Source organism: Rhizobium sp. IBUN (assembly GCF_000510625.1).
In the GTDB taxonomy this organism is placed as follows: Bacteria; Pseudomonadota; Alphaproteobacteria; order Rhizobiales; family Rhizobiaceae; genus Rhizobium; species Rhizobium altiplani.
This window is the reverse complement of sequence record NZ_AZNV01000029.1, coordinates 1-57228: the sequence shown is the minus strand read 5'-3', so window position 1 is coordinate 57228 and position 57228 is coordinate 1. Positions and strand designations below refer to the sequence as shown.

General features: G+C 58.3%; 55 protein-coding genes and 2 pseudogenes (1 of these 57 only partly in view). 11 read left to right on the top strand and 46 right to left on the bottom strand.

All coding sequences use genetic code 11. The annotated features are described in order from the left end of the window. The 15 genes from RHIBUN_RS0123190 to RHIBUN_RS0123120 all read right to left on the bottom strand — a co-directional run. A protein-coding gene (locus RHIBUN_RS0123190; RefSeq protein ID WP_025661369.1) for an NAD(P)(+) transhydrogenase (Re/Si-specific) subunit beta crosses the window boundary here: on the bottom strand, positions 1-214 show its start. It extends 1217 nt beyond the left edge of the window; only the first 214 of its 1431 coding nucleotides appear in the window; its start codon is at positions 212-214; its stop codon lies off the left edge, out of view. 20 nt (positions 215-234) lie between these two features. Then, positions 235-1806 (bottom strand): Re/Si-specific NAD(P)(+) transhydrogenase subunit alpha, encoded by a 1572-nt coding sequence (locus tag RHIBUN_RS0123185; RefSeq protein WP_025661368.1) that lies wholly within the window; start codon positions 1804-1806, stop codon positions 235-237. Positions 1807-1872: 66 nt separating this feature from the next. Beyond that, positions 1873-3144: a hypothetical protein gene (locus RHIBUN_RS0123180; RefSeq protein WP_025661367.1), complete on the bottom strand. Its 1272-nt coding sequence runs from the start codon at positions 3142-3144 to the stop codon at positions 1873-1875. After that, complete coding sequence (locus tag RHIBUN_RS0123175) at positions 3141-4001, bottom strand: ABC transporter permease subunit (protein WP_029792451.1); 861 nt, start codon at positions 3999-4001, stop codon at positions 3141-3143. Before RHIBUN_RS0123175 ends, RHIBUN_RS0123180 begins: the two co-directional genes overlap by 4 nt. A 12-nt stretch (positions 4002-4013) precedes the next feature. Beyond that, positions 4014-4802, bottom strand: a complete 789-nt coding sequence (locus RHIBUN_RS0123170; RefSeq protein ID WP_025661365.1) for an SDR family oxidoreductase — start codon at positions 4800-4802, stop codon at positions 4014-4016. A 13-nt stretch (positions 4803-4815) separates the two neighbouring features. Then, the gene (locus tag RHIBUN_RS0123165; RefSeq protein ID WP_025661364.1) at positions 4816-5787 is read right to left on the bottom strand and encodes an ABC transporter ATP-binding protein; all 972 of its coding nucleotides are present in this window, start codon (positions 5785-5787) and stop codon (positions 4816-4818) included. Between the two features lie 15 nt (positions 5788-5802). Then, positions 5803-6045 carry a hypothetical protein gene (locus RHIBUN_RS0123160; RefSeq protein WP_025661363.1) on the bottom strand — a complete coding sequence of 81 codons (243 nt, stop codon included), beginning with the start codon at positions 6043-6045 and terminating at the stop codon, positions 5803-5805. Position 6046: 1 nt separating this feature from the next. Further along, a complete protein-coding gene (locus tag RHIBUN_RS0123155; RefSeq protein WP_025661362.1) occupies positions 6047-7192 on the bottom strand; it encodes an ABC transporter ATP-binding protein in 1146 nt (381 codons plus the stop codon). 42 nt (positions 7193-7234) lie between these two features. Continuing rightward, positions 7235-8092 (bottom strand): carbohydrate ABC transporter permease, encoded by an 858-nt coding sequence (locus tag RHIBUN_RS0123150; RefSeq protein ID WP_025661361.1) that lies wholly within the window; start codon positions 8090-8092, stop codon positions 7235-7237. Positions 8093-8102: 10 nt separating this feature from the next. Then, on the bottom strand, positions 8103-9068 hold the full coding sequence (locus tag RHIBUN_RS0123145) for a sugar ABC transporter permease (RefSeq protein ID WP_025661360.1): 966 nt from the start codon (positions 9066-9068) through the stop codon (positions 8103-8105). Between the two features lie 104 nt (positions 9069-9172). Continuing rightward, positions 9173-10597 carry an extracellular solute-binding protein gene (locus RHIBUN_RS0123140; RefSeq protein WP_025661359.1) on the bottom strand — a complete coding sequence of 475 codons (1425 nt, stop codon included), beginning with the start codon at positions 10595-10597 and terminating at the stop codon, positions 9173-9175. A gap of 48 nt (positions 10598-10645) precedes the next feature. Continuing rightward, positions 10646-11800 carry an ABC transporter ATP-binding protein gene (locus tag RHIBUN_RS0123135; protein ID WP_025661358.1) on the bottom strand — a complete coding sequence of 385 codons (1155 nt, stop codon included), beginning with the start codon at positions 11798-11800 and terminating at the stop codon, positions 10646-10648. Positions 11801-11819: 19 nt separating this feature from the next. After that, positions 11820-12602, bottom strand: a complete 783-nt coding sequence (locus RHIBUN_RS0123130) for an SDR family oxidoreductase (protein ID WP_025661357.1) — start codon at positions 12600-12602, stop codon at positions 11820-11822. A gap of 178 nt (positions 12603-12780) precedes the next feature. Further along, positions 12781-13704 (bottom strand): substrate binding domain-containing protein, encoded by a 924-nt coding sequence (locus RHIBUN_RS0123125; protein WP_025661356.1) that lies wholly within the window; start codon positions 13702-13704, stop codon positions 12781-12783. 170 nt (positions 13705-13874) lie between these two features. After that, positions 13875-14777, bottom strand: a complete 903-nt coding sequence (locus RHIBUN_RS0123120; protein ID WP_025661355.1) for a LysR family transcriptional regulator — start codon at positions 14775-14777, stop codon at positions 13875-13877. Between the two features lie 114 nt (positions 14778-14891). Here RHIBUN_RS0123120 and RHIBUN_RS0123115 point away from each other — a divergent pair, with 114 nt between their 5' ends. Further along, a complete protein-coding gene (locus RHIBUN_RS0123115) occupies positions 14892-15959 on the top strand; it encodes an SDR family oxidoreductase (protein ID WP_025661354.1) in 1068 nt (355 codons plus the stop codon). Between the two features lie 72 nt (positions 15960-16031). Here RHIBUN_RS0123115 and RHIBUN_RS0123110 read toward each other — a convergent pair whose 3' ends face one another. The 15 genes from RHIBUN_RS0123110 to RHIBUN_RS0123040 form a co-directional block, all read right to left on the bottom strand. Next, positions 16032-16328 (bottom strand): NifU family protein, encoded by a 297-nt coding sequence (locus RHIBUN_RS0123110; RefSeq protein WP_025661353.1) that lies wholly within the window; start codon positions 16326-16328, stop codon positions 16032-16034. After that, a complete protein-coding gene (locus RHIBUN_RS0123105) occupies positions 16325-17335 on the bottom strand; it encodes an amidohydrolase family protein (protein WP_025661352.1) in 1011 nt (336 codons plus the stop codon). The genes RHIBUN_RS0123110 and RHIBUN_RS0123105 overlap by 4 nt, the downstream gene beginning before the upstream one ends. 145 nt (positions 17336-17480) lie before the next feature. After that, positions 17481-18290, bottom strand: coding sequence for an inositol monophosphatase family protein (locus RHIBUN_RS0123100; RefSeq protein ID WP_025661351.1), 810 nt, complete (start codon positions 18288-18290; stop codon positions 17481-17483). An 11-nt stretch (positions 18291-18301) separates the two neighbouring features. Then, positions 18302-19165, bottom strand: a complete 864-nt coding sequence (locus tag RHIBUN_RS0123095) for a MurR/RpiR family transcriptional regulator (RefSeq protein WP_280949580.1) — start codon at positions 19163-19165, stop codon at positions 18302-18304. 105 nt (positions 19166-19270) lie between these two features. Continuing rightward, a complete protein-coding gene (locus RHIBUN_RS0123090; protein WP_025661349.1) occupies positions 19271-20149 on the bottom strand; it encodes a sugar phosphate isomerase/epimerase in 879 nt (292 codons plus the stop codon). A 13-nt stretch (positions 20150-20162) separates the two neighbouring features. Further along, positions 20163-20948, bottom strand: coding sequence for an SDR family oxidoreductase (locus RHIBUN_RS0123085; RefSeq protein ID WP_025661348.1), 786 nt, complete (start codon positions 20946-20948; stop codon positions 20163-20165). Between the two features lie 28 nt (positions 20949-20976). Continuing rightward, on the bottom strand, positions 20977-22275 hold the full coding sequence (locus RHIBUN_RS0123080; protein WP_037217396.1) for an MBL fold metallo-hydrolase: 1299 nt from the start codon (positions 22273-22275) through the stop codon (positions 20977-20979). A 2-nt stretch (positions 22276-22277) separates the two neighbouring features. Further along, entirely contained in the window at positions 22278-23195 is a 918-nt protein-coding gene (locus tag RHIBUN_RS0123075) for a phosphoglycerate dehydrogenase (protein WP_025661346.1), read from the bottom strand. A 12-nt stretch (positions 23196-23207) separates the two neighbouring features. Beyond that, complete coding sequence (locus tag RHIBUN_RS0123070) at positions 23208-23783, bottom strand: glucose-6-phosphate isomerase (protein WP_025661345.1); 576 nt, start codon at positions 23781-23783, stop codon at positions 23208-23210. A 12-nt stretch (positions 23784-23795) separates the two neighbouring features. Continuing rightward, the gene (locus RHIBUN_RS0123065) at positions 23796-24743 is read right to left on the bottom strand and encodes a shikimate dehydrogenase (RefSeq protein ID WP_025661344.1); all 948 of its coding nucleotides are present in this window, start codon (positions 24741-24743) and stop codon (positions 23796-23798) included. A 9-nt stretch (positions 24744-24752) separates the two neighbouring features. After that, positions 24753-26249, bottom strand: a complete 1497-nt coding sequence (glpK, locus tag RHIBUN_RS0123060; RefSeq protein ID WP_037217395.1) for a glycerol kinase GlpK — start codon at positions 26247-26249, stop codon at positions 24753-24755. Positions 26250-26270: 21 nt separating this feature from the next. Further along, on the bottom strand, positions 26271-27320 hold the full coding sequence (locus RHIBUN_RS0123055; RefSeq protein WP_025661342.1) for a galactitol-1-phosphate 5-dehydrogenase: 1050 nt from the start codon (positions 27318-27320) through the stop codon (positions 26271-26273). Beyond that, entirely contained in the window at positions 27317-28375 is a 1059-nt protein-coding gene (locus RHIBUN_RS0123050; protein ID WP_025661341.1) for a zinc-dependent dehydrogenase, read from the bottom strand. The genes RHIBUN_RS0123055 and RHIBUN_RS0123050 overlap by 4 nt, the downstream gene beginning before the upstream one ends. Before the next feature lie 4 nt (positions 28376-28379). Beyond that, on the bottom strand, positions 28380-29213 hold the full coding sequence (locus RHIBUN_RS0123045) for an SDR family NAD(P)-dependent oxidoreductase (RefSeq protein WP_025661340.1): 834 nt from the start codon (positions 29211-29213) through the stop codon (positions 28380-28382). 53 nt (positions 29214-29266) lie between these two features. Beyond that, complete coding sequence (locus RHIBUN_RS0123040; protein WP_025661339.1) at positions 29267-29914, bottom strand: bifunctional 4-hydroxy-2-oxoglutarate aldolase/2-dehydro-3-deoxy-phosphogluconate aldolase; 648 nt, start codon at positions 29912-29914, stop codon at positions 29267-29269. A 191-nt stretch (positions 29915-30105) separates the two neighbouring features. Here RHIBUN_RS0123040 and RHIBUN_RS0123035 point away from each other — a divergent pair, with 191 nt between their 5' ends. Then, complete coding sequence (locus RHIBUN_RS0123035) at positions 30106-30735, top strand: HAD family phosphatase (protein ID WP_025661338.1); 630 nt, start codon at positions 30106-30108, stop codon at positions 30733-30735. 53 nt (positions 30736-30788) lie between these two features. On the opposite strand, the gene RHIBUN_RS0123030 is transcribed toward RHIBUN_RS0123035, so the two are convergent. Genes RHIBUN_RS0123030 through RHIBUN_RS0123020 form a run of 3 tightly spaced genes read right to left on the bottom strand, consistent with a single transcriptional unit; the run spans position 30789 to position 33578 of the window. Then, entirely contained in the window at positions 30789-31763 is a 975-nt protein-coding gene (locus tag RHIBUN_RS0123030; RefSeq protein WP_025661337.1) for a zinc-binding dehydrogenase, read from the bottom strand. A 16-nt stretch (positions 31764-31779) separates the two neighbouring features. Continuing rightward, positions 31780-32475, bottom strand: coding sequence for an SDR family oxidoreductase (locus RHIBUN_RS0123025; protein ID WP_025661336.1), 696 nt, complete (start codon positions 32473-32475; stop codon positions 31780-31782). Further along, positions 32472-33578 carry an iron-containing alcohol dehydrogenase gene (locus RHIBUN_RS0123020; protein ID WP_025661335.1) on the bottom strand — a complete coding sequence of 369 codons (1107 nt, stop codon included), beginning with the start codon at positions 33576-33578 and terminating at the stop codon, positions 32472-32474. Before RHIBUN_RS0123020 ends, RHIBUN_RS0123025 begins: the two co-directional genes overlap by 4 nt. Before the next feature lie 103 nt (positions 33579-33681). Here RHIBUN_RS0123020 and RHIBUN_RS0123015 point away from each other — a divergent pair, with 103 nt between their 5' ends. Beyond that, entirely contained in the window at positions 33682-34491 is an 810-nt protein-coding gene (locus RHIBUN_RS0123015; RefSeq protein WP_245271703.1) for a shikimate dehydrogenase, read from the top strand. An 18-nt stretch (positions 34492-34509) separates the two neighbouring features. Here the strand turns inward: RHIBUN_RS0123015 and RHIBUN_RS0123010 are convergent, their stop codons facing one another. From RHIBUN_RS0123010 to RHIBUN_RS0122990, 5 genes are all read right to left on the bottom strand, one after another. Next, on the bottom strand, positions 34510-35496 hold the full coding sequence (locus tag RHIBUN_RS0123010; RefSeq protein ID WP_037217415.1) for an ABC transporter permease: 987 nt from the start codon (positions 35494-35496) through the stop codon (positions 34510-34512). Between the two features lie 5 nt (positions 35497-35501). Beyond that, positions 35502-36989, bottom strand: coding sequence for a sugar ABC transporter ATP-binding protein (locus RHIBUN_RS0123005; protein WP_025661332.1), 1488 nt, complete (start codon positions 36987-36989; stop codon positions 35502-35504). A gap of 49 nt (positions 36990-37038) precedes the next feature. Next, positions 37039-38277: a sugar ABC transporter substrate-binding protein gene (locus RHIBUN_RS0123000; RefSeq protein WP_025661331.1), complete on the bottom strand. Its 1239-nt coding sequence runs from the start codon at positions 38275-38277 to the stop codon at positions 37039-37041. Between the two features lie 64 nt (positions 38278-38341). Beyond that, complete coding sequence (locus tag RHIBUN_RS0122995; RefSeq protein ID WP_025661330.1) at positions 38342-39334, bottom strand: transketolase C-terminal domain-containing protein; 993 nt, start codon at positions 39332-39334, stop codon at positions 38342-38344. Position 39335: 1 nt separating this feature from the next. Further along, on the bottom strand, positions 39336-40199 hold the full coding sequence (locus RHIBUN_RS0122990; RefSeq protein ID WP_051420081.1) for a transketolase: 864 nt from the start codon (positions 40197-40199) through the stop codon (positions 39336-39338). Positions 40200-40299: 100 nt separating this feature from the next. Between RHIBUN_RS0122990 and RHIBUN_RS0122985 the strand changes: the two genes are divergently transcribed. After that, positions 40300-41796, top strand: a complete 1497-nt coding sequence (locus tag RHIBUN_RS0122985; RefSeq protein WP_025661328.1) for an aldehyde dehydrogenase — start codon at positions 40300-40302, stop codon at positions 41794-41796. Between the two features lie 57 nt (positions 41797-41853). Further along, positions 41854-43032 carry an iron-containing alcohol dehydrogenase gene (locus tag RHIBUN_RS0122980; protein WP_025661327.1) on the top strand — a complete coding sequence of 393 codons (1179 nt, stop codon included), beginning with the start codon at positions 41854-41856 and terminating at the stop codon, positions 43030-43032. Positions 43033-43058: 26 nt separating this feature from the next. On the opposite strand, the gene RHIBUN_RS0122975 is transcribed toward RHIBUN_RS0122980, so the two are convergent. The 4 genes from RHIBUN_RS0122975 to RHIBUN_RS0122960 form a co-directional block, all read right to left on the bottom strand. Next, positions 43059-43736, bottom strand: coding sequence for a GntR family transcriptional regulator (locus RHIBUN_RS0122975; RefSeq protein WP_025661326.1), 678 nt, complete (start codon positions 43734-43736; stop codon positions 43059-43061). 56 nt (positions 43737-43792) lie between these two features. Then, positions 43793-45397 carry a GMC family oxidoreductase N-terminal domain-containing protein gene (locus RHIBUN_RS0122970; RefSeq protein ID WP_025661325.1) on the bottom strand — a complete coding sequence of 535 codons (1605 nt, stop codon included), beginning with the start codon at positions 45395-45397 and terminating at the stop codon, positions 43793-43795. Between the two features lie 73 nt (positions 45398-45470). Next, positions 45471-46922, bottom strand: coding sequence for an NADP-dependent succinate-semialdehyde dehydrogenase (gene gabD / locus RHIBUN_RS0122965; RefSeq protein ID WP_025661324.1), 1452 nt, complete (start codon positions 46920-46922; stop codon positions 45471-45473). A gap of 57 nt (positions 46923-46979) precedes the next feature. Next, the gene (locus RHIBUN_RS0122960) at positions 46980-47855 is read right to left on the bottom strand and encodes an SMP-30/gluconolactonase/LRE family protein (RefSeq protein WP_037217392.1); all 876 of its coding nucleotides are present in this window, start codon (positions 47853-47855) and stop codon (positions 46980-46982) included. Between the two features lie 428 nt (positions 47856-48283). Here RHIBUN_RS0122960 and RHIBUN_RS34820 point away from each other — a divergent pair, with 428 nt between their 5' ends. Continuing rightward, complete coding sequence (locus RHIBUN_RS34820; RefSeq protein ID WP_025661322.1) at positions 48284-49306, top strand: DUF4432 family protein; 1023 nt, start codon at positions 48284-48286, stop codon at positions 49304-49306. Then, positions 49293-50069 (top strand): SDR family NAD(P)-dependent oxidoreductase, encoded by a 777-nt coding sequence (locus tag RHIBUN_RS0122950; protein ID WP_025661321.1) that lies wholly within the window; start codon positions 49293-49295, stop codon positions 50067-50069. The genes RHIBUN_RS34820 and RHIBUN_RS0122950 overlap by 14 nt, the downstream gene beginning before the upstream one ends. A gap of 139 nt (positions 50070-50208) precedes the next feature. Here RHIBUN_RS0122950 and RHIBUN_RS0122945 read toward each other — a convergent pair whose 3' ends face one another. Both RHIBUN_RS0122945 and RHIBUN_RS0122930 read right to left on the bottom strand, forming a co-directional pair. Beyond that, entirely contained in the window at positions 50209-51621 is a 1413-nt protein-coding gene (locus RHIBUN_RS0122945; protein ID WP_025661320.1) for an FAD-binding oxidoreductase, read from the bottom strand. A gap of 829 nt (positions 51622-52450) precedes the next feature. Next, on the bottom strand, positions 52451-53353 hold the full coding sequence (locus RHIBUN_RS0122930) for a LysR family transcriptional regulator (RefSeq protein ID WP_025661318.1): 903 nt from the start codon (positions 53351-53353) through the stop codon (positions 52451-52453). Positions 53354-53601: 248 nt separating this feature from the next. Here RHIBUN_RS0122930 and RHIBUN_RS0122925 point away from each other — a divergent pair, with 248 nt between their 5' ends. From RHIBUN_RS0122925 to RHIBUN_RS33750, 4 genes and pseudogenes are all read left to right on the top strand, one after another. Then, positions 53602-54297, top strand: coding sequence for a type 1 glutamine amidotransferase domain-containing protein (locus tag RHIBUN_RS0122925; RefSeq protein ID WP_025661317.1), 696 nt, complete (start codon positions 53602-53604; stop codon positions 54295-54297). Positions 54298-54380: 83 nt separating this feature from the next. Further along, positions 54381-55220, top strand: a complete 840-nt coding sequence (locus RHIBUN_RS0122920) for a type 1 glutamine amidotransferase domain-containing protein (protein ID WP_025661316.1) — start codon at positions 54381-54383, stop codon at positions 55218-55220. Between the two features lie 122 nt (positions 55221-55342). Next, positions 55343-55639 (top strand): putative quinol monooxygenase, encoded by a 297-nt coding sequence (locus RHIBUN_RS0122915; RefSeq protein ID WP_025661315.1) that lies wholly within the window; start codon positions 55343-55345, stop codon positions 55637-55639. A 69-nt stretch (positions 55640-55708) separates the two neighbouring features. Then, positions 55709-56292 (top strand): annotated as a pseudogene (locus tag RHIBUN_RS33750) (IS630 family transposase); the annotation flags it as partial. A 417-nt stretch (positions 56293-56709) separates the two neighbouring features. Here the strand turns inward: RHIBUN_RS33750 and RHIBUN_RS0122895 are convergent. Continuing rightward, positions 56710-57033 (bottom strand): hypothetical protein, encoded by a 324-nt coding sequence (locus tag RHIBUN_RS0122895; protein WP_025661313.1) that lies wholly within the window; start codon positions 57031-57033, stop codon positions 56710-56712. Between the two features lie 18 nt (positions 57034-57051). Then, positions 57052-57228: pseudogene (locus RHIBUN_RS37435) on the bottom strand (LysR family transcriptional regulator); the annotation flags it as partial.

Genomic DNA, 57228 nt, shown 5'->3' with positions numbered 1-57228 from the left:
ATCCGAGAACGGCACCGCCTGCTATCGTAAGCGTGACAACAAACCAACTTCCTACGCCCGGACCGAAAATCGTGGCGATGACGGCGAGCGCCATACCAACAATGCCGTACCAAACGGCGCGCTTGGCGCTTTCCTGACCGGAGAGACCACCGAGCGAGAGGATAAAGAGAACCGCCGCGGAAATGTAGGCCGCGGAAACAATACCGATAGTCATTGTAATGAACCCCTACCCGATCAGGATTTCTGAAACATTGCGAGCATGCGTCGCGTCACAAGGAAGCCCCCGACGATGTTGATCGTCGCGACCAATAGTGAAAATGCAGCCAGCGTCTCTACCAGCCAATGTGCGGAACCGATCTGCAGCAGAGCGCCGAGTATGACGATCCCGGAGACTGCGTTGGTCACCGCCATAAGGGGCGTATGCAGAGAGTGGGAGACGTTCCAGATAACCTGAAACCCGACGAAGCATGATAGAGCAAACACAACGAGATGGCTCATGAAGCTGCTCGGTGCGTAGACGCCGACCAGGAGAAGGAGTGCCGTGCCGATCAAAAGAAGGAAGCCCTGGTTACGGGTCTGTGCTTTGAAGGCGGCGGCATCCCGCGCCTTCTTTTCCTCAAGCGTTAGTTCTTTGACCTTTTCTCTCGGCTTCTGGACGGCGATTGCCTGTACCTTCGGCGCGGGGGGCGGATAGGTGATGTCGCCATCTTTCGTCACAGTCGCTCCACGGATGACGTCGTCCTCCATGTTATGAACGACCTTTCCGTCCTTGCCGGGTGTCAGGTCTGCGAGCATGTGTCGAATGTTGTTAGAATAGAGTATGGAAGACTGTGCGGCCATTCGGCTCGGGAAGTCAGTATATCCAATGACGATGACATCGTTGTCGGACACGATGCGCCGGTCGGGTATGGTCAGTTCGCAATTTCCACCGCGCTCTGCGGCCAAGTCGACCACAACCGATCCGGGTTTCATCCTCGCCACCATGTCGGCGAGCCAAAGTTTCGGCGCGTCACGACCGGGGATCAGGGCCGTCGTGATGACGATATCCATGTCAGGCGCCAGCTCACGGAATTTCTGAAGTTGCTTCTCGCGGAACTCCGGAGAGGACGGTGCCGCATAGCCACCTGTCGTAGCGCCATCCTGCTGCTCGGCAAAATCGAGATAGACGAATTGCGCACCCATGGATTCGATCTGTTCGGCCACTTCCGGGCGCACATCGAAAGCGAAGGTGATGGCACCGAGCGAAGTCGCCGTGCCGATGGCCGCCAGCCCCGCGACACCGGCACCAACTATCAAAACCTTGGCGGGCGGCACCTTGCCGGCTGCAGTAACCTGACCGGTGAAGAAGCGCCCGAAATTGTTGCTCGCCTCGATCACAGCCCGATACCCGGCGATGTTTGCCATCGACGAAAGGGCATCCATTTTCTGGGCGCGAGATATCCGCGGCACCATATCCATTGCCACGACATTCGCGCCGGATGCACTCGCAGCATCCAGAAGTTCCCTGTTCTGCGCCGGGTATATGAATGAGATCAGTGTCTTGCCTTGAGACAGCTGGCTCACCTCGTCGATCTCGGGTGGTCGAACTTTGCCAATGACGTCAGCAGCCAGGAATACCGCATCTGCACTGGCTAGTACGGTCGCTCCTGCAGAACGGTACGCCTCGTCAGAAATCCCCGATGCCAGTCCGGCCCCTGTTTCGATGAAACACTCGTACCCCAGCTTCTGTATAGCCCGCGCAGACTCAGGCGTCATCGCCACGCGCGCTTCATTTTCCGCGCGTTCTTTTAACGCTCCAAATTTCATGATCGTCCTTTCACTAGCGGCTCGACGAGCCAATCTTGACGCTACCCCACCAAAGGGTATCGTAGTTCAGTCGACGCTTCGCGATCCTTGGCGTCGTGTAATTCTAAAACCGAGCCAGCCTAAGAAAGGTAGGAGCGCCAACCCTAGGGCGAGCCCGTCGCGACGCGGCTGTACGACTACGATCTCCCGGTTGAAAGTCCGATCGCCATCCACTCCCGAAGTTACACGGCCGCGCGCGTGTTGTCCGACAGGCGGCACCGTGATCGCAAAGGCTGTAATGTCTTCTTTTTCGGCATTGCGCACCGCCCGCACACGATAGCCGAAACCGGCCCCGCTGGTCTGTTCCACCTTGAGTCTGGAGAGAGCAACTTCGCGTTCGTCCGGTCCAAAACGCGTCTCGACTGCGGTTACCTCGGAAGGCTTGCGACGCACGAAAGTCTGGCGTCCGACCACCGCATCGCTCTGCGGAGAGACAACAGGAATGTATTCGCTCTCGTCGAAACGATCGGCATCGAACAGCGTTAGATAGAAGGTTGACCCTGGGCGCACGAAAATGCGCTGGCTGTTTGTATTCGACGGAATCGGTCTGGTCCAACGTTCTTCCGGAACAACCTCGCCGACGAGTGTCGCGCGTTGTGAGAGATCAAGAACTTGCAAGTGGCGAGCCGTGTCGACGACCGGCTTCCCGGCTTCATAGAGCATCATATCGTATTCGCCCGGGCCGAGCGCAATACGATAGGCCGGAACAGGCTTGGTCACCAATCTCAGATTTGGTTCGGGAAGCGGCTCCGGCGGCTGGATTACCGGAGCCTTTTGCCCCTGCATCCTCGCAGCGCCTGTTTGAACCAACTTTCGTTCGTAGTCACTCCGTCGTTTGGACGCTTCTTCGTAACGGCGGGCGAAGCTGCGTTCCTCTTCCTCGTAGGTATCGAAAGCGGCCGCAGCATCGTCGCCCCAAAGGAGCCTCGCATCACCGTTCACAGCGCCTTTCGGAAAGACGGTGGCGTACGACGCCGGCAAGACGGTTGCGACGAGGCGTCCGTTACGGGTGATGCGCAATTCGCCGCCCAGTTCATCTCGCTTGCCATCGAAATCGACGTAGACCTGCCGAGACAGCGGCCAGTAATATTCCCGCGTCTCGACGAAGGTGATGGCGCTGTCGCTGCCGCCCATCAAATGCAAGGTCGACATCTGCGATGGCAGGAACATGTCCTTGAACGCAAATCCATCCCACACCCGCCCGGCGACCACGACCGCATCGCGCCTTTCCGGCTCCATAGCCCGCGATGGCACTGCAACGAGAAGCGCCAGGACACAGAGGTACGAAATGTTTCTCACGCGCGTGCTCCTTTTATGCGAGCAATTAGCCAGGCCGCAGCGAAAAGAAGGAGTGTAAGCCCGAGCGACGACATCGATTGTCCGATCGCAGGAACGTCCTGATGCATCGCATTATCCACGAGCAAAGCGATCCCCGAGACCGGCGATAAGGGTCTCACAAATGGAGCGGCAGCCTCCAACGCAGCCCGCAAATAAAGCGCGAAGAGGCTCATCTCGTCGACGGTCATCGCTCGCAAGAGACCGAAAACCGCCTCATAAAGGCAGAGACCGCAAAGAACTGACAGATACATGACCACCGCCATGCGAACGGTACCGGCCAAAACCGAAACGACTAAACCCGTCGCCATCACCGGCAACACGAACGCCATATTTCCCAGAACCGGTAGCAAAATTTCCGGTCCGATCATCGCGTCGCCAAGCGGTTGCGCAATCAACAGGTAGGCCACGTAGATTGCGCCAAGAGCCCCTAGAACAGCGACTTCTGCAAGGAATTTCGCTACGAGTAGATCCAGCCACGAGACAGGGCCCGCGCGCAAAACTTCTAACGTTCCATGTTCACGTTCCCAACTGATCCCACAAGCCAGGCGTAGTCCCAGAACGAGTCCGAGAAACCCGACAATCGTCGTGTTCAGGCCCAAGAGCGGATCGGCCGTGACGACGACCGATTCCGTCTGAAACGTCTGCTGAAAGCCGCCGCCGTAGCTATACGCCATTAGCCCCAGAAGGCTCGCCACCATCCAGAACCAAAGAGAACTGAATTTCGACATTACCTCTCGACGCGCAAGCAAGATAGTGCGCCGAATTCGACCCGGGGGATCGAGGGAAATGCCAATGAAAACGGGGGGAACGTGTTCCATCATTAGGTCCGGTCACATGACAGTTCGGATCAGACCGCCATCGATACGAAGGGCCGCACCGTTGACGATACCCGTACGAACGGATCCTAGAAACGTGACGAAATCGGCCACTTCTTGTGGCTTCGAGAGCCGCTGGATCAGCGACGTCGGCCTATTATCGGAGACGAACCTGCGCTCCGCCTCCTCCTTCGGCAAATCTGGATACAGGCCGGCGATCAGTGCTGCGACCCCTTCGGTGCTGCAGGGCCCCGGCAATACTGAATTTACGGTGACATTGGTTCCTTTGGTCGTTTCGGCAAGGTTGCGAGCGAGCGAAAGCTGCATCGTCTTTGTGGCACTGTAGGCAGGCATTTCGGGGGCGGGATTGATACCGGATTCGCTCGCCATAAAGATCACTCGCCCGCTATCACGGGCGAGCATTTTCGGCAAATAATGCCGAGCCAAACGCACGCCACTCATGACATTGACCTCGATCAGCTCGTACCAGCGATCGTCTCCAGCCTTGTAAATGTCAACAGCCTCGTAGATGCCGAGATTGGCGACGAGCACGTCTACGTCCGGGCAATTCTCGATTAGCGTTTCGCAGCCCTCCCGGGTCCCGGAATTGCCGACAGCACCTTCCAGTTGAGCGTCCGGAAACTCGGCGCGAATGCGTGCGATCGCTTTGTCGACGGTTTCGCGGCCACGCCCGTTGACGACGACCGTAGCTCCCTCCCCGGCCATCGCACGTGCGATGGCAAATCCGAGCCCTCCCGTCGATGCCGTTACGAGGCAGCGCCGATTTCTATATCCAAGGTCCATTGAACTTACTCCTTCATATTGTGTCCAACGGTGGGTGCCGTGGGGCATCCTCGCGCGTCAGGCTGATAAACACGTCTTCCAGCGACGGCGCCTCGTCGGTGAGCGACAGGACCGTCAGCCCAAAGGCCGTCAGCGCCCTGGCAGCGTCCGCTCGTGCAGCGCGCCGATCGGCCGGTACGCCGACAAGGGCAAACTTCAAACGATTTTCGCCGACCGCTCTCAACTCGGCGAACCGTTCGCTGGCCTGTATCGCTGAAAGGGCGATACTTGCGGGCTCGAACAATTCCGCTTCGAACACATTTCTACCTAATCGCTGCGGAACGATGTCTTGCGGACTACCAGAAGCGATCACCTCACCGCCACGCATGAAGACGACGCTATCGCAGACGCGCTCCATCTCCGCCAGTTGATGCGACGAGAAGAGCAGCGTGACACCTTGCGCCTTCATCTCGCGAAAGACTGTGCGCATATCGGCCACGCCACGCGGATCGAGACCGAGCGTGGGCTCGTCGAGCATCAGGAACTCCGGGCGATGGAGCATCACCCGAGCGAGACAGGCACGCTGTTGCATTCCCCGTGAGAAGGTGCCCAGCGGTCGCATGGCGGCGGAAGTCAGACCGACACGCTCCAACGTCTCCTCGACGCGCTTGCCAGCGTCGGGTACGCCATAGAGATCGGCAAAGAAGCGGAGGTAAGCGCGCGCGCTCATCTCCGGATAGACCCGTGGCTTCTCCTGCAGAAAGCCGACGCGCAATCGCGTTGCCGCAAGTCTGCTGCCGTCGCGCTGGCCCAAAAGCTCGATCGTTCCGGCGTCTTGCTTCACCAGTCCCATGATGGCGCCCATCACCGTCGTTTTGCCCGCGCCGTTCGGTCCGAGAAACCCCGTGATCTCACCGCGCCGTACGGAGAATGTCGCGCCCTTGACGGCACGCTTCGCGCCGAAAGAAACCGTCAGCCCGGAAACTGAGAGAGCTTGGTTGGTCACGGCACTCTGTCCCTCTCAGTAGGCCATCGGCAACATATAGAGCCGAGCGAGATTGATGACGATCATCGTAACGCCGGCGGCGAGCAGAAACTCCATCGGCCAGGCGAGGATTTTTACCCGGTCGTTCCACAGCTTCATCGCGATGATGACGACAACGGCGACGAGCGAAGCGGGCCAGTGGGAAACGCCGCCAGCAATGACCGAGCACGATCCAAGCAACAGGGCCATGATTATGAACAGCACGAATGGGGACTTCATCTTAGTTCTCCGTCGTATCGGGCCGGCTCGCCAGCGCCTGAGCAATCGTCCGCCCCGAGCCGGGTTCGAAAAGATAGATCCAATTCGGGTCGAATCCCGCGTAGAGGCGACTGCCGTCTTGCTTGGAGAGCCCGGCAGTCTCGGTAGTGGACGAGCGAGTGGTAATCGTAACGTCACCACATTGGAGCACGTATAGGTTTTCCGCCCCCGTCGGCTCGAATGAGAAGAGTTCGGCCGGGATGGCGCAAGCCGCGTCGGCCTTTTCACTGACGCTGATGTTTTCCGGGCGGACGCCCAGCCGCAAGGGCGAGTCGAGCCTTTTTTCCAATCCCCAGCGCCGCACCCAATCCTGCTGGAGCGGAATATTGAAATCACGCGTTTTGGCGATGATCGAACCGTTCTCGTTGACCAAAGTCACATCGAAAACATTCATTTGCGGCTCGCCGACAAAAGTTGCGACGAACTCGGTCGCCGGCCGCTCGAAAATTTCGCGCGGCGTAGCGAACTGCAGCATCTCGCCATTCTTCATGACGATGATACGATCCGCCATGGTCATGGCCTCGAGTTGGTCATGAGTGACGAAAATCGTCGTTACCCCGACGCTCTTTTGAATGTGACGCAACTCGGCGCGCATCTGCCCGCGTAATTGTGCATCAAGATGTGACATCGGCTCGTCCATCAAAAAGACGTCGGCGTCGCGCACCAGCATGCGGGCGATCGCGACACGTTGCAATTGACCTGCCGAGAGCTGATCCGGCTTCCGTTGGAGAACATCGGTAATTTGCATCGTGTGCGCCACGGCTTTGACCTTGGCATCAATTTCTTTACGCCCGAACCGCCTGACTTCCAGGGGATAGGCGATGTTTCCGAAAACCGTCAGGTGCCGGTAAAGACCGTAGTCCTGGAACACCATGCCGACATTGCGATGTCTGGGTCGGAGAAAAGTGACGTTGCGCTCGCCGATCGCGATTCGGCCGCTGCTGGGCATTTCCAAACCCGCGATCATCCGCAGCGTCGTCGTCTTTCCACACCCGGACGGACCAAGAAGGAAGACGAATTCACCGTCCTTGACCTTGATGTTGACGTCCGTCACTGCGCGAAACGCGCCGAATTGCTTTATCAGGCTGTCGATCTGAATTTCAGCCATGGCGATTTTCCATTTCCTGGTTCGTGCAGTTGTGGGAGAAAATCATTTGCGTACCACCCCTTGTGACAGGCCACTGATGAATTGGCGTTGCAAAAGCAGCACGAAAAGGATGATAGGCGCGGTAATCAGCACCACGGCGGCGCCGAGTACGTTCCAGCGGATATCTGCTCCAATGGAGTATGCCATTACCGCAGGAGGCATGGTCTTGGCATTGTTGCTCGTCAGGAAGGTGGCGAAGGCGAATTCGTTCCAGGAGAGGATCATGACGAAGATCGCCGTCGCTGTGATTGAAGGCATCATCACCGGCAGTGTCACCTTGCGGAAGGCGGCAAACCACGTGTCGCCGTCGACCATCGCCGATTCTTCGTACCTGCGCGGGATGTCTCGGAAATAGCCGGTGAGCATCCAAACCACGAATGGCAACTGCATCGCGGTATAGAGGATGATGAGGCCGATCAAACTGTCGAGCAGCCCGACTGTCTGAAAGATCACGAAGATCGGTATCAGGACGGCGACGGGCGGCATCATGCGGTTGGTCAGAACCCAGAAGGATACGTCGTCACGACCTACGAACTCGTAACGCGCCAGCGCATATGCGCAGAACATTCCGATCGTGACTGACAAGAAGGTAGACGAGAACGAAACGATGACGCTGTTGAAGAAGTTCTTCAGGATTCCCTTGTCGACTATCAGAAACTGGAAAGCTTCCAGCGACGGTGTAAACAGCCATTGCGGCGTTGGCGCTGAGGCGCTGGCCCCATCCATGAATCCTGTGAGCACGACCCAAAGGTAGGGAAGGACGTTGAGAGCACAGACGACCGCTAGAAGCAGGTAGACCCACCAGTTCCGCTGGCGAGGTGGCACCGCCGGAGACTCAATAGAATAAGACAATTTTCTCATCTGGCCCTCCTTATTCGGCCACTTCGGTCTTCGAGCGGAAGACGCGGATGAACACGAAGCTCATGACGACGATGATCATCATCATGATCAGCGAGAGAGCGGCTGCCTTGGAGGCATCGAAGAATTCCAACCCCGTTTTGGTAAGAAAGACGTTGAGCGTGGTGGTCGCGTTGCCTGGACCGCCTCGCGTCATGATCACGATCAACTCGTAAGTTCGGAAGGCGTCCATCGTGCGAATAATCACCGCGATCAATATCGCTGGTCGCAACAAGGGCATCGTGATCGTCCAAAAGACGCGCCACGAGCCGGCGCCGTCGATTTCGGCAGCTTCGTAGGGCTGACGCGGAATAGACGCGAGGCCCGCCGACAGCATTAGAAACATGAAGGGCGTCCATTCCCAGACGTCGACGAAGACCAGCGTCTGAAAAGCGATTGTTGGATTCGAGAGAAAGGGAATTTCGCCCAGGCCGAGCGCTCGTGTGATGCCCCCAACGTAGTAGGTGACCAAGCCAGCGCCCGGATAAAACATGTACCGCCAGATCAAAGCCGCGACGAGGGGTGGCAGGATCATCGGAATTAGGATGAAGACACGCATCAGTGCGATCCCGCGCAACTGACGCTGGAACAGGAGCGCAAGGCCTAGCCCGAGCCAGAATTGGATGAAGACCGCCTCGACTGTAAAGATCAACGTCTTTCGCAGCGCATGCCAGAATTCCGGATCCTGTACGACTGCCTGGTATTGATAAAGGCCAACGAAGAAACGCGGAATATACGGTTTCGACAGGATGAAGTTGTGCCCGGCGATGTAAAGTGAATAGAGGAATGGGAAAATGCCGATGGCGAACAGTATGATCAGCGTCGGTGCCATGAGCACCCATGGAAAGAACTTCCGGTTCGAAGGGCCGAAACCGGAAAGGAAACTCCGCTCCCCGAAGGTGATGGGCGCAGCTGTTGTGGTGTTTTCCGAGATCGACATTGTCTCAGTCCCTTTGAGTTGCGATTGAGGGAACCGACACGTCCCAGGAAGGAGGACGTGTCGGCGTGCGTGTCCGACACTCGGCCGGACTACGCGTCAGTTCGTTAATTCCACTTTGACGGCATGCGGTCGTAGTAGCTGAGATCACGCCACAGCTGTTTCGGCAGGTCGGAGCGACCGGGGATGTAGTAGCCACCCTTGCGCATCGCTTCTGTCATCCGCTTTTCCATATTGGCGGCTGCGGTCTTGCTGTCGATCTCGCCGATCCAGACGCGGTTGCCTTCTTCGCCCATGACATCGGACATTTCCGCCCATTCCGGCACGCGAATGCGTTCGTCTGGATTGGTTTCCTTCAGCATGAAGTCGTATACGCCCGGCCACCACGGCTGATACTTGGCGAGCGTCTCGCTCTTGTAAGTCGAGTGGCGCGATGGACCTGCACCGTACTGGGTAGCTCGCTCCTGCACGTCTTTGGAGGTCAGCCACTGGATGAAGGTCCAAGTTGCTTCCTTGTTCTGGGAATCTTTGGAAAGACCCAGTGACCATGCGCCGAACCAAGGATCGATTACACCGTTCGGACCCGCTGGCGTATGCAAATGCACGTTCTTTCCAGCGACTTTCGCTTGGGTCTGAGAGTCCTCGAAGAACCCCTTGATGAAGTCTTGGTAGTTCCAGGTGCCAAAGGCGTTACCCCCCTGGTAAACCGCCGTCGCTTCGCCGATGCCCCAGTTCGCACTATCCGCCGGCATGAACTGCTTCAGACTGACGAAGTAGTCGATCGATGCGACGGTTCGCTCGTTGTTGATCGTAACCTTCCAGTCCTTATCGACATATTCGTCGCCCTTGGTCTGCGGCGTCTGGAAAGCGTAAAGGTAAGGAAGATAAGTCACCCCCCAGAACCAGCGGCCGGGGATGTTTGCGAAGCCGATCATGTTACTTTCGGGCTTGTGAACCTTTTTGGCTGCGTCGAACATGTACTGCGTGTTGAATTCCGGCGAGAAACGCTCCGGAAGTTTGAAGCCAGCCTTCTCGGCGACATCCGCACGGAAAGTCGTGCCAACCGGGCCGGCGCCAATCGGTATCGTGTAGAGCGTGTCGTTAAAGACTCCGGTACCGCTTATTACACGCGGCAAGAAGTCGTCGATGTCGTAATCGGCGTCTGTCAGGTCCGGGTTCTTGACATAAGACATCAACGGCTCAAGGAAGCCGGCGGCCGCGTATTCAGCCAACCACATGACGTCAACTGCAAAAATATCGTAAGTTCCTGTCCCTTGCTGCATTTCGACGAGGGACTTCTGACGATAGTTCTCGAACGGAATTTCGTCGATCACCACTTTGATCCCGTATTTCTGCTCGAACTCGGGAATGAATTTTTCCAATGCCGCAAATTGCGGCATCGACGGGGCAAGGAAATGCACAGTCTTGCCCGCGAGGGCTTTCTGCGCTTCGGTTTGCGCTTCGGCCGGCAGGGTCTGCAGCCAGAGGGCAAGACCCGCCGCCATAGCGACGGTCAATTTCATCACTCTCATTCTCTCCTCCTGATTTTGATGTTGCATGCGCTTCGCCGTCACGCCGCCTCAGGCATGTGCCGGCGCTTTCTGCCTCTGCGTGAAGCGCGCCTGGCGCACTGTGCGCCCGGTCGTCTTATCGAAAAGGTAGATGAAGTTCGGATCGATCTTGAACGACACGGGGGCGCCGATCGTGCTTGGATGGCCCTGGGCGGCGTCGACGGAAGTCATGGCCCTGATGACGTGGCCAGCCGTATCGATGTCGAAAACAACACGTGATCCGAGGGTCTCAACAGCGAAGAGTTTGCCGTTGACTTTGCAGTGATGGTCTGTCTCTGGCTCACATAGAGTGAGATGCTGGGGCCGGAAACCGATAAGGTATTCACTGCCCGCGCGTAGGGGATCGCCTTCGGCCATCCAGTTGCGGTCGACCTCGATCCAAGCGTCTCCAACCCGCAGACGATAGTACCCTGAATCATCCGAGATCGTTGCAGGAATGACGTTCATTGGCGGCTCGCCGATGAAGGTTGCCGCAAAGAGTGTATCGGGCAGATCGAAGAGCGTTTGCGGCGCTGCGATCTGCTCGATCCGGCCCTTGTTGATCAGCACGATGCGATCCGCCATGGTCATGGCCTCGAGCTGGTCATGCGAGACATAAAGCATTGTCGCGCGGAAATCGCGCTGCAATCGCTTGAATTCGACCCGCATGCGAGCCCGCAGCTGCGCGTCGAGATGAGATATGGGCTCGTCCAAAAGAAAAACGTCGGCATCGCGCACCAGGGCCCGGCCAATTGCCACACGCTGCTGCTGGCCGCCCGACAATTCGTTGGGGCGGCGTTCCAGCAATTTTTCGATCTGCAGCGTCTCGGCGACGCCGGAAATGTGGCGGACGATCGCGGACTCGGCCATTTTGCGAATTCGCAAGGGATAGGCAAGGTTCTCGAAAACTGTCAGATGCGGAAAGAGCGAGTGCTTGTCGTAGACCATCGCTAGGTTGCGCTCACGCGGTGTCCAGCGGGTCACATCACGGCCGCCGATCATAATGCGGCCGGCGGTCGCTTCCTCGAGACCCGCGACGAGCCTCAGGGTCGTGGTCTTCCCCGCGCCTGAGGGCCCGAGCAGAAAGACCGCTTCACGGTCCGCGACGTCCAGCGTGATCCCGTTTAGCGCGGTGAAGCCGCCTTTGAAGGTTTTCGCGAGGTTTTCGATTTGAAGGTCAGCCATAGTCGTTTCCGGTTCGAAATCAGAGAATTGCGCGGATCGTCCCGCCCTCGGCCCGCATCGCCATGCCGTTGAGAGCGGGAGATGCGGCGAGATGAACGACGCTTGCCGCAATCTCTTCAGGTGCAATCATTCGACGGATGAGCGATGTGGGCTCCGTTTTGTCGAAATAGGCGGCGACGACCTCTGCACGAGTAATACCCTCATCGCGGGCGATTTCCTCGTGATAGCGGCGCACGGCGGTCGTGTCGGTCGGCCCTGGGAGGATGGTGTTCACCCGCACCCTGGTGCCGCGTGTCAACTCCGAGAGCGCGCGTGAAACACCGAGCAGACAGGCCTTCATCGCTCCATAGTGTGGCATCCACGCCTGTGGCTTCACCGCGCTCTCGCTGCTAATGAAAACAATCGACCCTTCGCCACGCTCCAGCATATCCTTGAGAACGAGGCGCGACATGCGTACGCCGGTCATGACATTGACGTCGAAAAAGCGAAACCAATCCTCATCACGCGTTTCGAAGAACGGACGTACTTCGAATATGCCCACCGAATTGATAAGGAAATCGATAGGCGCCTCCGCCCGGGCGAACTCGGCAAGGCGCTTGTCTTCGCCAGCTGCGGTGAGGTCGCAAGCGATACCGCGAGTGCCCGGCCCAAGCTGCGCGACAGCTGCGCTCACATCTGCCTGCGAGAGACCGGTGATTGTCGCCTTCGCACCCTCGGCAATGAAAGCCGCGGCAACTGCGAGACCGATGCCCGTAGCACCGCCCGTCACCAATACGTGCTTGCCTGCCAGACCGTAATCCATCGTCAATACCTCCCGTGACATGCGTAGCGTGTTAGCTCCCGTGTGCCGCCCCTCCAGGCGCTACACACGTTTCCCGTTGGCCGGATGGCCGTCGTCGCCCTCCCGGCCATGGAACATGTCCTGGCCGATAGAACTAATTTTTTTTCGTATGTTTTGCAAGAAAAAAAATTTTACACGATCATGCAGCGTTCTGTCGCCAGCCCAGAGATTGCGATCCCTGACCCTTTGCGAAATGACGCAGTGCGAAATCGATAAATGCCGCCGTACGCGCCGGAAGCCGCCGACGCGGGTCGCTGATCAAAGAGACTGGCATGGGGGCGGGCTCGAATGCCTCCAAAACAGCGTGCAGCTGACCGGAACGAAGTTCCGGGTCAATGTCCGCCCGCGCTAGGCGGAAGATACCGAGACCTTGCAACGCGAAGGTTTTTAGTGTTTCCGGGTCGCTTGCGCGAAATCGGCCGTCGACCGGCAAATGCCCAACACCCCCACCGTCAAACGTCCAGACGTCGCCAAATATCGACGAACCCTCCAGGCGAAGACACTCGTGGGCCGATAGGGCCTCGGGGGTGCCCGGGCATCCGCGCTCCGCAAGATAGGACGGGGCCGCGGCGCTGACCGTTGCCATATCGAAAAGCTTGCGGACCGTAAGGCCGGAATCTTTCAGGGACCCGGCCCGCAACGCCACGTCGAAATGGTTTTCATGCAGGGCGGCGGGCGGGTCGAACCGAACAGAGAAATCCACGTTGGGATGCGCCCGAGCGAATGCTTGCACAAGCGAAAGCACGTGACTTCGACCAATGTCGGTTGCGCAAGACAGAATTAAGCCGCCCGCAATAGCGTTACGCCGCCCGCCCATATCACGCTCCAATTCTGCGAATCCCGATAGTACCGGCTGAGCGCGCTCCAAGAGCAACTTACCCTCCTCCGTTAGAAGGAACGAGCGCGTCGTGCGTCGAACGAGCGCCACGCCGTAGTGGTCTTCAAGCGCCTTTAAACGTCCGCTGATCGTCGCCGGGGCCATGCCAAGGCGGCTAGCGGCACTCGCCATACTTTGCGACCGAGCGATTTCGGAAAACATCCTGAGATCGGCCAAACAATTCATTGAGTTCCTCCTTGCAGGCCAGCATCCTGCGGCCACCGGTTCCCAGGCGCCGTTCAACGGACGCCCTCCTCTGGAAACACGAAATGCACCCAACGAGTAACATTGCCGGCAGGATTCCACCGGCGAAAAATGATCACTTCATTCTGTACGAAACTTCACAAATCGTGCGACTAAGGTGCGACATTCTGCACGAGGTAATCCACGAAGACCCGAATACGTGGCGCGAGAGGCGTTCGGTCAGCATAAATGATCGAAACCGGCTCGCGGTCACCCGGATTGAAGGTGTCGAGCACCGAAACAAGTCGTCCGGTGCGAAGGTCAGAGCCGATGTGAAACTCGGAGAGGCGCGCGACGCCGATGCCATCAAGGGCAAAGCGCCTCAAGCTTTCGCCATTGTCGAGACTGAGATTGCCTTTGACCGCCAAATCGAGTTGCGTGACAACGCCGTCCTGGTCGACTCGGAATGGCCATTTGCCATAGCTGCGACTGAACCCGAGCGTCAGGCAGTTATGTTCCAGCAAATCGCGGGGTTCCACTGGCACGCCGTGCCGCGCTAGGTAGTCGGGCGAAGCAACGACATGGCGCAACGACGCAGCGAGCCGTCGAACGCGAATCGTAGAGTCCGTCAAAACACCCGTCCGGATCGCGACGTCGACGCCCTCGCGAATGAGGTCCGCTGTCGTATCGGAAAGCGAAAACTCGAGCGCTATGTCGGGATAAGCGGCGAGAAAGCCCGAAACGATCGGCATGATCTGGTGAATCCCAAAGGGTACGTTGCAGCTGACGCGGAGCGTGCCGCCGATTTGCCCCGCGCTTTCCCGCACGCCGCGCTCAAGGCTCGAAATATCCTGCAGAATCTGCTTGCCACGGGCGAAATAGTCTTCGCCTTCAACCGTCAAGCGTAACTTCCGTGTCGAACGGATCGCCAGCGGCAAGCCGAGGCGAGCCTCAATGCGGGCGATGATCTTGCTGATTGCCGATGGCGAAAGCCGCAAAGCATCTGCTGCGGCTGTAAAGCTCCCTGTCTCGACGACTTTTATGAAGACCTCGATCTCAGAAATGCGTCCAGACATGTCGGCTCCTCATTAGTGACAGCAGTTCACTTCACTTATGACAATGGGCAGCTTACTCGGGCAAGACGTAAATGGCACTTCTAATCCTCCAACTCATATGAGGAGACTGAAGTCATGTATCAGAAACGGGCACTTGTCGCAGGCGCGACGGGAATCGTCGGACTAAACGTTGCCGAGCATCTGCGCGACCTTGGCGGTTTCGAAATCACGGGGCTGGCGCGCAAGCCCTCGATCGGCGCGTCCTACATGCGGCCCCAAGCGGTCGATCTTCTCGATCGCGAGGCCGCGCTGAGGACACTCGCGACGCTCAGGCCGACACATGTTTATTTCTGCACATGGACTTTAGGGCGAAACGAAGATGAAAATATCCGCCTTAACGGCGGTATGCTTCGCACCCTACTCGACGGGGTCGTCGGTGCCGGGACGGTCGAGCACGTCGCTGTCGTCACGGGCACCAAGCACTATCTCGGCCCGTTCGAGGACTACGGAAGAGTGACCCCGGTCACGCCATTTCGCGAGGACGCACCACGGCTGGAAAAAAAGAACTTCTACTATGAACTGGAAGATGTCGCGTTGGACTATGCGACGCGGCACGGCTTTAGCTGGTCGGTGCATCGGTCGCACACAATCATCGGCTATGCGGTTGGTAACCTGATGAATATCGGCGCAACTCTTGCGACTTTCGCGTCGATCTGCAAGGCGACGGGGCGTCCTTTCACGTTTCCGGGTACCCCGACCGCCTATTACGGAATCAACGACATCACCGATGCGCGCCTGCTGGCAAAGCATATCGTATGGGCATCGACGGAACCGAATGCCCGCAATGAAGCTTTTAACGCCACGAACGGCGACGTTTTTCGCTGGGAACAATTGTGGAAAAGAATCGCCGACTATTTCGACGTCGAGGTGGGCGCTTATCCAGGTCAATACAATTCGCTAACGGACCGCATGCAGGGCCTTGACCCCGAGTGGCAGACCCTGGTGACACAGCACGGTCTTCAGCCTCACAAGCTGGAGCGCCTCGCCTCGCCTTGGCATACGGACCTCGACCTCGGTCGCCCCATGGAATGCCTGCATTCCATGGCCAAGAGCAGAGCTCTGGGCTTCAAGGAATTCCAGGACACAGAGCGGTCGTTTATCGACGTCTTCGACAGGCTGCGCGCCGAACGGGTCATTCCGTAAACCTACTGACTCTCGACGCCCGCAAGCGCATCGGTCGCCCGATGCGCTTCTTCGCGTTCTATGCGCCGACGACTACGCTACGGGATAGGGATGGGCGTTCAAGAGGTTGGCAAGACGCGATAGTGCCCGCGGAGCCGCCTTCACCTGCTCGCATTCAACCTCCTGTACGCCAGGTACTTCCATCAGATAACTCCGGACGGGTCCGACGAAAGTCATCGCGAGGTTCGGGCAAGCACGACAAGCGCCCGTTAGAGCAACAGTTACGGTGCCGTCCTCGGTTACGCCGGTGATCGCTATGTCGCCGCCGTGACCGAGAATGAGGGGGCGCGCCCGGCCTAGAGCGGCTGCCAACATGTCTCTGTCGATCATGGCGTCAGTCCCAGTTCGCGCTTCTTCGTATCTAGGTCGATGCCCATGCCGCGAGCGAAAGCCTTGCCCAGAATGTTTTCCTTCATTTCCCGGGTTATTTCGGGATACCCATAACGATCCTGCAATTCCTCCGGCATTTTGAGATTAGCGAGCGTGTCGATGTAGGTCTGGACATGCGGCCAGATGAAGGCCTCCGAGCCGTAACAAATTCGCTCGGAACCGACATACAGGAGCGCCTCACCAAGACGTTCGAGCATCTTCCACGGCTGGAGGTAATACTGGTTGAACCAAAGCGGAAGGATCAAGAAAATGTTCTCGAAACGGCTCGCGATGGAGATGGTCTCATCGACATAGGGGTCGCCTAGATGATGAATTCCAAAGTTGAGTTCCGGAAAATCGGCTGCCGCATATTGAATGTCGTTTGGCTTGAAAGCTTCTACCGGGCCGAGTTCAAGTGGAAAGCCCTTGTGGAACTGGACCATCTTGACGCCAAGCTCGAGAGCCTTTTCCCACAATGGATAGGCGATGTCCCGATCGTCCGCACGCCAAGAGCAACCCCGAGACTGATATTGATAGAATTTGAAGCTAACGGCACCAAGCTCGTGAACCTGGCGTTCCATTTCCTTCAACGCCGGCCCGAGCCCGTGATAGGCAGGATCGACGCCACCGGTCAGCACTATCCGTTTCGGATCCTTTTGTGCGAGTGCGTGGCTAAGTTCAACAGGACCGAGGCCAGCGCGCCAATGAGAAAACAGCGGCACAGAACAGGCGCACGCCATGTCCGTGTCGGATTTCCCGAACAACATATCCATGGCCCAATCGAGATCCGGGTTTGAAAAGGTTTCCGGCTCGGGCGGCGGGCCGCGCCGGCCGGTAAGGTTGATGAATCCGGTCAGCTGTTCGCGCAGAATGCGAACTCGTCGGCCATCGCTGCCGTCTTTGATCTGACCGTCACTGAAGTCTTGGCAATGCACCGCTGCGTCAAAGACAAAAATTCCATCCTTCATTCGCTTAACTCCCATTGGCTGCTAGCGCTTGACAGCGCTTTGGCTTTCGTGAAAAGCCAACCGTATCAATAGCATGGGGAGGTGTCGGCCAGTCTTCGCTTTATCCGAAGATTGCCTTCAAGATCGACGCAGCAGGCGCGTTCGCTCAAGGGACTTCGAAAAGATCGGAAAGATCGCGGTAAAGCGCCGGACCACTCGCAAGAACGAGACCACCCTGCTCGAGTGAGGCCCCAGGGCTCGGATATGGAACAACACGCCCACCTGCTGCCTTGATGAGGGCAAGGCCAGCAATGGCATCCCAGGCCCACATATGGCGCTCGAAGTAGCCATCTACGCGGCCAGCCGAGACATAGGCCAGCATCAACGCCCCCGCGCCTACCTGCCGGAAGCTTCCGCCCACGGCGAAAAGCCTTTGCGCATCTTTAGCGAATGTCTCTGGCGGCACGCGGTGATTATGGCCGAGGCCAAGGCTTGTCCGGTCGACCGAGGCTGTGCTGCTCGTCGAAATCACGGCGCCGTCGATTGTTGCGGCAATACCGTCTGCGCCGGCGAAAAGCTCATCGCGCAGCGGATCGTAAATTACACCGAGAACTGGTTCGCCTTTCGACCAAAGTCCGATCGACACGCACCAGTTATGCGCACCCCTCAAGAAATTCGTGGTGCCGTCGAGTGGATCGACACACCAGACATAGTCCGCTTCGAGCGATCCGGAGCGACCCGTCTCCTCACCGAGGAAACCATCCGTCCGGAAGGCCGGCCGCAGAATCGCGGCGATCACGTCTTCGGCCTCGCGATCCGCAACCGAGACGAAATCATTCAGCCCCTTTTGTTCGACTACCAACCGGCTGCGACGGCCGTAGTGGGTAAGCAACGTGCGGCCGGCCTCTCGGGCGGCGTATTCCGCTGCGGCCAGACGAGATCCGAGACGCCCGACGCGAGGCTCTTCCGCAGGCATTCGTCGCTCCTTCAATAGCGCGTCAGAGCGGTCACATCGGAGGTTCGTTCGAGCCCTTCCATTGCTCTGCCAAAATTGCGAACGGCATAGAGCGAATAGAGCACATCGATGACCTGGAGCTGTGCGATTTTCGAGACCATGGATTCGTGGTATTCGCCCGGCCCGACGACGCCGGTGATGGTCGGTGTGAAGAGGCAGATATCAGCATGCCGGACGATAGGCGAATCCGGAAACGATGTTATCGCCAGCGTCGTCGCACCTTGGAGTTTCGCATGTTGCAAGCTGTCGACAGTCGATATGGTGCGTCCGGAATTCGAAACGCCGATCGCGAGCGAATTGGCTCCCAGCGTAGAGGTCGAGATCTGCCGTATGCCGAGATCTCGGAAAAAGAGGCACCGCTTGCCGACCCGCATGAAACGCAGCAGCGCGTTCTCAACGCATATCAGCGAAGCACCCATCGCGAAAAACCCGAGCACGTCGGCATTCTCGATTGCCGCAACGGCGCGTTCGAGTTCTTTTTCCGCGAGCCCGGCGCGGGTATCCGAAACCGTCATCGCGTAGCGAGCGGCGACCTTTGAAAGCACCGAGGACGTATCGTCCTCGTCGGTGATATCTTCGTAGACGTGTCGCTCGGAGATTGGCTCGCTCGTCGTTGAACCTTGCGACAATTCTTCAGCGATCAAGATCTTGAACTGCTGAAAGCTCTGGACATCGATCTCTCGGACGAAACGCGTGACCGTTGATTCCGATACCTCGCATTGAACTGCGAGATCTTTGATCGAAATTGACTTTATTTCTTCGGGTGTCTTCAGCACTCGGTCAGCGATCCGCCGAAGGGCCGGATTCATATATCCGGCCTTCCAGCGTATTCTCATTAGTATGGATTGCCTGTTGTCTGTAGCGTTGTCCATCGATTATGACTCCGACTCATTTGCCGCAATTCTATAACCGTCAAATTCCAAAGAATGAAATTTCTTTTCTTACCACACTTTGCATCCAACGCGCGCTTTTTCTCGCGCTACTCGAATCACGTCGAATGCAAGGCGTGCCGCGCCGAAGGAATCATCCCAAGCTTCACGCCATAACCGAACACCTGCGACCAGCGCATCGCTAAGTACCCTGGACGAAAAAGCTTCGACGGTGAAATCCCCCTTGTAGCCGGCGCTTTCGAGGGCACCGAAATAAGACGTGAGATCGAAGTGTCCGCCGCCGAGGATTCCGCGATTACTGTCGGCAACATGAGCGTATCCGAGCAAAGGTGCATTGCGTTGGATGGCCGCGGCAATGTCGCCCTCTTCGATGTTCATATGGAACGTATCCATGTGAATGAATAGATTAGCGCCACCCGACGCGTGGATAAGAGACGCCGCCTCGTCCAAGGTGTTGACGAGGTAGCTTTCATATCGATTGACCGGCTCCAGCCCGAGCCGAACGCCCAACTCCCCGGCTCGCCGGTCGAGACGAGAAAGCCGTTCGGCAACTCGCTGCCGCGCCTGGACCGTCGCAGGAGCTCCGTAATTTGCAAATGCCGCGTAGGTTATGCCCGATACCGCCGGCGCCCCGAGCTCCGAGGCAATTTCCAGAGCACGCTTCACCGTCTTTTCGCCTCGCTCGGCGATCGAGCTGTCGGCCGACGAAATGTCGGCCTCGGGACCTAGCGCCATGCCGAGCCGCAATTCTAGTCCGGCGTCATTGACGACTTTTCGGGTGAGTGCGACGTCGAGTGCCTGTGGGTCGAACATCAGCACCTCGATCAATTCGAAGCCGATCTCGGCCGCGGCTCGGCAGCTATGTGCTGCCTTTTCCCCTGACCAATCGTCAGTGAAAACGAGACTGTGAATGCCTAGCTTCCCCGCCATTTCTGCCTCCCTATCAACCGAATATGGAGCGGATGGTACCACCGTCAGCCCTATGGCAGACACCGTTCATCGCCGCGTTGGTCATCAGCTGGACCACACCGCGCCCATGCAACGCGGGATCAATAAGCTTCTGAACGAGGTTGGAGGGTTGGACGTCGCGGTAGAAGTCGGCGAGCGTTTGTTCGACCGTTTTTCCCTGCTCTGCGGCAAGATCGGCGAAATAGGTTTCGACCGACTCAGTTGCGGTCGAGCCCGGCATATAGCTGTTGACGCGCACGTTCGTGCCACGGGTCAACTCCGCCAGGGAGCGGCTCAGTCCGAGCATCGCCGTCTTCGTGGTGGAGTATGGCGTCATGTTGCCGATCGAGCGGATTGCCGCTTCGGACGAAATGAAGACAATGCTGCCGTCGTTGCGCGACAGCATGTCCTTCATCACAAGACGCGTGATGCGGATCGCTGTCATCAGATTGTGCTGGAAATACTCCATCCAGCGTTCGTCGCTGACCTCGAAGAAATCGTTGACGTCGAAGACGCCGATATTGTTGACGAGGAACGAAACCGGACCGAAGCCGGCTGCATAGTCAGCCAGGGCCAATGCACCCTCTTTCGTCATCAGATCTGCAACGACGCCGTAAGCGCGTGGTCCGATTGACGAGGCCGCCTTGTGGAGCTTAGCTCTGTCGCGGCCATTGATAATAACAATCGCACCTTCTTCGTGGAAAGTGCGGGCAATTGCGTGGCCGATACCGGTTGCTCCGCCCGTGACGATGACGATTTTTTCTTTAAGTCCGAAGTCCATTATTCTCACTCCCTTATTCCGTGACCCATCAAGTCGTTCGCGCGAATTGCGCCAATCGACCGCAAGCGGTCGATATCTGATCGAAGACTGCTTCAAACGCCTCTCGCGGTTCTCCCCACGGATCGATGATCGTCGCTTCCTCTCCCGGTGACGAATAGGCGCCGAGTCGGCCGATGCGCGCGTGACTGCCTTTTGGACGCAGTGTCCGAATGCCCTCCATGTTCTGATCGTCCATGCCGAGGATCAAGTCGAATTGGTCGAAGTCTGTCTTCTGAATTTGGCGGGCGATGAGCGTATCGAGCGCGACACCCCGTCCGGTAGCAACGGCGACAGTTTCGGCATGAGGCGGTTTTCCGACGTTCCAGTCTTTTATCGCGGCGCTATCGATCCGATGGCCCGGAAGAGCGGCACGCAAGATGCCGTCGGCAGTCGGAGAACGGCAGATGTTGCCGCGACAAACGATCAGGATCGAAAGCGGCTCCCGCTTGATGGGACTGATGCGATACGCAGTCGCAACTTCCGCCAACCTTGTGTCGGCAACCGGGTTAAGTGACGCGAGCCGCTGTACCCCTTCCTGGGGATCGATCGTATTGAAATCGAACAGCCCGAAGTGGTGGCCAATCATGGCCCTGGCACCGATCTCGTCGGCGAGACCGACAGCTTCCTCCAGTGTGAGGTTTCCAGGGACGCCGTTTGCGGCACGCAGCGCGTCTCGACCGTTGACGGGCAGAAGGGCCAGATCGACCCGAAAGGGCATCAGCCACTCGGCCAAGCCTGGGAAGGGGATTGTGTCTCCGGAATGCCAAATCGTTACACCGCCACCAGACAGAACAAATCCGAGAAAGAGGTAACCATCCTCGTTGCGCCGCAAATCCTCGTGAGCTGAGGGCGTCGCGGTAACCGTCACTCCGCCTAGATCAACGCTTTCACCGGCGTCGATAAGGACCAGCCGGTCTTCCGGTACGCCTCGCTCGATCGCTCGCGCTTTTTCAGCCCGCGGCGCCAGCACTCGCGCTTGCGGGTTGGCGGCAAGGAGCGCCGGGATGGTGCCGGGATCCATGTGGTCGGTGTGGCCATGGGTGCAAAGCAGCCAGTCGACGCCGCGCAGTTCGTTCGCCGCGACCGGAGCGGGCATCATCCGTCGGTGCGGAAACTTGGTGTCACGATATTTTTCCGCAAGAGAGTCGGAAAGATAGGCATCGATAACGATCGTCAGACCGTTTTGGCGGATGAGAAAGCCCGCCTGGCCGAGCCAAGCGAGCGTTGCACCCTCGCCCGACTCGAGGTTTTTCGGTGTTCCAAGAGGCACGGCATCGACAACGCTCATCGTCACACCAGGTTCTTCAGCAAATTGTCAACGGCGACACTCGTCGCGCGGTCGACGCTTTCCTCGGTGAACCCTCCTGCATGCGGCATGAGAATGACCCGCTCGTGGCTGAGCAGTGCAGAGCTTTCCGGCGGCTCCCGATGAAAAACGTCCGTCGCCAACGTCATCACCTGCCCGCTTTCGAGTGCTGCGAGCATCGCGACGTCGTCGATCAATTCGGCTCTCGCCGTGTTGACCACGATTACGCCTTTTTTCATACGTGAAAGCACCGCGCCGCCAAGCAATGGATTCTGCGCCGGTGGACAATGGAACGACACTGCGTCGGCGGTGACTAGAGCCTCTTCCAAGTTGGCGAAGCGAAAACCGGAGGGTGCAAAACGGCTGTCGGGATAGGGGTCGTAACCGACGACCTCCATGCCGAGTCCGAGCGCCATCTCCACGACCTCTCGGCCAATGGCGCCGCAACCAATGACCGCAAGCCTGCGTCCCTTCACCTCCTGGCCGATCCGCCTGCACCACTCTCCCTTAGAAAGATGCTGGTGCGACCATGGAATGTGACGGAAAGACGAAAGCAGGAGCCCGACAGCAAGTTCGGCGACCCCGCGCGCGTTCGCGCCCATGGCCCGTTCGACAGTGATGCCCCGAGCTTCCGCTTCCCGAAGGTCTATATTGTCGACGCCGGTACCATTGCGACTGATGACGCGCAGACCCTTTGCCGCGTCGAGCACGCGCGTGCTGATCGGTTCGACGCCCGCGAGCCAGCCAACGCAACCGGGGACGGCACGCAAGAGGTCGTCTTCCGACGGGGTTTTACCCGGCGCCGGAAAGACAATTTCGAACCCCTGGTCCATAAGCCTCGCCAGAACCGGATGACCGGACCCTGACAGGGAGCGAGGCGTGACGGCGATCCTACCCGACATCGTTTTCCTCGCTCAGCCGTTCCATCGCGGATTGTCGATAACCGTGGGCTTGCCATCGCGCTCGACCATCAGCTTGCGGAAGCCCTTGCTTTCGATGGTGCCGTAGTCGTGGCCGGCATTACCGGGGAAGGCGAAGAACGTGACCAGCGGCTCGGTTGGATGAACGTTGATCGAGCGATGGGCCCAGCGACCGGGCACGTAGACCGCCTTGCCCGGGAGGAACTCGAGCCATTCTGTTTTGCCCTCGGGGGTTTCCATCATCATGTAACCATGACCGCGGAGGCAATAGTACACTTCGGCGGTGTCGATAACCGTGTGAAAATGACCCTTGGTCATGTGATACTCGTCCCCGACCTTGCCGGGATACGTGATGGAAGTCCCGTAGGCTACGTCCTTTTCGCTATCCGGGACGCCCATGTCGTAGAATTCGTAGAGGAGCGCGTCGCCCTTTGCGAGCTCTGCCTCGTAGGCTGCCTGATCGTGGAACATGCCCTTCATTTTGGAAAGCGTGCGGCGGATTGGCTCGCGAGTGGAACTCAGGCCATTATTGAGATTGAAGTCGTGAAGTGTGGGGAGCAAGTCAGCCATGCTGGTTTCCTTTCATTGAGAGACGTCGCGGGCAATCCGGCTTAGATCGTCGAATGCCGGCCCGGACATTGGGATATCGATGTCAAAAACTTCCGCGATGACGCGTGTCCAACCGTGTATGAAGTAGACCCAGCCGTCATGGACGGTGAGGCCGCGTGCTTCCGCGGCCGCCTTTGCTTGGTCCAGGAAGACGAGGTCACCGCGATAGTTGAACTCCCAAACCAGTCCGTCCTTCGGGAAGCTCACCGCGTCGCTCAAAGGCGAACCGGGTCCGTCCTTTCCAAGACCGGTCGCGTTGACCACCATCGACGCGTCGGGAAGGTCGCCAACGATCCGGTCGGCTTCGGCCGGTCCTGGCGCCAGCCGATACTCGATCGGTATCGCGAAACCGATCTCCTCATGCACATGGCGCATCTCGGCCAGCGAGGCTTCTCGGCGCGCCGTGACAACGATCCTGCGCGGCACGTCGCCACCGGATTTGACTTTGTTGTGAAGATAGAGCGTCAGCGCCAGCGAGGAGCCTCCCGAGCCGAGAATGCACAAGGAAGCTCCGGTCCTTGCCCAGTATCCATCCGGTACGATCGCCTCGAAGCTGGCACCGGCCGTGATCGGATCCTTGGCATGACCGATCAGCCTGTCGCCGCGCTTGGAAATCGAACTGATCTCGTGCAAGGTCATCGCGTAAGGATCGAGTTCGTCAAAAAGCCCGCGTGACGCCTTCAGCAGATTGACCTTGTGAGTGGTCACCAACGCCCCAAGTGACAGGGGATCGGCTTTGATGAATTCCACCGCAGCGCGGTAGGCGACGGGATCGGAGTTAGGAGCGAAATCGATCCCCTTCATCTCGGCATCGAGACCCAAATGGCGAGACCAGGCCGGGAAGACCTTCATGATCGATGACTTGCCCGTGGTAACGCCGATAAAATACATGGTGCGCCGGGCGGCGGAAGTGTATTGCATTGAGTGTCCTCACTCGTGTTCGGCCCAGTCCCGCGACCGGTCAACGGTGCGGCACCAGCCTCGATAAAGCATGTCGGCCGTCGCGCGGTCGTTCGACGGGTAGAATTCCCGATCGAGCGCGAAAGCGGTGTGTAGGTCGGCCACGTTTTCCCAGTAGCCGACCGCAAGTCCGGCAAGAAACGCGGCGCCGCGCGCCGTCGTATCGACGACTTTTGGACGCAGAACGCGCACGCCCAATTGGTCCGCCTGGAACTGCAGCACGAAATTGTTCATCGCAGCGCCGCCGTCGACCTTCAGTTCGGCAAGCGCGAGACCGGAATCAGCCTCCATGCGGCCGATCACATCACGGATCTGATAGGCCATGGATTCAAGCGAGGCGCGGATCAGATGGTTGCGGTTTGCCCCGCGGGTGATACCGACGATCGTTCCACGCGCGTATTGGTCCCAAAATGGAGCCGACAACCCATTGAACGCCGGGACGATGTAGACGCCGTTGGTGTCGGGAACCTCGAGCGCAGCCAGCTCCGTTTCTGAAGCGCTGTGGATGATCTTCAATTCGTCTCGAAGCCATTGAACGACCGAGCCGACAGAAAACAGAGTCCCTTCCAGCGCGTATTCGAGTTTGCCGCCCAGTCTCCATGCGACGGTCGTCAAAAGGCCGTTCTCGGAGGCGCGCATGTGCGGTCCGGTGTTCATCAGCAAGGTGCCCCCTGTACCGTAGGTCGCCTTGACCATCCCCTCGCTGAAACAAGACTGACCGAAGAGGGCGCCCTGCTGATCACCGATCGACGAGGCGACGGGAACCTCCCTGCCGAACAGGCCGGCCTGCGTCACTCCGTAAACTTCGGAACTGTCGCGAACTTCCGGCAGGATCGAGCGTGGAACGTTCAACTCGGACAGTAGCCGTTCATCCCAATCTCCCGTGCCTATATTGAACAGGAGAGTACGGGAGGCGTTCGATGCGTCGGTTACGTGAACCTTTCCACCGGTCAAGTTCCAGATCAGCCAACTGTCGATCGTACCGCCCGCCAGTTCACCACGGGCTGCTCGTTCACGGGCACCGGGCGTATGGTCGAGGATCCATGCTAGTTTCGTGCCCGAGAAGTAAGCATCGATAACCAGGCCGGTCGCGTCCTTGACGTAGCGCTCGAGCCCCCCCGCTTTCAGCTGATCACAGATGCCAGCCGTACGGCGGTCCTGCCAGACGATGGCGTTGCTCAGCGGGATCCCGGTCTTGCGATCCCAGATAAGGCAGGTCTCACGCTGATTGGTGATACCGATGGCGGCGACCTGGTCGGCACCGATCCCGGCGTTATAAATGACCTCGCGGGCCACCGACAGCTGGGTCGACCAAATCTCACTGGCGTCGTGTTCCACCCAGCCCGCGCGTGGATAGATCTGCCGGAATTCGCGCTGGGCCAGAGCGACGACGTTACCTGCTCTGTCGAAAAGGATCGCGCGCGCACTGGACGTTCCCTCGTCCAACGACATGACGTAGCGTTCCATGATGATCTCCTCCCATACGCATCAATTGTTCGGCGTGAACAGGATCTTGTGATACTTGCCGAAGCTGCGGTCTTTAAGTGCCTTGAAGATGGACGGCGCTTCCTCCAGCGCAGCACGGTGTGTAATGAGTGGCTCGACGATCAAGCGACCATCCGCAAGCAGACCGATAATGTCGAACCACTCTTTGCCGGGGAACGGCAGGGAATAGGAATTCCACGAGCCTACGACCTGCAGCTCTTCGCGCACGATGCGTGCGAACGCTTTCTCCGCGAAAGTCACGTCGCCATAGGCCGTTCCATAGAACATGATCGTGCCCTGCTTGGCCGCGACCATGATGGACAGGTCGCGCCCTGGAGCCGATCCCGCGCATTCGAGCGAGACCGCGACGCCCTTGCCGTTTGTCGCCTCTCTTACACGGGATACCACGTCGTCGCGCGACGGGTTGAGGCACAGGTCCGCTCCGACCTGGCGTGCAAGGTCCAGCTTGTCATCATCCACGTCGATGGCGATGAGAGGCCGGGCCCCCGAAAGCTTCGCGAACTGAAGGGCGAAAAACCCGAGCGCGCCGCAACCAACGACCGCGACGGCGTCGCCGAGTTTGATGTCGAGCTTGTGGATGCCATGCAAAATGATGGCAGCGGGTTCGATTGTCGCGGCAACTTCGTAAGAGACACTATCCGGTACTTTGATGACGTTCGTGGCAGGCGCGCACAGATATTGCGCGAAGGCGCCGTCACTGCGCGAGCCCATAAAGTCGTAGTCGTCGCAAAGATGGAACTTACCCGCCTCACACCACTGACATTTCCGGCAGGGCATGAGTGGCGCGACGGCGACACGATCGCCGACCTTCAGGTGCTCGACTGAAGCGCCTACCTTCTCCACCCGCCCGGAGAACTCATGGCCGGGAATTGTCGGAAAGTGGTAGGTTCCTGTCACCATGACGCGACCGATATCCGAGCCGCAAATACCTGCCGCTTTCACCTCGACCAAAACATCGTCGGGGCCGATCTCTGGAACCGGAACTTCTTCGACCCTCAGATCGCCGGGTGCATGTAACACAGCCGCCTTCATCGCAAACTGTCCTCCTGCGGATAAATGATTGTTTTCATGCCCTTACCAGAAAGAGCATGGTCGAAAGCGGCCACTGCGTCGTTCATGCCGAACCGATGCGTCACGACCTCACTAACCTTGATCTTGCCCGTCTCGACCAATTGCAATGCCCGTGCGTAGTCGCTGACACTCGAGCCAGTCGAGCCGAGGAGCTTCAGTCCCCAGTAATGGACCTTGTTGCTGTCGAGGTCGACGCGGGTGCCCTTGTTCAGTCCCGAAAAGAAATTCATTCTTCCCAGGCGGGCAAGGCACGCGAGACCTTGGCTCTGCAATTCCGGAGCCGGCGCACACGTTAGGGCCACGTCGACACCTCTGTTCCCGGTCAGACGCATCACTTCATCGACGACGTCGACCTTGCTGGAATCGACCAGATCGGTTGCGCCCAGAGGCGCGATCTCCGCAAGCCTTTCAGCGCGCCGCCCGACGACGATTACCTGTCTAGCTCCATAAGCTTTGGCTAATTGCAGAAACAGGCCGGCGATCGGCCCCGTCCCCAAGACGAGGACCCTGTCTTCCGGCGTGACCGCTAGATCTTTCCATGCGTTCACACAGCAAGACAACGGCTCGACGAGCGAGGCTTCTTCGAAACTCATACTCGCCGGGATCTCGATGAGATTGCCCCCGTAGATCGCTTCGGCGGTGACGATCATGTATTGCTGGAAACCGCCGTCGATGCTGATTCCGAAGGCGTCGTAATCAGGGCACATGTTGTTCAGCCCTTTGCGACACATTTCGCAATGACCACAACCAATATTTGGCACCACGGAGACGCGCTGGCCTGTCTTCCAGTGGGCTACGTGCTTGCCGACCTCAACAATCTCGCCGGCCAATTCGTGACCTAGGACGCGTGTTTCGTTGGGCCCGACTCTGAAATGGCCGCCGCGCAATACCTTCAGGTCCGTTCCACAAATCGAGGCCGCAAAGACCTTGACCAGCACTTCGTCGTCGCGTGGCGTGGGCCTAGGCCGTTCGTCGAGAACGACCCTACCCTGCCCCTGATATACGGCGGCTTTCATCACCCTAAACCTCCATGCCGTAGCGATGAGCCTTGTGGGTTGGGTAAAGCGAGATGGTCGGGATCGTCACATCCGGAGTGCGGGTCGCGACATAGAGTGCGAGCCACGCGACATTGTCGACGTCGATGCAGGAAGCGTGGATGCCTTCCTTAATTTCCTTTTCGTCCAACCAGCCGTCCGTGTAAGCTTCGAGATCGCCGTCGTAGAGGCCCTTGTCGATGATCTCCGTCATTGGCGTCTTGACATGGCTCGGGTTAAGGACCGTGACGCCGATCTTTTTGTCCTTGCCTTCGAGAAGGATGTTCTTCGAGAAGCCGAGCATGCCATGCTTCGAAGCGCGGTAGGGGCTGTGGCCCGGACCGGAAGCAACGCGCGTGGACGAGGATCCCATATTGATAATGCGGCCGCCGTTGGCCTGCTTTTCCATATAGATGAAGGCTTCGCGGCAGCAGAGGAAGACAGCCGTCAAGTTTGGCCCGATCGTCTTGTTCCACTCTTCCAGTGTGACGCGGGTTACCGGCGGAGCAAGGCTATCACGACCAGCGGAGTTCACGACGACGTCGATGGAACCAAACTCATCGTTTACCTGCTTAAAGAAGGAACGCACCGTTTCTTCCTCGCAGACGTCTGCAAAGATTGGCAGCACAATACCGCCTGCCTGACGAATTTCGTCGGAAACGCGCGCGAGACGCTCGCGATCAAAATCGACCATCGCGACCTTGGCGCCGTTGGCCGCATAGATGCGGGAGACCGCCTCGCCGATTCCTGAAGCCGCGCCGGTGATGATGCAAGACTTTCCCTTGAGAGAAAGTCCCTCGGACAGGGTATTGCTGGACATTTGAACCTCCGTGTTACCGCCTCCGTGAGGCGCTTGTTTCGTCGAATGTTTCTTCAGCGTGCCGAACCGGCAAGCGCCACGGCCTCGGCCGTCAATCGGGTTATCTCATCGAACCTGCCGTCGCGAACGAGCTTGGTGTCCACCATCCACGATCCGCCGCACGCAACTACTGCCTGCAAGGCAAGATAATTTGCGAGATTGCCCGGCCCGATACCTCCGGTCGGCACAAACCGGATCTCTGGATAAGGCCCGGAAAGCGCTTTGATGAACGGGACACCACCGCTCGGCTCGGCCGGAAAGAACTTCACTGTTTTCAGGCCCAGGGACATCGCCTGCTCTACACCCGTCGGATTGTTGACCCCCGGAACGATCGGCAAGCCGGCCGATTGCGAGGCCTCGACGATGGCAGGATTGAAACCAGGGGTAACGATAAATTGCGCACCCGCGTCTCTCGCCGCCAGAAGATGGCCTTGCGTTAGAACGGTGCCCGCCCCGAGCAACATGTTCGGCACCTCGTCACGAATGCGCGATAGCGCTTCGGAGGCGGCCGCCGTGCGGAACGTGATCTCAGCGACCCCGAGCCCGCCGGCGAGGAGAGCCTTGGCGAGGGGAACTGCGTCCGCTGCCTGCTCAATCACCACGACAGGCAGGATGCGAGCACGTTCGATGCGTGATTCGATGTCGGCTCCCGTGGCGCCCATTGCTATCTCCTCCGTCGAATTTCTTACCGTGCAAATTAGATAGAATGAAATTCGTTATTGCGCAATAGTCAAAAAAATGATTTTTATTTTTTGCATGAGAGGCGGCCGGAGGCCGCCTGCAAAACGCCGGCACCGCGCCTTCACAGGCAGTACTTTTTCAAACGCCGGCGAGACAACCAAGCGAGAGAACGATGAAGAAGGCAGTCTTGTGGGATATGGACGGCACGTTGGTCGACAGCGAGCATATTGCAGTACGCGCACTAGGACGCGCGATGGAAGAAGCGGGACTAACGCCGCCAAAAGATCTCATGGAGCGCGTCGTCGGTCGTTCGGCAGATGAGATTTACCGCTACATGTGCCGCGAGTTCGACCTCGATTCCGAGCCGTTGCATTGGGAGGGACGCAAGCACTACCATTACTTCAACGAGGCGAACCTACTGCGGGGATTTTCGGCTGCACTCGACGTCTGGCATCGCCTCGATGCGGCCGGGATCCGGCAGGCTGTGGTTTCGAACAGCGATCGCGCCATTGTCGATGTCAATTTGCGCAGCGTTGGTCTCGTGAAACCGGGCCTCGTGACGGTCGCCCGCAACGATGTGAGAGAGGGGAAACCCCACCCCGAGGGATATCTGAGAGCAGCCTACCTGCTCGGCGTAGATCCGAGGGATTGCTTGATCGTAGAAGATAGCAGCAGTGGGGCGGCGGCCGCCTTGGCCGCCGGAATGGAGACTGTTTTCGTCCCCCACAGCCACAGCGCCGCGCCGGCTGGCGTCCGGACCCTCGCCTCGATGAGTGAGCTGGAAAAGGCGGTCCTGGCTTAATTTGACTGGTGGGACCGGCCGTCGCGGTCCCACCAAAACGATTCCGAGTCGCTTCAAAGCGTCACTATTCGTTTCCCGGGATTTGGTCCCTGTTTTTGCCGCATGAGCGCCTCGCCCAACTCGGTGAATTTCACCACCTCAACGAGTTGCGGATCGAACCGCCCCGTGACGGCATCAGCCGCAATGCGTGCACCCGCTGACATGAGCCGACCCCACTGTGCCTTGTCACCGAAGTGGTGCATGGCGTTGAGGCCGACCTCGTGCAGCGAGATTGTGGTAGTGAAGGCCGGCAGCGGAGCGCGCTCCTGCCGATCCTGGATGCAAACGAGATGCCCGTTGGCGGCGACGAGCGGGGCGAGGCCGGCAGCGTGGTCGCCACTGACGGTGTCAAACACGGCAAAGAGCGGCTGCTCCATATTGCGTTCGGCGAAGGACTCACGCCATCCCTCCCGCCGGTAGTCGGTCGTGGTGGCGGCGCCGAGTTCTCGCACGCGCCCAGCCTGTGATGCTGAGCAGACAGCGTGTACGATCCAGCCGCGTCCACGCGCGAGTTGCAACAAAGCCCCGCCGACGGCCCCGGAAGCGCCGATGATGAGCACGTGCGCTCCTTCAAGCGCCGGCACCTTTTCGATCGCCTGAATAGCGGTCAACCCAGGACAGGGGATCGCGGCTCCAGCCGAGTACGAAAGACCATCCGGCAGCGGAATGAGCGCACGGACAGGCACAGCCGTATATTCGGCAAAGGAACCAGGCTTCATGAGATCGTTGTGATAGGCGACACGCGCGCCGATGCGAATATGACCTGCGCCCTCTCCTGTTTCAACGACTTCGCCGGCACCGTCGACTCCGGGAATATGGGGCCATTCCCAATCGGGGTGGCCCCATTCTACAAATTTCCAGTCGACCGGGTTGATGCCGACCGCTCGATTTTTGATCAGCACCTCTTCCCGGCCGGGCGTCGGACGCGGGCGTTCCTCCAGTCGAAGACAATCGGGCATACCCGGTTCGTGATGGACCCATGCTTTCATGGTCAATCTCCCGTGCTCAGCAGACCGAATAGCCGCCGTCGATAGGCAGCATGACACCGGTGACGTACGCGGCATCGGCGGACAAGAGGAAGTGGATCACTGAAGCGATTTCCGATGGTTGAGCCCAACGTCCCATCGGGATCCGTGAGCCGATCTTCTCGGAACGTTCGCTGTTGGTACGCGCACGCTCCGACATGCGGGTCTCGACCCAACCCGGAGCAACCGAATTCGCCCTCACGCCTCTCGGCGCCCAGGCAACAGCCATCGAACGCGTGACGGCCGCCACCGCGCCCTTGCTGGCCGTATAGGCCGGCGCGCCGGCCGAACCGAAGATCGACCACATCGATGCCAGCATGACGACCCCGCCACCAGCCTTTTCGAGCTTTGGCAGAAGAGTTGTTGCAAGCGCAAAGCCTGCCGTCACATTGATGTTCATCACAGCTTCAAAATCCTCTTTCTGCCATTCGCGTTCATGGCGAAGGATACCGGCACAGTGGACGAGGCCATGCAATGCATCCTCCCCCGCAAGTGCGGCAACGACAGCATCCGTGTCTGAGACGTTTGCCTTGTGGAAAGCGATTTCCTTCGGCAGGTCCTCATCGTGATCGAGTCCGACCGCCAGCACGCGCCAGCCTTCGGAGAGGAGACGTTCGGCCGTAGCACGGCCAATGCCAGTGCCGCCGCCAGTAATGAGCGCGAGTGGTTTTGTCATGCAGATTTCCTCCGGTTTGTTTCCCTCTCCTCGACCCGGCGAATTGCCGCCGTCAGCGCGGAAGGCTGAAGAGAAAAGGGGAGATTGTGAACATGGCGGGCCCCGACCGTTGCCTCGGCTAGTTCGGCCAGCGCTTCGTCCGTTTGTTCGGAAAGACCGAGATCGGCCAGCGAGAGCGGCAAACCGGTCAGACGATAGAGCTCAACAAGCTCGGACGGCGGCTCGACGCCGAGTACTTCGAAATGGACCATCAGTGCCCAAGCAACCTGAAGGCCATGGGCAACAACATCGGCGCCCGGCAATACGGGAATGCCGCGCGTCATGGCATGCGGAAGTGACAAACCGCCGCTTTCGAAGCCAAGACCAGCCATTAATATCATCGCTTCAACGGCGGCGTCGAAATCCTCCGTTACAGTCTTGGCGTCGAGCGACCGCCACGCTCCTGGGGCGGTGCTGATGAGTGTGTCGTAGCAGTGGCTAGCAATCGCATGCGCCAGTCGCGTTGGACGCGCCATGAACATTGTAGTGCCGCCGCGCGCCATACATGCGTCCGCTTCGAATTTCTTCGCCAATGCGTCGCCAAGACCAGCGCGAAACAGGTTCTTTGGCGCGGATATCAAGAGCTCGGTATCCACGACGACGAAATCGGGGTTTCGCAAGAGATGGCCAACTTCAACCAACCGGTGACGCTCATCGTAGAGAACGAAATTCTTCGAGGTCGGGGCATCATTGGAAGCTACCGTTGGAACGGTAATGAGGCCGCAATCCGATAGCGAAGCCAGCGCCTTGCCAGCATCGATCGCTCTTCCACCCCCGACAGCGATGACAAGCGCTGGATCGGCAGTTAGTAGCCGGCGAAGATTCCCCCCTGTCTGGCGGGTCAGCTCTCCCTCAAATGGCAGGACGGTGATTTCCACGCCGGCAAGTTTGCAGCTTTCCCCGATCAATCCAGCGACTAGATTTTGTATCTGTGCATCGACCACCAATACGGCCCGCGCACCGATTGTGGCGGCACAATCACCCACGAGGTGAATTGCGCCCCTTCCCTGAATATAACGACCGGGGGCCCCAAACACCGCGACCCGTGTATCAAATAGTTGCATAATGCCTTTCGGCCTCTCGGGCATACCTTGGTCCTTATTCTCTCGTTTACAAAATATATCATATATCATATTTTGAAGCATGCAACGCTATGGAGGACTACAGTTGACTGTCGACATGATTTCCGGCCGATCCCGAGTGATTGTTCATATCGCCTATCCCTCGCATCATCTGCGGACGCCGCAATTCTTTAACGCCTACTGCCGCGACCAAATGCTCGACGCGGTTCTTGTGCCCTGGCAGGTAGCTCCCGAAAATCTGCGCGCGGCCTTTGAGAGCCTTCGCCGAGTTGAAAGCCTCGCTGGCGTGATCGTGACCATTCCTCATAAGGCCAGTGTTGCAGCCCTTTGCGACAGCCTTTCGCCGACCGCCGATTTCCTCAAGGTTGCCAACGTCGCTCGCCGCGGAGCCGACGGCCGCTTCCACGGCGAAATGTTCGACGGCACCGGCTTTGTTCAGGGCCTGAAGAATCGAGGTCTTAGCGTTATTGGCCGACGGGCGCTGCTGATTGGTGCTGGTGGCGCGGCGACCGGTATCGCCGAAGCCCTGGTCCGGGCCGAAGTCGCCGAGCTTGCGATCGCCAACCGCTCCGTCGACAAGGCCATGGAGTTGGCCAGCCGGCTCCGGCTTCTTTTTCCCGACCGGTCCATCCGAGCTACGCAAGCCGACGCCCGAGGCTTCGACCTTGTCGTCAATGGCACTTCGCTCGGCATGAACGACGGTGATCCCCTGCCGGTACCAGCCTCGACGCTGGCTCCCGGAACACTGGTTTGCGAAGTCGTTATGCAGCCTGACACAACCCCATTGCTTGAGGCCGCTGCGGCGCGGGACTGCGTGGTTCACAAGGGCAACCATATGATCACCGGCCAGATTGAGTTGCTTGCAAAATTCCTGTTGGGGACGGAAGGGGCCTGACGGCCCCTTCCAGAACGGTCAGGTCCGCTTCAGTTCGCCATTAATGTTCTGCAGGAGAACCGCAAAAACAATGATCACGCCTTTGATGATCTGCTGCGGATAGGCAGGCACCGACAACAGGTTCATGATGTTTCCGATGAGGCCCAAGATCAGCACACCAACGATGGTATTGATGACAGAGCCCTTGCCGCCAGATAGCAACGCGCCGCCAATGACGCAGGCCGCAATCGCATCCAGTTCCAGGCCGATGCCCGTATTGGCAGTACCGACGGCCGTGCGCGAGGTCGCGACAATGCCCGCCAGCGCAGCGAGCGCGCCAGCAATGACGTAAACCATCAGCTTATATCGCCCAACGGCGAGACCGGCGAGGCGCACTGCGACTTCGTTGGAACCAGTCGCCGTGACAAGGCGTCCAAATTTCGTTTGCGACATGATTACGACAAATGTGGAAATCACCGCGAATGCTAATAGCACCGGCCATGGCATACCTATTCCTGGCAAGGCGGAGCTGCCGAAGGATCGCAGCAGATCTCCTGTGACGGACCCACTTGGGAACCGAACAGGCTGCCCGTTCGACATCATAAAGGCGATACCACGCGCGACCGTCATCATCGCCAAAGAGGCAATGAACGGGGCCATGGAAAAGGCGGCGACGAGTGACCCGGTGACTGCCCCCAACGCGGCCCCTCCCACCATGGCAATGAGCACACCGACAAACAGGCCGATTGCGCCTCCGTCGGGCAAATATGGTAGCAGCATGGACATAATCATCGCGCCGATGGCGGCCAGTGCTCCAACGGAGAGATCAATGCCACCCGTCAAAATTACCAGCAGCATTCCTATCGACACCAGCGCCAAGGGCACGAGCTGCCGCGCAAGATTCCACAGGTTCTGCGGTGACAGAAAGACGTCTGAAAGGGAGGCCGAGACGACAATCAGAATAATCAACATCAACAGCGTGTTGTATTGGATAAGCCAGCTTGCCAGCCGGGATTTGGTGGTCATGGTATTCAAGCCTCTGTTCCCATCGCGAGATGAATGATTGCTTCCTCGCTGATTTGATTCTTTTGCAGTTCGCCCGCGATCGTACCTTGGCGCATCACGATCACCCGGTCGGACATGCCGACAACCTCCAGCATGTCGGAGGAGATCATGACGATCGCCGTGCCGGCTTCCGCCAGTTCGTTCATCACGCGGTAGATTTCGACCTTCGCACCGATATCGACGCCGCGCGTCGGCTCGTCGAAAATCAGGACGTTACAGCTTGCGGCGATCCACTTCATGAGTGCGACCTTCTGCTGGTTTCCGCCCGACAAACTACCCGCTGTGGCGTCGATACCCGCTGATTTGACCCTGAGGCTCTTGGCGATACCCTCCACAGCAGCAATCTCGGCCTTGTTGCGGATGAAACCAAAGGCCGAGATAAACGGGTTGGCGGGGGTCATCATCGCGTTGATGCGGATTGGAAGATCAAGAAGCACCCCCTGCTGCTTACGGTCCTCCGGCAGCATCCCAATGCCGTTTGCGACAGCCTGTCCTGGTGAGCTATTGACGATCGTGCAACCTTTGAGCCGCAGTGTCCCGGACTGCAGCGGATCGGCACCGAACACCGCCCTCATCGTTTCGGTGCGCCCAGCACCAACCAGTCCACTAACGCCAAGCACCTCGCCCGCGCGCACATGGAAGGATATGTCTCTGACCATTGGCCCGGCATTTAGGCCTTCCGCCGCCAATAATATCTCGCCGATCACAGCGTGACGTGGCGGAAAAAGGTCTGAAAGCTCGCGCCCAATCATCAGCTGCACGAGTTTGCGTTCGTCGAGTTCGCCGATCGGCCAAGAGCCGACCGTCTGTCCATCTTTCATGACGGTCACGCGATCGCACAGCGTGAAAATCTCTTCCAGTCGGTGTGATATATAAAGGATGCACACTCCCCGCGACTTCAACAGCTTTATGAGCCGGAACAGCCGTTCCGTCTCATAATGAGTCAACACTGCTGTCGGCTCGTCGAAGACAAGAAGACGGCTTTTGCGTGAAAGTGCTTTGCAGATCTCGACAACCTGTTGGTACGCTACTGGCAGTTCACCCGCCGGCTGCATTGGATCTATATCCTCAAAACCCATCTCCGCTAGAAGAGCACTAGCCCGGGCGCGAAGATCTCCCCAATTGATCCGCCATCCCGGCTTGCCGAACTCTTCGATCAGGATATTCTCGGCCACGGATAGATGTCCTGCCAGCGAGAATTCCTGATAGATAACCGAAATGCCCTTTTCGAAGGCGTCATGCGGGGACGTGATTTCGGCGCGCGTTCCGTCGAGTTCGATCTCGCCGGCATCGCGGCGATAGGCTCCTGCCAAGATTTTCATGAGCGTGGACTTTCCCGCTCCGTTCTCGCCCATCAGTCCATGGACCTCGCCGCCGAACGCCTCCAGCGCGACGCCGCGCAACGCCGAGACGCCACCGAAAGATTTGGCGATGTTCTGCATTCTCAAATGCATCGTATTTCCTCCCGATGGACGCCGCCGGTGGCGGCGTCCAATTGGTTCCTCATCCGCGCAGATCAGACACCGTTCGGAAAGGCGGGACCTCATACTTGAAGAACGGGTTCGACTGGTCCGGATCGTAAAACTTGTCGACGTTCTCCTTCGTAATGATCTCCGAGGGGAAGTACGACCCAAGCGGCAGATCATTGGCGTCGAAGTTCTTGTGGAACATCTCGTCGAGCAGTTTCATAACGCCCTCGCCGGTCGATCGCCCACTGTTGGCACCCGTAACAAGCAGGTCACCACTTTTGATCAGGTCCAGCGCTACGCGGAATCCATCGGCGGCGCAGGCCACGACGATTTGGCCCTTCTTCCCGACGTTCTCAATCGCCTTGATCGCCCCGATACCCATGAAGTCATTCTCGGCGAGAATGAGATTAATCTTCCCGCCATATCCGGCCAAAAGATCCTCTGCGCCCTTCAGGCCTCCCTCCTCTGTCCAACCGCCTGGTTGGATGCCGACAACTTCAAACCTGCCTTCGGTCCAGTTGAAGGAACCCTTGTTCTTCAGGTCCTGAAACAGGTTGAAACCCTTGAGCTGGGCATCTTCGCGGCTCATGCCGAGTTTGAGTTCCTCGGAACGCTCGAAGACGACCCCAGACAGAAGGCCCGTGATGCGGCTCTCCGAAGTAGAGTTCCCGAGCGTGCCAATCGTCACACCGGCCACAATCGGCGTATCCTTACCGATATGCTTTGCCGTATAGATCCCGGCTTCAAAGCCGTTGCCGAAGGGATTTGCGAGCACAGTGGTCACGAAGGGGCCGCTGGCATCCGGAACTGTACCAAGTGCGACTACCGGGATACCTGCATCGACCGCGCGCTGTGCATCGGTGGCCGCGCCGACGACATCGGTTGGATCGACTACAATCACATCCACGCCCTGTGCAATGAAGGAGTCGAAGTGGGCAGAGGTCTTGGACGGGTCGCCGTCGGCGACCTGGACGTCGATGGTGAAGCCACCATATTCCTTGGCCTTGCGCTTGGCTGCTTCGACGACCTCAACGAACCAAGGGTTACCGAGTGTAATTTCCGTCCAGCCAATGACGATCTTATTCGGATCTTTGGGCGTTTTCGGTAGTGCCTTCGCGATGCTAGCACGCGAAGCCATCTGCGAATCGATCACCCCCGAAAGAGCTGTGTTGGGCAAATGAGAATAAAGTTCATGCTTGTCTGCGGCGGTGGCAACGCCGGGCAAAATGAGCGCCATGGCGGTTGCCATTGCGATGTTTCGATAATGTCTCATACTTTCCTCCTCCCGATCCCGGGCCCATCCCGGGACGATCTCAAATCGATGTCGATGGGTCTCGTCAGCCAATTGCGTTGCGGACAACCTCCTCGATGCCGTTTTCATCCAGCTTGTAGTGCCGGTAGAGATGCGTAGGAGGTGCGATGAGGGCATATTCGTCCCGTATGCCGTGACGGATGAGGCGCTTTCCTATGCCTTCATCGGTTAGGACTTCGCTGACCGCCGCGCCAAGGCCACCGAGAATGTTGTGCTCTTCAATGGTCATTAGCAGCTTCGAACGCGCAGCCGCCTCAAGCACCGCGTCGCGATCAATCGGCTTAACTGTCGCCATGTCGATTACGCCGACAGAACGACCCGCCGCGTTCAGACGGCGAGCAACCTGCACGGCTGGATGGACCGGGAGACCGCAGGCAATGATCGTGAGTTCCTCACCTTGAGCATGTTCGATCGCTTTACCGAATACGAAATCGGCCTTCGGGTCGTAGAGGTCCGGCTCACGGCCACGTCCGGTGCGAAAGTAGATTGGTCGATCGTGGTCGATGCTTGCACGGATCGCAGCTTCCAGCTGCGGGCCATCAGCGGTCGAGACAACAGTGAGATCGGCGATCGATCGCATCGTGCCGATGTCTTCGGTCGCATGGTGCGAAGTCCCATAAAACCCCATCGCTATCCCTGTATGATGGCCAATGAGACGAACAGGGAGCGCACAGTAGGCAACATCCATTCGGATTTGTTCGCAGGTGAGAAGCCCGAGAAACGATGCAAAGGTTGCCACGTAAGGCATCATACCCGTTGTAGCGATACCCGCGGCCGCCGAGACCATGTTCTGCTCGGAAATGCCAAACCCGACATAGCGATCGGGATAACGCGCGGCAAAGCGGTTGAGTCCATTCGAGTATTGCAGGTCAGCCGAGCCCGCCATGATTTCGTGTCCGGCCTTCACCAATGAGATGAGCCCGTTCGAAAGATGATCCAGTCCAGGATTTTTTTGATTCAGCTCCCGATAGTGCCAGGAGTTGGGTGACTGCGGGCGCTTATTGATCGAAACATTCATATCAGATCACCTTGGAGAGAATTTCGGCACGGGCGGCATCGGCATCGACCGGGTCCAGGTAGCCGAGATGCCAGCCGGGCTCGGTTTCCATGTAAGAAACGCCCTTGCCCTTGAGTGTGCGGGCGATAATGCAGCAGGGCCGATTGCGGCTTCTGTCAGCCTTGGCGCGGCGCAACGCCGCTGTCAGCTCGGCGACGTCGTGACCGTCCACGACTTGCACTTCCCATCCGAACGCTCGCCACTTCTCGTCCAGTGGCTCAATCCCGATGACGTCATCAACCGCACCGTCAAGCTGGTAGCCGTTCCGGTCCACGATGGCGATCAAGCGATCGAGTTTGTGATGGGCCGCACCTAGAGCAGCTTCCCAAACTTGGCCCTCCTGCATTTCGCCATCGCCGAGCATGACGAACGTTGTAAAATCCAATCCCTGCATTCGGCCTGCGAGCGCCATGCCAAGACCGTTCGATAGGGCGTGGCCGATAGAGCCAGAAGAAAAATCGATGCCAGGTACCTTCCGCATGTCAGGATGATCGCCGAGCGGGCTTCCGAGACGGGTATAGCCATTGAGTAGCTCGGCTGAGAGGTAGCCGAGGTCAGCGAGGATCGGGAACAAGCCCACTGCAGCGTGACCTTTGCCCATGAGGAACCGATCACGACTAGGCTCCTTCGGGTCTTGGCTGAGCTTCATGACGTCGTAATACAGCGCTGAGAAGATCTCGGCGGCCGAGAAGACGGATGTGTAATGCCCTACTTTGGCAATTTCGATTAGCCGGATCGTTTCGAGTCGAACGAACTGCGCACGATCGCGAATCCTCGCGATCGTCGCCTCGCTGGGACGATAATCGTTTCTCAATTCATTGCTCAAGCTGTTTCCTCCAATGCCGCGATGGCGCAAATCGTGCTTGCGGCAGAGCATCTAACATCATATATCATATATGTCATCTGAAAATTTATGGGAGGTTGCAATGGGACTGAGTTTAACGAAGTCGGAAATCGAGAGAATTCACGGAGCTCTGAAGATCAACGGTCAAGCGTTCATCGACGGCAGGTTTGTCGACGCCACCTCCGGCAAGACGTTCAACAACATATCGCCAAGGAACGGCCAAGTAATCGCGAGTGTCGCGGCTTGCGACGCGGCAGATGTTGATAAGGCTGTCATGGCGGCCCGCCGCGCTTTTGAAACCGGGGTTTGGCGCGATCAATCTCCAAAGGCTCGCAAGAAGGTGCTGCAGCGCTTCGCTGCTCTTTTTGAAAAGCATATGGACGAGTTGGCTATTCTCGAAACCATCGACATGGGCAAGCCGATCTCTGAAAGCCGCGAGATAGACGTAAACGTCGTGCTGGACACTTTGCAATGGTACGCCGAATGCCCCGACAAGCTCTATGACGAGATCGCTCCGACAGGGCCAGGACAGCTGGCCACGATTACGCGAGAGCCAGTCGGCGTCGTCGGGGCCGTGGTGCCATGGAACTTTCCTATGCTGATGGCGACCTGGAAGCTTGCTCCGGCGCTGGCCACCGGTAATTCTGTCGTCTTGAAGCCAGCCGAACAGTCGCCATTGACGGCAATTCGTATGGCTGAACTCGCAGCCGAGGCAGGTATCCCCGAGGGCGTCTTCAATGTCGTGCCCGGCTTCGGTCCAACTGCGGGCAAGGCGATCGGTCTGCATATGGACATCGACTGTATCGCCTTTACGGGTTCGGGCGACGTCGGCAAGCTCTTCTTGCAATACGCCGGGCAGTCGAACATGAAGCGTGTCTATCTAGAATGCGGTGGTAAGTCGCCCAATATCATTCTGGATGACGTGCCGGAACTGCGCGTGGCGGCCGAACGTGCAGCGACCGCGATCTGCTTCAACCAGGGAGAAGTCTGCGTTGCGCCCTCACGGTTGATCCTGTCGGAGCGTATCCAGGACCAGTTCCTAGACATCGTCGTCGAGACGGCTAAGTCCATCCGTCCGGGTGACCCGCTCGACCCGCAAACAAAACTTGGAGCGCTAGTCGAGGATGGCCATCGCACGCGCGTTGAGAACTACATCGCCAAGGGCCGCGAAGAAGGCGCCCGACTTGTTCTTGGCGGCGATAGGCCTACCACGGATCTGGGTGGCTATTACGTCAACCCTACCATCTTCGCCGACGTTAAGAATTCGATGACTATCGCCCAGGAGGAAATTTTCGGACCAGTGCTGTCCACCATTACAGTCAAAGACGATGAGGAAGCCGTCCGCATCGCGAACGACACCAGCTACGGGCTGGCGGCCGCGGTCTGGACGCGCGACCTCTCTCGGGCCCACAAGATCTCTCGCAAGCTGCGGGCTGGCACGGTCTGGGTGAACTGCTACGATCATGGGGATGCTACGGTCCCATTCGGCGGGTTTAAACAATCCGGCAATGGTCGCGACAAATCGATTCATGCGCTTGACAAGTATACCGAGCTGAAAACCACCTGGATTGAGCTTTAATTTTTGCCGGAGGCGGCCTCCGCCGCCTTCTCGTTCCCTTCTAATCACGAGACTCCAATGCAAGACCCATTGAGCTATCAGGTGGCGCTGTCAACGCGCCTTCGCTTCGGCCCCGGCGCAAGCGATACGCTGGCGCAGGAGGCGGCGCTCCTAGGCGGTAATGCCTTCGTTCTGTTGGATCCCTTCCTCAAGTCGTCCGCGCTCGAAGGCGCACTCGTCGCCAGCCTTTCTGCAGCAGGCGTGCGGACGAACTTGTGGCACGAGATCGTGCCTAACCCACGTGCTGCAACTTGCAACAGTGCTGCGGCCAAGGCGCGCGACCTTGGTGTCGATCTGGTGATTGCCATCGGCGGCGGATCGACAATCGATGCCGCGAAAGCCGTATCACTTGGTATCACTAACGGTGGTGACGTCTGGGATTTCACGAGCCGGCGAAACGCGCAGGTTCGTGTTCCGGAAAAACGCGGCCTGCCACTCATTGCAGTGCCGACCAATGCGGGCACCGGTGCCGAAATAACCCCATTCGCCGTCTTATCTAGCCCGGAACGCAAGCTCAAGGCGACGATTATCCATCCTTTCTGCTACCCGGACGTGGCGCTGGTGGATCCGAATCTGCACTTAACCAAACCGCGGCGCCTGACGGCCTCGACGGGCATCGATACCTTCCTACACGCTTTCGAAGGTTTCATCGGCACTCGGCCAAACGGCTGGACGGACGTCTTCTCGATCCGAGCCATGGAATTGGTCGCGGCCCATCTACCCACAGCCTGCGACAACCCCGATGATCTTAGTGCTCGCGTGAGTATGGCTGAGGCCTGTTACATGGCAGGCATTACGCTCGGAAACATCGGCGTCGGCATCCCGCATGCTCTCGGCCAGGCGATGGGTGCGCTCAAGGACACTCCGCATGGAGAGAGTTGTGCAGCGTGCTTGGTGCCGACCGTGCGCTGGACACTTCCCGTGGCTGAAGAACGCCTTGCCCGCGTATCGGCTATCTTTGATCCCAGCTGCGCCGGGAGACCGGTCGCCGATGCATCGCAAATGCTTCCAAGTATTCTGGAAACCTTCATGAACTCAATTGGATTGACCGGTGGCTTTGAGCAGCTCGGACTTTCGCGCGATGAAATCGAACCTCTAATTGACATTGCGACAACAAACTACGGACAGGATGTCGGCTGCTCGCGCCGAGCAGCCGGCCACGAGGATCTAAGGCAGATTGTCCTTAACAGCCTCTAGTCAGGGCGGTAGCAGAGGGCGAAATGTCAGTCCGACTTCGCCCTCTGCTGTTCGAGCCAGCCAATAAGCGCATTGCCCCATGCAATATCAGCCTGTAGCGCAGCACGCGCCCCCGCCGCGTCGCCGTTCCTGAGCGCGGCCAACAAGTCGTAATGTTTATGAGAACCACTCGTCAGGTCACGTACAGGCATGGTCTTGTGGAACGTTCTGAGCAACGGCCCCATAAGAACCCACATGTTCTCCACTGTGGCATACACAAGGGGCATACGTGCGGCCGCAACGACGGCAAAATGTATCTGCCGATTAAGAAGGGCGGCTTCTTCGGGATCAACCGCCGCGGCATTACGAAACTTCTCTTGCAAGATCTCCAATTCAGCCAGCTCCTTGGGCGTGATTCGGCTGGCCGCTAACGCGGCAGACTCACCCTCCATGAAATGCCGAATAAATTGAATCTCCCGCAATTCGTCGGGTGCGATATCGCGAACGTGGATGGCCGTCGCGGCTTTCATTTCGAGCGCATGCTCGCTGACCAGCCGGAAAATCGCCTCGCGTACGGGGGTGATGGAAACCCCAAGTTCGGATGCCAGCCCGCTGATGCGTAGACGTTCACCGGGTTCGTAGCGGCCATCCATCAAGGTGTTGCGAATGACAGCGTAAACCTGCTCTGAAAGATTGCCGTTCTCAAGCTTCGCCAGACTCGCCATGTACCCTTCCACGATTTCCTAAAGCCACATATCACTGCACCAAGCCTTGCTTGCCATCAAGCATTGCTCGGCTGCAGCGGCATGATTCCTCGTATCATATCTGATGCCTTCTCGCCGATCATAATCGCCGGTGCATTGGTATTTCCCGAGATCAACGTAGGCATGATGGAATTATCTACAACCCTGAGATTTCGTACTCCATGCACTCGCAGCTCGGGGTCAACCACTGCCATCTCGTCTTGACCCATGCGGCAGGTTCCGACCGGATGGTAGACGGTTTTTCCCTTGGAGCGGATATAGGAGCGCAAGGTATCTTCATCGACGGCGTTGGATCCCGGGAATGCCTCCTGTCGCTCGACAAAATGTGAGAAGGCCGGCTGGGCAAGAATTTTTCGAGCGAACTCCAGACCCTTTATTGACAGCCGCATGTCGTCGGGGTGCGACAAATACTTGGGATCGATGACCGGATCGTCCGCCGGGTTCGTCGAGCGTAGGCGAACTTCACCACGACTCTGTGGCCGCAACACGCAGGGATTGACGGTCGCGCCCGCACGCTTGATCGGCACCTGGTCGCTGTCCATGAAAACGATCGGCACGAAATGAAGCTGGATGTTTGGTTCCTCTTCGAGATCGTCCACATTCACGAATGCGCAGGCCTCCGTCACGTTCGACATCACCGGACCTGACTTGAAGAGCAGATACTGGAGTCCGTTCTTGGCGGACTTCATAAGCGTATCTTCACCGAAATAGCCGTAAGGTCCTGTGCAATACCGAATGGCGGGAAATTCGAGGTGATCCTGGAGGTTTCTTCCGACGCCTTCCAATCGGTGCTGGACGGCGATGCCGTGCCTCTTAAGCTCCCCTTCGGGCCCAACGCCGGAGAGCATCAAGAGCTTTGGCGTCTGAATGGCGCCCCCAGAGAGGATAACCTCGCGCTCAGCCATTACTGTGTACAGCTTGTTGTTTTGGCGATACTCCACACCGACCGCGCGATCTCCCTCGAATAGCACCCGCGTTGCCAGGCAACCGGTCCTAATCTCCAGATTTCCCGTCTTTAGCGCCGGACGCAGATAGGCGACCGCCGCGCTGCAACGCCGCCCATTTCGGGTCGTCGTCTGATTGTAGCCGACGCCGCGTTGCCGGGCGCCGTTGAAATCGGAGCTATAGGGGATACCAGCTTCTTGCGCACTTCGTACGAAGGCGCGTGTCAAGTCCGTAATCTGGCGAAGATCGGACACGCCAAGCGGTCCTCCCGTGCCGTGGTAGGCATCGGCGAACCGATCGTTGTCCTCTGCGCGTCGGAAGTAAGGCAATACCTCCGCGTAGGACCAGCCAATGGCCCCAAGTTTTGCCCATGTGTCGTAGTCGCCTCGCTGGCCCCGAATGTAGATCGTGGCGTTGACGGAGCCGCCGCCTCCTAAAACGGCACCTTGAGGCATGATCGGCGTACGACCATCCAACCCGTCCTGCCTCTCGGTCTTGTAGTGATACAAAAGCTTGGAATCCAGGAGTTTCACGAAACCCGCCGGAATATGAATGAGCGGGTTTCGGTCCGGCGGGCCCGCTTCCAGTACCACCACCTTGCCAACGTCGGCCTCGGCGAGGCGGCCAGCCAACGCGCTTCCCGCAGACCCACCACCGACAATTACATAATCCGCCACCGCATTCCTCCCACGGGCTATCACGTGCCAATCGCAGCGCGGGGCCAGCCCGCGCCCTTGAACCAAAGTCATATCAAGCGACGCCGCCGAGGCAGACGTATTTGATCTCGAGAAAATCATCGATGCCGTATTTGGATCCTTCTCGGCCGAGACCCGATGACTTCATGCCACCGAAAGGTGCTTCGGCTGTCGAGATCAGCCCGGTATTGACACCGACCATTCCGTATTCCAGCGCCTCCGCTACCCGGAACACGCGGGCGAGATCCTTTGCGTAGAAATAGGATGCTAGACCGAACTCCGTGTCGTTCGCCTGGAAGATCACATCGGCTTCATCCGTGAAGCGAAAGAGCGGCGCTACTGGACCGAAGGTCTCCTCCGTGGCCACCGCCATTTCTTTTGTCACGTCGGCGAGCACGGTCGCTTGGTAGAAGGTTCCGCCAAGAGAGTGCGGCTTCCCGCCCTGGAGAACTGTAGCGCCTTTGGAAACCGCGTCGGAGACATGTTCCTCTACCTTCTCCAGTGCCGCGTCATCGATGAGCGGCCCAAGGACAACGCCTTCGTCAAAACCGTTGCCCGTCTTCAGGCCACCAACCGCTTTCGCGAGCTTGTCTGCAAAAACTTCGTAGACGGCTTCCTGCACATAGAAACGGTTGGCGCACACGCAGGTCTGGCCATTGTTGCGGAATTTGGCGATCAACGCACCCTCTACCGCAGCATCCAGATCCGCATCGTCAAAGACGATGAAGGGTGCGTTGCCACCAAGCTCAAGCCCAAGTTTCTTGATCGTTGGAGCGGATTGTCGGTAAAGCTCGGCCCCTACTTCCGTCGATCCGGTGAAGGTCAACTTGCGTACGACAGGGTTTGCGGTCATTTCGGCGCCTATTTCACGGGCGGAACCAGTGACAACCGAGAAGAGGCCCGCCGGAAAACCGGCGCGTTCGCCCAGCACAGCAAGCGCGATGGCCGAGTATGGGGTTTGCCCCGCGGGCTTCAAAACCATGGCGCAGCCAGCGGCGAAGGCTGGGGCCGCCTTGCGAGTAATCATCGCGTTGGGAAAGTTCCACGGCGTGACGGCCGCAACGACGCCGATCGGTTGCTTCATCACCAGGATACGCTTGTCTTTCTGGTGACCCGGAACAATGTCGCCATAGATGCGGCGGGCCTCCTCGGCAAACCATTCAATGAAGCTCGCGCCATACGCGATTTCGCCCTTGGCTTCAGCAAGCGGTTTGCCTTGCTCTGCGGTAAGGATGCGGCCGAGATCGTCCTGGTTGGCAATCATCAGCTCGAACCATTTGCGCAACACGCTGGCGCGTTCCTTCGCGGTACGGCCCGCCCATTCTTTCTGGACGGCTTCTGCAGCGGAAATCGCCGCCTTTGTTTCTGCGGCACCTAGCTTCGGCACATGACCGATCACCTCACCCGTGGCAGGGTTGGTAACGGCGATGCCCGCGCGATTCGCCTCAATCCATTTGCCGGCCACATACGCGGCCTGCCGAAACAATGTTGGATCTTTCAATTGCATTGGATAAATCTCCAGTAATCCTACGCTTTAGTCGTTTTCAAGCTGCCTCGAGGCGGGTCATCCCGCATAACGATGTTCGGCCAGGCCCTTTGCTCCGGTACCGTCAATCACGAGGAGGCCACCCGCCCAAGGCGATGTTTCAACTACATCGTCAGAGGTCGGACGCATCATCGTCGTGGCATACAACCTGTCCAAATTGCGCCCTCCGAACATAACGCTCGTTACGCTCAGCACGGGCATTTCGATCGTCAGTAGCCGTTCTCCAGTGGGTGAAAAGCGGTGCAGCTTTCCCTTGAAAACGCCCGCACTCCAGACGCAGCCTTCCGCATCGACCGTTGCCCCATCGGGAAGCCCGTCCTGCGGTCCGAATGTTGCGAAGGTGCGCTTGCCGCTGACACCTCCCGTGTCAAGATCGTAGTCGTAGGCAAAAATTGTGTGGGCACGACTGTCTGAAAAGTAGAATATCCTCCCATCAGGGCTCCAGCAGGGCCCGTTCGAAACCGTGATGTCGCTAGCCAGCACGCGAATTGTGCCCTCCTCGTCGAGGCTGTAGAGTGCTGCGTCGTCATGCGCTTCCGTGACGTTCAGGCTTCCAGCGATAAAGCGCCCGCGAGCGTCAACTTTGCCGTCGTTCATTCGCACCTGCGCGCTTGCATGATCAACGAGCGCCAATGGCGCGGTTTGGCCCGTCCTGAAATCTAGGGTATGGAACCCATCCGCCAGAGAGAGCACCGCGCCGCCCTCGCGGCGTAGCGCCAGCGAACCTATATTCTGCGGGACGGTCCACTCACGGAAGTCGCTCCCGTCCTCGTCGCACGAGAGAACTCGATTTCCGAGGGAATCGATCCAGTAAATACGCTCACTGCCCACATCCCAGAGCGGGCTTTCCCCGAGGATCGTTCGTCCGTCTACCAGCAACTTTATATCGATCACAATTACACTCCTCAAAGGCAGCAGAAGATGGGCTCCGATCGCAGCGATCAGCGAACCGTCCCAGCGTCGCAGGAAGCACGCCTGCTGCCGGTTCTTTACCGATGCCGGGCAGGTTTTCAGAGGCAAGACAACTGAAGACGACGTTCACCGGTGGATGACGCCCACCTGAAAGTTGATCGAGTACCCAAATCATCGGCACTTTCCGCGAAGATTGGTAACTCTAGACTCGTGCTGCGTGACTCCATCAACCTTGAAGGTAAGGCAAGTTTCGCGGACGCTGCGGCTTCAGACATGGTCAGACCTTCATATTGTCATTAGATTATACATCATATATCATGGATTCTTACGACGTAATCAACCCAAAATCTAGGCCGTCGGACCGAGTTAAGAAAACAAAGAGCTAAGTTGATCAAAATGAGGAGGACGGGGTGAACCCAGACTACGCTGATAGAATTGCAGACATTTCTCAGGTTGCCGATGTTGCCCTTTACGGGGCTGAAGATGGCGTCGCGCGAGGAGCGAGATTTTTGATCGGACGCACGCTGTCGGGTCTCAATTTCAGAATTGCCGTCGATCGCGGGTTCGATCTTGCCGATTTTGATTTCCGTGGCATCTCGCTCGGTTGGCGGGGGACACAGGGCTTCCCCGCTCCCGCCCTGCACGCGCCAGACGGCGAAGACGGGCTGGCATTCGTGCGTGCCTTTTCAGGATTTCTGATAACCTGCGGCTGGGATCATTACGGCCCGGCGCGAACGGGACCACAGGATCACTTTGCTTATGCCTTGAAGACGGAGGCGAAGTATCCCCTGCACGGCCGTGCAACCTTCATCCCGGCCTCAAATATCTCATACGGCGTAGATCTCGATGCGGCAGACGGGCCGTGCGTCTTTGCCGAAGCCATTCTACGGCAGACCGCTATGTTCGGCGAGCAGATTGAGGTGCGGCGACGTTATACCTTCGGTATCGAGCAGCCTGTCGTCCATCTCACCGACCGCGTCAGCAACATAGGCCGCAAGCGAACGCCACATCGAGTTCTCTATCATGTCAATCTCGGCTATCCCCTCGTGGACGACGGCACGATCATTAGCGGGCTTCCGGTGGATCCGCGTATGCCTGCCATCTGCCAGCCACTCGAGTTGGAAGGTACTGAGCAGTTCCGGGTGATAAACCGATCGGAATGTGACGACACCATTACCTTGCATCAACCTCGCCTGGAAGGAGGCCTCACTTTTGGGCTCGCAATGCGCTCTTCCAATTTTTCGCATGTGATTGAGTGGTACAATCGCTACCCTGGCATGAACGTCATCGGCATCGAACCTGCCTCCGCAGCAATGCCGGCCGTTTCCACGGCTCCGTTCGAGCCCGACGCGTGGCTCGAACCGGGGTCATCCGAGACCTATCGCCTGGAGTTCCGAATTGGCGCAGCAGGAGTTGTTAATGGTATCGCTTGATGGGAAGGTCTGCATCGTCACCGGGGCTGCCCAAGGAATTGGCGCGGCAATTCTTAGAACGTTTGCCAGGGCAGGAGCAACGGTTGTCGGCTGCGACATCGACGTCGCGCGAGGTCAGAGGATAGTGGACGACCTGACGACGGAAGGCGCGCGGGCGCTCTTTATCGTCTGCGACGTAGGTTCCGGCGAGGCAGTGCAAACCGTGGTACGACGAACGGTAGAGCATTTTGGCGGAATCGATGTCGTCGTCAACAATGCAGCCATCCTGCCGGATCCCGCGCTGCCGATCACGGATTTTCCCGAGGCAGACTGGATGCGAATCATCGACGTCAATCTGGGGAGCGTGTTTCGCATGTGTTCTGCCACTATTCCCCATCTCACTGCGCGCGGTGGAGGTACGGTGATTAGCCTTGCTTCCATCCATCATGAACAATCCTTTGCAGGCCTTTCCCCCTATGCGGCATCGAAGGGAGCAATCGTGTCACTCACCCGGCAGCTCGCGGCCGAATATGGAGAGAAGAATATCCGCTTCAACACGATATCCCCCGGCGCGATACTCACTCGAATGACAGACCAAGTGATGGAGAGCGATCCGAGCGGCGAACTTGCCCGAAGATTTGCGCACATGCATCTGCTCGAGCGGATCGGATCAGTCGATGAAGTCGCCGCGACGGCGCTGTTTCTGGCTTCTCAAGGAGCGGCCTTCATTACCGGTCAGGACATCCTCGTTGACGGCGGAATTTCACGCGCAACGAGATTGTAGGTTAATTCAGCAAGCCTGGCATCCGCTGGAAGCCAGGCTTCCCCCTCCAATTTCACAAAGCTTCAAACTCGTTTGCAGTAAAGCCACGGCTTCCGGCTCGTTCAGCGACGATGCGTTGCCAACGCTCGAGATCTGATCGCTACCGATCGCCGAACAAAACCCCAGGATTCATCCGCCCATCCGGGTCTATCGCGCGCTTCACGGCGTTCATTAGTTTACGTTGAACGGGTTGGACCCCCGCTAAGAAGTCATCGCGCTTTTCACGACCGATTCCATGTTCCGCGCTTATACTGCCCTGATAGGTGGCAAGAACATGATTAACGACCTTTTTTGCGGCACTTATCGACGAGGTGCGCTTCTCATCTGAGCACCCTGCTGGCGGCAGGACATTGAGGTGCACGTTGCCGTCCCCTACGTGCCCGTACGAAATGGCCATGCAATCGGGCAGCGTTTCTTTCAGCTGCTTTTCTGCTTTATCGACGAAATCCGCGAGGTCAGAAAGAGGAACCGAGACATCCGTTCGCAGATGACGCCCTCGCTTGACTTGCCCTTCGACCATTCCTTCGCGAAAACTCCAAAGGGTACGGGTCTGGATTTCCGAGGATGCAATCACGCCATCAAGAATGAGTTCCCTTTCAAGGCCAAGTTCCAGAAATTGCTGAATGAGAGCGGCGGTATCCACGAGGCCGGAGCCACTGATCTCCAACAGCACGTAAGCGTCGTATTTGGAGGACATTGGCATCACCAGATTGGGCATTGCTTCTTGGGCCAAGGTGAATGCTGTCGGCGGCATGAATTCGAAGGCCGTCATGAGATCGCAGCATTCGCGGCGTGCAAGACGGTACAAGGCAACCGCATCTGCGAGAGATTTCACCGCGAGCAGGGCTGTTTCCCGCCGCGTCGGCTGCGGGGTCAGCTTGAGGGTCGCGGCTGTAATGATCCCCAAAGTACCTTCCGCGCCGATGAAAAGTTGTTTCAAATCGATTCCACGATTGTCTTTCCGGAGGCTCGACAAAGCGCTCCAAATCTGTCCGTCCGGTAGGACGACCTCAAGACCGAGCACCAGGTCGCGCGTCATTCCGTAGCGAAGCACGTTGATGCCGCCCGCGTTCGTGCTGACGTTGCCGCCAATTTGGCAACTGCCTTGAGCTCCCAATGCCAATGGGAAGAACAAGCCCTCCGCCGCCGCGCGGTCCTTCACGTCGGAAAGAATGCAACCTCCCTCCACGGTCATTGAGAAATCATCCGTGCTTACCTGCCGGATTTTGTTCAGCCGCTCGAGACTTATCACGACCTGATCGGGAGCTTGCGCTAACCCACCGAATACCAGTCCCGTGTTTCCACCGTGGGGAACGATGCTAAGACTGAGTTCACCGCACGCTATGACGGCTTTGGCAACGTCATCTGTTGATCGCGGACGTAATACGGCAAGCGCACTGCCTTCTGCGTCGCGGTGCCAGTCATGAAGATACTTTGACTTCCCCGCCTCGTCCCAAATGACAAGATCGGTACCTAGTATATTAATCAAGTGTTCAAGGGCGGTGGTTGTCATCGAACCAGTTCCAACTTTTTAAAAGGACCATCAGAGAACTTTCGCGCGATAGCCAGACGCCAGAGCCGAACGGCGACCGACTTGCCCGACGGCCCCGGAACACTTGATCCAAGACCCCTCCGGGCAGCAAGCCAGTCTTCAGCGCGCGCGCAGGAATATCAACGAATCGCTTGCGGTCAGACTGCGTGAATTTTCCTTCACCCGCCGCCCCATCGGCCAGCGAAGTCGCCGGTAGCGCAGATTGTTTCGGATGCTTGCGGCCATGATATTTGCGCTACTCGGTTTGCCTACGGGAGGATGCAGACATACAAGACAAAAAGCTCAATGTAATCCATCCACTGAGCCTCGCGAGGCTCAAGATCGACTATGGATGTGCCATGGGCTCCAAACAATTGCAAACACCCGATAGACGTTAGCAAAAGCAATCTCCTCTGTTGCTCGCAACGGGCAAGCATGAGGGAGTGTAGACAGAGCAACTTTCGATCGCGTCGTCCCTGCAGGCCCATGCTCTGAGCGTCAAGCGGTTGCTCAGCCATCAGACAATCCGCGATCTATTTCAAAGATCAGGCGTCCAAACGCTTGCTCGAAATGGCGCGGTCCCAGACACCATATTATTATTCGCTTTGTTGCCGAGATAAACATCGTTACCGTCGGAACCCTTTGATTTGTAGATAATAGGGGGTGCTTGTCGTACATCGTAACGATAGGCAGAGCAGTCGAGCCAGCAGAGCCTGTTGCGAATCTGCGCTTGGCGCAGCTCTTTGGTAGCTAGCCGAAGAAGCGGGATTTGCCGCCTCGCACTGCAGAGCGTTGCGGACGGCGACAGCCACTAACGGTCTCTGGCGAGGAAATCGATGAGCGTCCGTGTCGCTGTCGAGAGACGGCGGTGTGGCGCGAAGATCAACGAAAAAGGCCGGGACCGGCCGCGTGCGTGCCCCAGTACATCGACAAGGCGCCCCTGTTCGATACGGTCCCGCGCGATAAAGTCGTAGATCTGGCAAATGCCAAGACCGTTTTCGGCCAGCGACACCACACCCAGCACGTCGTCGAAAACCCGGATGCGGCCGGCCGGCGTCCAGTCCACATCGCGGCCGTCGACACGAAACAGCCATGGAGCGCAACGGCCTGTGCTCGGCATCACGAAAGGCAGGCACTCATGTTTCGCCAGCTCTTCCACATGCCTCGGGATGCCAGCCCGTTCGAGATAATGCGGGGCGGCGACCAGACGCAACGGCGCATCTTCCAGTTTACGCGCCACCAGCCCGCTATCGGGCAAGGGACCTAGGCGGATCGCCAGGTCGTAACCTTCTGCTACAAGATCGACATTGCGGTTGGTGATGCTCAATTCGATGTGGACTTCCGGGTAGGCCTGCGTGAAGCTGTCCAGCATCGCGGGCAGCCGGTAATGGCCGTAGGTCGTTGGCACGCTGATGCGGACATGGCCCGTCAGCGACGCGCCAGTCGGCCCCTGAATCGCTCGTTCCGCATCGTCGATCATCGAAAATGCGGCGCGTGCCTGTTCGAGGTAAGCGCGGCCTTCATCCGTCAGACTTAAACGCCGGGTAGTCCGGCGCATCAGTTGCGCGCCAAGCCGGGTTTCAAGACGGGTGATCGCCCTGCTGAGGACCGACGGCGTCGTCGAAAGCGCAACCGCCCCCTCGGTCATCGAGCCTTTTTCGGCAACGGTGACGAACGCCTCCACGTCGCCAAGATGATCAAACCTCCGCCCCATTTTGGCCCCTTGCGAATAAATCCGTTTTCTCCCAAGCAGGTTTACCCCCGATTTTGGCATCAATAAAGTGTTTCAGGCACCGCTTCTAAGGCGGACTACCAGCTGTCGCACAGCGTGCTGTTCACCGCCATTCTGTCCTCGTGCGAACAAATGAATTCCTCGGCGGCCCATTTATCCGCCCTTCGAGCTTTAATACATTCACATCATCGAATGCGACCCAACGTCATCCCCGATTGCAGGAGCAGATCATGACAAGCGCAACTCAGGACATCAAACCGGTTCTCTTCGTCCTCACCAGCCATGGCGTCAAAGGTGATGAAACCGGCGAACCCACAGGCTTCTACCTCGGCGAAGTCACCCATCCCCTCGCTGTGCTCGATGCCGCCGGCATCCCGGTCGAGTTCGCCTCGATCGATGGCGCCGAGCCGCCCGTCGACGGTCTCGACCTCAATGACGCGACCAATGCCCGCTACTGGAACAGCGAAGGCTTCCGCCACGCCGTTCGCAACACTTCGCGCCTTTCCGACGTCGATCCGAAAAACTACGCCGCCATCTTCTTCGCCGGCGGTCACGGCGCCATGTGGGACTTCCCGATAAGTCCGGCCGTCAACAACGTCGCCCGCGATATCTACGAGGCGGGCGGTGTCGTCGCCGCCGTCTGCCACGGCCCCGCCGCACTGGTCAACATCACCCTGAGCAATGGCGCGTATCTTGTCGCCGGCAAGAATGTCGCCGCCTTCACCGATGACGAGGAGCGGGCCGTCAAGCTGGACAGGGTTGTTCCCTTCCTGCTTGCCAGCACCCTTTCTGCCCGCGGCGCGCACCACCATCCGGCCGCCGACTGGACGGCCAAGGTCGTCGTCGACGGAAGGCTCGTCACCGGTCAGAATCCGCAATCTGCCACTGGCGTCGGCGAGGCGCTCCGCGACCTGCTGACCGCATAACCGAATACCCCGCATCACTCATGACAGATCATCCGCCATCTCTGCCCGTGCGGTTTGGGATTGGCCTTCGCATGGAGAAAAACATGAAACCCGTCCGTACTCTCGCTCTCTCGCTTGCTCTTGGAACAAGCACCTTCAGCGCTCAGGCCGCCAATGTCCTGGTCGTCCTTTCCGATTCCGATCATCTCGACCTAAAGGACGGCAAGGTTTTCGAGACCGGCTTCTATCTCAACGAGTTGATGCAGCCGGTAAAGGCGCTGACCGAGGCCGGCCACGACATCACGTTTGCGACCCCGAAGGGTACGGCGCCGACGCTGGACAAATCCTCCGTGGACAAGATGTACTTCGGCGGCGACGAGGCCGCGATGCAGGAAAGCATCGCTTTGCTCGACAAGCTCAAACTGACCTCGGAGAAGGCCTCGCCGGTCGTCAGCCTCGCCCGCGTAGAGCATATCGGCTACGATCATTTCGATGCCGTCTATGTGCCGGGCGGTCATGCTCCGATGCAGGATCTTCTCGTCAGCCCGGAACTGGGCAAGCTGCTCGCCGACTTCCATGCGAATGGCAAGACGACCGCGCTTGCCTGCCACGGCCCGATCGCGCTCCTCTCGACCCTGCCCGATGTGACGGCCTTCACCACGAAGCTGGAGACAAGCGGTTCGGCCAAGGCCGGAGGCTGGATCTATGCGGGCTACAAGATGACCGTCATCAGCAATCAGGAAGAGGAAATCGCCAAGGGCCTGCTTAGTGGCGGCGAGATGAAGTTCTATCCACAGACGGCATTGCAGGCGGCAGGAGGCGATTTCGTCAGCAATGACTCGCCGTGGTCATCCAACGTGGTGACCGACCGTGAGCTCATAACCGGCCAGAATCCTGGTTCCGCCCCGGCCATTGCCGCGGAGCTGCTCAAGCGCCTGAAATAAACCAGCCAGACAATTGGCCAGCGCCGCTCCCTGATCGGGAACGCCTCGGCTTCCTTCCCCAATTCAGCAGCTTGACCGGTGTTCCAGATTGCAAGCTGTGACCAGCCTGACAGGACAGACAAATGACTAGCAGCATCAAGGTCGTGGCACGTGTCATGATCACCCCCGGCAGGGAAGAGGCCTTCGAAAAGCATGCGGCGGAACTGTCCATCGCGACGCGTGCCGAAGAGGGGTGCCTCTCCTATCATCTCCATCGGAACCTCAACCAGACGGGCGTGTACGTCTTTGTCGAGGAATGGGCCTCCCGCCAAATCTGGGAACGGCACATGTCCGGCGAAGCCATCCGCGTCTTCAACGCGCATCTGCCGCCGGGGACGATCGCCCACATCGAAATCCATCCCCTCGAACAAATCGCCTAGACGGCGGAAGGGTATAACAATGACCAAAATGAACATCGGAATAATCGGCACGGGTTTCATTGGACACCGGTAATGGGTCTTTACATGTCGCGTCCGGACCGGGCGGTCGTGGTTTGTGTGGATGAGAAGTCGCAAAGCTAGGCCTCGGATCGCGAGCAGGCTGAGCTGCCCATGGCACCGGGCGTCGCCGAACGGCGCACCCATACCTATGTCCGCAACGGCACGACATCGCTGTTCGCCGCGCTCGACATGGAGCGGTCATCGGTCATTGCTACAAGCGTCACCGGGCCACTGAACTCCTCGACTTCTTGAAGCGGATCGACGCCGAAATGTCCGATGGGCCGGACGTGCATTTGGTGATGCACAACTATGCGACCCGCAAGACGCCGAGAATCAAGGCCTGGCGCGCGCCGCCCACACTAGCATGTTCATTTCACGCCAACGTCGGCATCCTGGATCATCAGGTCGAGCGGTGGTTCGCAGAGCTGATGCGAAAGCAGTTGCAGCGCGGCGTACACCGTTCCACTGCAGAACTGGAAGCTGACATCGACGCCTTCATCGAAACCCACTACGAGAACCCCACCCCATACAAGTGGGTTAAATCCGCCGACCAAATCCTCGCCTCGGTCAAGGATCCTGCCAGAAGACAATGAACCGAACTTGAGATTCAGGTGACTAGCCGGAAGTGTTCCTCGGTCTCGAACGGATACGAACCCACGACCTGCTTATTAGACCCTCTAAGTAGCTGAAATCTCGATTTCTCGTCGGGGCGTAAGGCGTTGTCGCGGAAAAAAGCTCAAGCAAGAGGCGGTTGGACTGCCCCACGTTTCCGCGTCGGCTGGCGAAACGGTATCATTCGGCCGTGCCAGGTGCCTTTCTCGCAAGCATAGAAGCCGATATAGTCCTGCCCTTGGAACACGTCCGGTTGGCACCCGCAGGTTGACAGGTGCCGATCGGCGGCTGATCCATCGGCGTGGGGCTAGTAATCCGTGATCTTGAGAAAGAGATCTTCACCATCGTCGTCGTCTTCGCCGTACCAGCTCGATGTGTCGATCCGGGCACTAGCGTTTTCAAACATCAATCTCGGCGGTGTCAACCTGAAGCGCTGCGACTGCAGCATCCGTCATCCCAACTTGAATGCCAAACTTAACGCGCTGCCGGCGGGTCGGCCGTCCATCCGGTGTCTCGACCACGAACCAGCTGGAAGCCTTGACTTCATCGTCAGCTGCAAGAGTCGAGAGGGTATGACCGATCAATTCGCGAATTCCGGTCGAAAACTGCGACAGGCGAAGAGGATTGTCGAGCGCCTTGTAGGCCATCAGCGAGCCTTTGGGCACCTCCCTGGAGAACTCATCGAGAAGCATGGCGTTCAGGAACTCGCTGAGACGTTCCAATTCGGATGGTTGTGATTGTCAGCCGCGCCTTGCCAGCGACCGTGCAATGTCGACGATATCATCACGGCCAGCGGTTGGATCTTCTTTGTTCCAGGCGATGCCAAGCCCGATCCGGAAGTCGATCCCGCTTACCTTCTTCAGTTCAAAGCCGCGATTGGGAAGATCAAGCGTCCATTCCGGGGCAAAGCCGATGCC

Coding starts and splice junctions, on each gene's coding strand:
- RHIBUN_RS0123185 (WP_025661368.1), bottom strand. CDS start 1,806: ATGAAATTTGGAGCGTTAAAAGAACGCGCGGAAAATGAAGCGCGCGTG.
- RHIBUN_RS0123175 (WP_029792451.1), bottom strand. CDS start 4,001: ATGGAACACGTTCCCCCCGTTTTCATTGGCATTTCCCTCGATCCCCCG.
- RHIBUN_RS0123170 (WP_025661365.1), bottom strand. CDS start 4,802: ATGGACCTTGGATATAGAAATCGGCGCTGCCTCGTAACGGCATCGACG.
- RHIBUN_RS0123160 (WP_025661363.1), bottom strand. CDS start 6,045: ATGAAGTCCCCATTCGTGCTGTTCATAATCATGGCCCTGTTGCTTGGA.
- RHIBUN_RS0123155 (WP_025661362.1), bottom strand. CDS start 7,192: ATGGCTGAAATTCAGATCGACAGCCTGATAAAGCAATTCGGCGCGTTT.
- RHIBUN_RS0123150 (WP_025661361.1), bottom strand. CDS start 8,092: ATGAGAAAATTGTCTTATTCTATTGAGTCTCCGGCGGTGCCACCTCGC.
- RHIBUN_RS0123145 (WP_025661360.1), bottom strand. CDS start 9,068: ATGTCGATCTCGGAAAACACCACAACAGCTGCGCCCATCACCTTCGGG.
- RHIBUN_RS0123140 (WP_025661359.1), bottom strand. CDS start 10,597: ATGAGAGTGATGAAATTGACCGTCGCTATGGCGGCGGGTCTTGCCCTC.
- RHIBUN_RS0123135 (WP_025661358.1), bottom strand. CDS start 11,800: ATGGCTGACCTTCAAATCGAAAACCTCGCGAAAACCTTCAAAGGCGGC.
- RHIBUN_RS0123130 (WP_025661357.1), bottom strand. CDS start 12,602: ATGGATTACGGTCTGGCAGGCAAGCACGTATTGGTGACGGGCGGTGCT.
- RHIBUN_RS0123125 (WP_025661356.1), bottom strand. CDS start 13,704: ATGAATTGTTTGGCCGATCTCAGGATGTTTTCCGAAATCGCTCGGTCG.
- RHIBUN_RS0123120 (WP_025661355.1), bottom strand. CDS start 14,777: ATGTCTGGACGCATTTCTGAGATCGAGGTCTTCATAAAAGTCGTCGAG.
- RHIBUN_RS0123115 (WP_025661354.1), top strand. CDS start 14,892: ATGTATCAGAAACGGGCACTTGTCGCAGGCGCGACGGGAATCGTCGGA.
- RHIBUN_RS0123110 (WP_025661353.1), bottom strand. CDS start 16,328: ATGATCGACAGAGACATGTTGGCAGCCGCTCTAGGCCGGGCGCGCCCC.
- RHIBUN_RS0123105 (WP_025661352.1), bottom strand. CDS start 17,335: ATGAAGGATGGAATTTTTGTCTTTGACGCAGCGGTGCATTGCCAAGAC.
- RHIBUN_RS0123100 (WP_025661351.1), bottom strand. CDS start 18,290: ATGCCTGCGGAAGAGCCTCGCGTCGGGCGTCTCGGATCTCGTCTGGCC.
- RHIBUN_RS0123095 (WP_280949580.1), bottom strand. CDS start 19,165: ATGAGAATACGCTGGAAGGCCGGATATATGAATCCGGCCCTTCGGCGG.
- RHIBUN_RS0123090 (WP_025661349.1), bottom strand. CDS start 20,149: ATGGCGGGGAAGCTAGGCATTCACAGTCTCGTTTTCACTGACGATTGG.
- RHIBUN_RS0123085 (WP_025661348.1), bottom strand. CDS start 20,948: ATGGACTTCGGACTTAAAGAAAAAATCGTCATCGTCACGGGCGGAGCA.
- RHIBUN_RS0123080 (WP_037217396.1), bottom strand. CDS start 22,275: ATGAGCGTTGTCGATGCCGTGCCTCTTGGAACACCGAAAAACCTCGAG.
- RHIBUN_RS0123075 (WP_025661346.1), bottom strand. CDS start 23,195: ATGTCGGGTAGGATCGCCGTCACGCCTCGCTCCCTGTCAGGGTCCGGT.
- RHIBUN_RS0123070 (WP_025661345.1), bottom strand. CDS start 23,783: ATGGCTGACTTGCTCCCCACACTTCACGACTTCAATCTCAATAATGGC.
- RHIBUN_RS0123065 (WP_025661344.1), bottom strand. CDS start 24,743: ATGCAATACACTTCCGCCGCCCGGCGCACCATGTATTTTATCGGCGTT.
- glpK (WP_037217395.1), bottom strand. CDS start 26,249: ATGGAACGCTACGTCATGTCGTTGGACGAGGGAACGTCCAGTGCGCGC.
- RHIBUN_RS0123055 (WP_025661342.1), bottom strand. CDS start 27,320: ATGAAGGCGGCTGTGTTACATGCACCCGGCGATCTGAGGGTCGAAGAA.
- RHIBUN_RS0123050 (WP_025661341.1), bottom strand. CDS start 28,375: ATGAAAGCCGCCGTATATCAGGGGCAGGGTAGGGTCGTTCTCGACGAA.
- RHIBUN_RS0123045 (WP_025661340.1), bottom strand. CDS start 29,213: ATGTCCAGCAATACCCTGTCCGAGGGACTTTCTCTCAAGGGAAAGTCT.
- RHIBUN_RS0123040 (WP_025661339.1), bottom strand. CDS start 29,914: ATGGGCGCCACGGGAGCCGACATCGAATCACGCATCGAACGTGCTCGC.
- RHIBUN_RS0123035 (WP_025661338.1), top strand. CDS start 30,106: ATGAAGAAGGCAGTCTTGTGGGATATGGACGGCACGTTGGTCGACAGC.
- RHIBUN_RS0123030 (WP_025661337.1), bottom strand. CDS start 31,763: ATGAAAGCATGGGTCCATCACGAACCGGGTATGCCCGATTGTCTTCGA.
- RHIBUN_RS0123025 (WP_025661336.1), bottom strand. CDS start 32,475: ATGACAAAACCACTCGCGCTCATTACTGGCGGCGGCACTGGCATTGGC.
- RHIBUN_RS0123020 (WP_025661335.1), bottom strand. CDS start 33,578: ATGCAACTATTTGATACACGGGTCGCGGTGTTTGGGGCCCCCGGTCGT.
- RHIBUN_RS0123010 (WP_037217415.1), bottom strand. CDS start 35,496: ATGACCACCAAATCCCGGCTGGCAAGCTGGCTTATCCAATACAACACG.
- RHIBUN_RS0123005 (WP_025661332.1), bottom strand. CDS start 36,989: ATGCATTTGAGAATGCAGAACATCGCCAAATCTTTCGGTGGCGTCTCG.
- RHIBUN_RS0123000 (WP_025661331.1), bottom strand. CDS start 38,277: ATGAGACATTATCGAAACATCGCAATGGCAACCGCCATGGCGCTCATT.
- RHIBUN_RS0122995 (WP_025661330.1), bottom strand. CDS start 39,334: ATGAATGTTTCGATCAATAAGCGCCCGCAGTCACCCAACTCCTGGCAC.
- RHIBUN_RS0122985 (WP_025661328.1), top strand. CDS start 40,300: ATGGGACTGAGTTTAACGAAGTCGGAAATCGAGAGAATTCACGGAGCT.
- RHIBUN_RS0122980 (WP_025661327.1), top strand. CDS start 41,854: ATGCAAGACCCATTGAGCTATCAGGTGGCGCTGTCAACGCGCCTTCGC.
- RHIBUN_RS0122975 (WP_025661326.1), bottom strand. CDS start 43,736: ATGGCGAGTCTGGCGAAGCTTGAGAACGGCAATCTTTCAGAGCAGGTT.
- gabD (WP_025661324.1), bottom strand. CDS start 46,922: ATGCAATTGAAAGATCCAACATTGTTTCGGCAGGCCGCGTATGTGGCC.
- RHIBUN_RS0122950 (WP_025661321.1), top strand. CDS start 49,293: ATGGTATCGCTTGATGGGAAGGTCTGCATCGTCACCGGGGCTGCCCAA.
- RHIBUN_RS0122945 (WP_025661320.1), bottom strand. CDS start 51,621: ATGACAACCACCGCCCTTGAACACTTGATTAATATACTAGGTACCGAT.
- RHIBUN_RS0122930 (WP_025661318.1), bottom strand. CDS start 53,353: ATGGGGCGGAGGTTTGATCATCTTGGCGACGTGGAGGCGTTCGTCACC.
- RHIBUN_RS0122925 (WP_025661317.1), top strand. CDS start 53,602: ATGACAAGCGCAACTCAGGACATCAAACCGGTTCTCTTCGTCCTCACC.
- RHIBUN_RS0122920 (WP_025661316.1), top strand. CDS start 54,381: ATGAAACCCGTCCGTACTCTCGCTCTCTCGCTTGCTCTTGGAACAAGC.
- RHIBUN_RS0122915 (WP_025661315.1), top strand. CDS start 55,343: ATGACTAGCAGCATCAAGGTCGTGGCACGTGTCATGATCACCCCCGGC.